The organism is Brenneria nigrifluens DSM 30175 = ATCC 13028 (genome assembly GCF_005484965.1).
GTDB lineage: Bacteria > Pseudomonadota > Gammaproteobacteria > Enterobacterales > Enterobacteriaceae > Brenneria > Brenneria nigrifluens.
The window spans coordinates 4,248,423-4,306,093 of sequence record NZ_CP034036.1; the positions used below are offsets into that span (position 1 = coordinate 4,248,423).

A 57,671-nucleotide genomic window follows, 5' to 3' on the forward strand; every position below is an offset into this window, starting at 1 on the left:
ACGGTAAACTGACCGGCGAAGTCGTCGGGCCGATTATCGACGCCAAATACAAAGCCGCCACGCTGCGCCAACTGGCGGAGAAACTGGAGATTCCCCCGCAGCAGACGGTGGCCATCGGCGACGGCGCCAACGATCTGCTGATGATCAAAGCCTCCGGCCTGGGCATCGCCTATCATGCCAAACCGAAAGTCAACGAACAGTCGGCCGTCACCATTCGTCATGCCGACCTGACCGGCGTGCTGTGCATCCTCAGCGGCAGCATGAGACACGAAAAACGCTAATTCAAGCGAGGTGATCCGTGGCAAAAGCAGTCAAACGCGCTTTCGTATGTAATGAATGCAGAGCAGATTACCCACGCTGGCAGGGACAGTGCAGCGCCTGTCACGCCTGGAACACCATTACCGAAGTTCGTCTGGCGGCGGCCTCCTCCTCTTCGCGATCCGATCGCCTGACGGGCTACGCCGGCGAGAGCGCGGGCGTCAGCCGGGTGCAAAAGCTGTCGGAAATCAGCCTGGAGGCGTTGCCGCGCTTTTCCACCGGTTTTCAGGAGTTCGACCGGGTGCTGGGCGGCGGCGTGGTGCCGGGCAGCGCCATTCTGATCGGCGGCAGCCCCGGCGCGGGTAAAAGCACCCTGCTGCTGCAAACGCTGTGCAAACTGTCCGAACAGATGAAAACCCTGTACGTGACGGGGGAGGAGTCGTTGCAGCAGGTGGCGATGCGCGCGCACCGCCTCGGTTTGCCCGCCCACAACCTGAATATGCTTTCCGAAACCAGCATCGAACAGATTTGCCTGATCGCCGAACAGGAACAGCCGAAGCTGATGGTGATCGACTCCATTCAGGTGATGCACCTGGCCGATATCCAGTCGTCTCCCGGCAGCGTGGCGCAGGTGCGGGAAACCGCCGCCTATCTGACCCGCTTCGCCAAGACGCGCGGCGTGGCCATCATTATGGTCGGCCACGTCACCAAAGACGGTTCGCTGGCCGGCCCGAAAGTGCTGGAGCACTGCATCGACTGTTCCGTGCTGCTGGACGGCGACGCCGACTCCCGTTTTCGCACCCTGCGCAGCCATAAAAACCGTTTCGGCGCGGTCAACGAGCTGGGCGTGTTCGCCATGACCGAACAGGGGCTGCGTGAAATCAGCAATCCGTCCGCCATTTTCCTCAGCCGCGGCGACGAAATCACCTCCGGCAGTTCGGTGATGGTGGTGTGGGAAGGCACGCGCCCGCTGCTGGTGGAGATTCAGGCGCTGGTGGACCAGTCGATGATGGCCAACCCGCGGCGGGTGGCGGTGGGGCTGGAGCAAAACCGGCTGGCCATTTTGCTGGCGGTACTGCACCGCCACGGCGGCCTGCAGATGTCCGATCAGGACGTGTTCGTCAACGTGGTCGGCGGCGTCAAGGTGACGGAAACCAGCGCCGATCTGGCGCTGCTGCTGTCGCTGGTCTCCAGCCTGCGCGATCGCCCGCTGCCGCAGGATCTGGTGGTGTTCGGCGAGGTGGGGCTGGCGGGGGAGATCCGCCCGGTGCCCAGCGGCCAGGAGCGTATCGCGGAAGCGGCCAAGCACGGCTTTAAACGCGCCATCGTGCCGCACGCCAACATGCCGAAAAAACCGCCGGCCAATATGCAGGTTTTCGGCGTCAAAAAACTGGCCGACGCGCTGGATATCCTTGATGAGCTGTAAATTCCGCCACGCATCCGGCGCGCTGTGGTATCTTGTTTAGTACACTAAACAGGAGCGTCGGACTATGTCGCCATTCGATTATCTGAAATCCGCCATCCGGCAAAAGGGATGTACCTTGCAGCAGGTCGCCGATGCGACGGAGATGACCAAGGGCTATCTCAGCCAGTTGCTTAACGCCAAGATCAAAAGCCCCAGCGCGCAGAAGCTTGAAGCGCTGCACCGTTTTCTCGGACTGGAATTCCCGCGCCACGAAAAAAAGATTGGCGTGGTATTCGGCAAGTTCTACCCCCTGCACACCGGGCACATCTATCTTATCCAGCGCGCCTGCAGCCAGGTGGACGAACTGCACGTTATTCTGGGCTATGACGAACCGCGCGACCGGCTGCTGTTTGACAATAGTTCCATGTCGCAGCAGCCGACGGTCAGCGATCGCCTGCGCTGGCTGTTGCAAACCTTTAAATATCAGAAAAATATCCGCATCCATGCCTTTAACGAACAGGGCATGGAGCCGTATCCGCACGGCTGGGACGTATGGAGCAAAGGCATTCACGCCTTTATGCGGCAAAAAGGCATCGAACCGAATTTCGTCTATACCAGTGAAGAACAGGATGCGCCGCAATACCGTGAACAACTGGGCATCGAGACGGTATTGGTGGATCCGCAGCGTTCATTTATGAGCATCAGCGGTTCGCAGATCCGCCACGACCCCTTCCGCTACTGGGAGTATATCCCCACCGAAGTTAAACCTTTCTTTGTGCGCACCGTGGCCGTTCTCGGCGGCGAATCCAGCGGCAAATCCACGCTGGTCAACAAGCTGGCGAATATCTTCAACACCACCAGCGCCTGGGAATACGGCCGTGATTACGTGTTTTCCCATCTGGGCGGCGATGAAATGGCCCTGCAATATTCCGATTACGACAAAATCGCCCTCGGGCAGGCGCAGTACATCGATTTCGCGGTTAAATACGCCAATAAAGTGGCCTTTATCGATACCGACTTCGTTACCACCCAGGCGTTTTGCAAAAAATACGAAGGGCGCGAACATCCGTTCGTTCAGGCGCTTATTGATGAATATCGTTTTGATCTGGTGATTCTGTTGGAAAACAACACGCCGTGGGTGGCGGACGGCTTACGCAGTCTGGGCAGCGCAACCGCGCGCGCGGAGTTTCAGAATCTGCTGAAAAAAATGCTGGTAGAGAACGGCATCCGTTATGTCCACGTGGAAGAATCAGACTACGACTCGCGTTTTCTGCGCTGCGTTGAGCTGGTGCAGCAAATGCTGCGGCACGAGCTCACCAGCGCCAACAGCGCGAAGGGGTGATGATTTCCGGCAGCGGGATGTCCCAGCTTTCCACCGGCAGCCGGTCGACCTGCTGGCAATCATGCGCCAGACCGATGGGATAGGGCCCGCCCCGCGGCCAGTGGCGCAAGGTGCGGTCATAGAAACCGCCGCCCATCCCCAGCCGCTGCCCCTGCCGGTCAAACGCCACCAGCGGGGTCAGCAGCACGTCCAGCCGTTGCAGGGGCAATACCCGCCGCACATCCAGGCGGGGCTCGAGAATTTTCAGCCGGTTCAGCACGAGTTCGCTATCGGGTTCGTAGCGCAGAAACAGCAAATTCCCGGCGCTGAACGGATGCAACGCCGGCAGATAAACCCGTTTGCCCCGTTGCCAGAACTGCTGAATCAGCGGCTGCGTATCCAGTTCGCCGTCAAATGATAAAAACACCGCGATACTGTCAGCCTGCTCTATTTTCCGATGCGTCAACGCCCGCGCCAACGCCTGCTGAGCGAACAATGCCTGCTGCTCCGCGCTGAGCTGACGACGGCGTTGCCGCACATCGCGACGAATTTGCCGGCGAAGCTGGGCTGAAGAGAGCGGCGCTGTGGATGATGGAATCGGCTGCATAAAAATGGGGGCGATAACCGCGAACAATCGCAGGTGAAAGAAAGGGAATCTCCGAGATGCCGCCGCAGGCTGTAACCCTTGAACCCTTGGTTCAAGGTGAACATAACGTCGCAGTCTTAAGGCTTCTCGGACGAACCGAGCATGCTCACCAACCACGGAGCGTTACATTCTATTGGTTTGAAATATCGGCTCAGGGGACTGGCCCGCTGACAAACATCTCAGAGAAATTTTATTCGTTACTCGCTATAAACCTTAGCACGTCTTATCGCGTAAAAACACCCGACTTTTGTCAAAACCCGAGGTTACTCAAACTGCGCGCCCGGACGATCGGTGATGCGGCCCTGCTCCAGCAACGCCTGTTCGATAGTCTGTTGCAGCATACGGATACGCTGCTCCATGTTGGCGGCATAGTCGCGGGTTTTTCCCCGCTCCTGCGCCAGTTCATGGCACACGTTCAGCGCGGCGATAAACACCAACTGCTCGGTGTTGGTGACTCTGGTACGAACTTTAAGATCTTGCAACCGTTGGTTAAGATCTTCCGCAGCCTGATTCAACGCTTCCTGTTGCTCTGGCGGACAATTGACTCTTAACGATCGGCCAAAAATCTGAATATCTACCGGTTGTGCAGACATACCCTTCCTGCCTTATTTCGTTTTCGCGCCCGCTTGGGATAAAACCTGCGCCGTCTGGCCGCGGCCAGTCAAAGCGGGCGTCACTATATATATCCAAAATATAAGATACAAGCCCTTTCTGGTATACCCCCCGAGCTTGGTGGTAGCATAACACGAACTAATCCTGCCAACGATGACGAATGCGCATGTCCATAGAGAATACGTTTCCAGGCTATGAAGCCCTGGACCAGCTGCTACACCAGCAGCAGATCGCCCTGACCGCCGCTGAAATGCACGGTTTGATCAGCGGCATGCTGTGCGGCGGCAACCATGACGACAGTTGGAGAACGCTGGTTTTTGAGCTGACCAACGAAGGGATGGCCTTTCCGCAGACGCTGTCCCAGCCCCTTCAGCACCTGTATCAGACCACGCGGGAAACGTTGGAAGACGAGGGTTTTATGTTTCAGCTTTTTCTGCCGGACGATAACGACGAGTCGGTGACGGTGTTTGACCGGGCCGACGCGCTGTCAGGCTGGGTCAACCACTTTCTGCTGGGGTTGGGCGTGGTTCAGCCGCGGCTGAACAAAACGCGGGGCGAACTGAAAGAAGCCATTGATGATTTACGCAACATCGCCCAGCTCGGCTATGACGAGGATGAAGATCAGGAAGAGCTGGAGCAATCCCTTGAGGAAGTGATCGAATATGTCCGCGTCTCCGCCATCCTGTGCCATAACGAATTTATGAGCCCGCCGGTTATCGCGCCGCAACGGCAAAAACCGACGCTGCATTGATTTCATCGCTACTCGCATACCCACGCGCGGGATGGTGAACAGAGCGGAATATTTTCAGGAGCAGGAGATGAATCAACAAGAGTTCCTTCGCCGTCGCCAGACGCTGCTGGAGAAAATGGCGCCCGCCAGCGCGGCGATTATTTTTTCCGCCCCCGAAGCGACGCGCAATGCCGACAGCGATTATCCCTACCGCCAAAACAGCGACTTCTGGTATTTCACCGGTTTTAACGAACCGGAGGCCGTGCTGCTGTTGGTTAAAAGCGATGAGAAACATCATCACAGCGTGATTTTCAACCGGGTTCGCGACCTGACGGCCGAAATCTGGTTTGGCCGTCGTCTCGGGCAGGAAGCCGCGCCGGCGGCGCTTGGCATCGATCGGGCGCTGCCCTTCGATGAAATCAATACCCAGTTGCCCGTTCTGCTGAACGGACTGGACGTGATCTATCACGCCCAGGGACAGTACGCCCACGCCGATAATCTGGTGTTCGCGGCGTTGGACAGGCTGCGCCAGGGCTCGCGCCTGGGGTACATCGCCCCGCCGACGCTGACGGACTGGCGGCCGTGGGTCCATGAGATGCGGCTGTTTAAATCGCCGGCGGAAATCAACCTGCTGCGCCGCGCCGGCGAAATCAGCGCGCTGGCGCATACGCGGGCGATGCAGGCCTGCCGCCCCGGCATGTTCGAGTATCAGCTTGAGGGAGAAATTCACCACGAATTTACCCGCCACGGCGCGCGCTATCCTTCTTACAACACTATCGTCGGCAGCGGCGATAACGCCTGTATCCTGCACTACACCGAGAATGAAACCCGGATGCGCGACGGCGATCTGGTGCTGATTGACGCCGGGTGCGAATATCAGGGCTATGCCGGCGACATTACCCGCACCTTCCCGGTCAACGGCACGTTCAGCGCGGCGCAGCGCGCCATCTATGACATTGTGCTGCGTTCTCAGCTTAAGGCGCTGGAACTGTTCGTGCCGGGCCGCAGCATCCGCGAAGTCAATGAGCAAGTGGTGCGGGTTATGGTGAGCGGGCTGATCGAACTGGGTATCATGAAAGGCGAAGTCGAACCGCTGATAGCGGAACAGGCGCACCGCCAGTTCTTTATGCACGGGCTGGGCCACTGGCTTGGGCTGGACGTGCACGACGTAGGCGATTACGGTTCAAGCGATCGCGGCCGTCCGCTTGAGCCCGGCATGGTGCTGACAGTGGAACCGGGCCTGTATATCGCCCCCGACGCCAACGTCCCCCAGCAGTACCGGGGCATCGGCATCCGTATTGAAGATGACATCGCGATCACCGCGGACGGCAACGAAAATCTCACCGCCGGCGTGGTCAAAGACGCCGATGCCATTGAAGCCCTGATGGCGCAAGCCGGCGCATAATGGCTTCCCAAGGCGCGGGGCGGCGATAATCTGCAATCACAATCAGGATAACAACGCATGACGGTAATGATTGTCGGCGGCGGCATGGCCGGCGCGACGCTGGCGCTGGCGATATCCACCCTTTCGCAAGGAAAGGTGCCGGTTGAACTGGTCGAAGCGAAGTCGCCCCTCGATCGCCGGCATCCGGGATTTGATGCACGAGCGATAGCCCTGGCGGAAGGCACCTGTCGGCAGTTGGAAAATATCGGCATCTGGCAGGCGCTGGCGGACTGCGCCTCGGCGATATCCCACATCCACGTCAGCGACCGCGGCCACGCCTGCTTTGTCAACCTGAACGCCTCCGACTACCGCGTTCCGGCGCTGGGCCAGGTGATGGAGCTGCACGCGGCGGGACGGCGCCTGTTCTCGCTGTTGCAACAGGCTCCCGGCGTGCGTCTGCACTGCCCGGCGCAGGTGGTGGCGGTCACCCGCACTCAGACCGACGCCACCTTAACGCTGGATAACGCTACGCAGCTGACCGGACGGTTGCTGGTGGCCGCCGACGGTTCGCACTCCAGGCTGGCGCAATCCTGCGGCGTTCAGTGGCAGCAGCAGGAGTACGGTCAGATCGCCGTTATCGCCAACGTCACCACCTCGCAGCCGCACCAGGGCCGCGCCTTTGAACGTTTTACGCCGCACGGACCGCTGGCGCTGCTGCCGATGAGCCAGGGGCGCAGCGCGCTGGTGTGGTGTCATGAGCAAAACCGGCAGGCCGAGGTCGACGGCTGGAGCGAGGCCGAATTCCGTCGGCGGCTACAGTTGGCCTTTGGCTGGCGTCTGGGCGCCTTTACCCATATTGGTGAACGCCACAGCTATCCGCTACGCTTACTGACCGCCAACCGGCATATTCACCACCGGCTGGCGCTGGTGGGCAATGCGGCGCAGACGCTGCACCCGATCGCCGGGCAAGGCTTCAATCTGGGCCTGCGGGACGTGATGTCCCTGGCGGAAACCATCGTCGAGGCCGTCGACAACCGGCAGGATCCGGGCGGCTATGCCGTCCTCAGCCGTTATCAGCAGCGTCGCCAGCCAGACCAGCAGACCACGGTGGCGATCACCGACGGTCTGGTCAGGCTTTTCGCCAACCGCTACACCGCGTTGGAAATCGGCCGCAATCTGGGGCTGGCGGCCATGAATAATCTGCCGATGATGCGCGATGCCCTGGCCCGGCGTACGCTGGGCTGGGTGGAACGTTAACCGGACACAACAGGGAAAAGCTATATGCAATCATTCGATGTGGTTATCGCCGGCGGCGGCATGGTCGGTCTGGCGCTGGCCTGCGGTTTGCAGGGCAGCGGCCTGCGCATCGCGGTGCTGGAACAGCACCCGGCCGAGATCCGCCCGCTGGAGCAAGCGTATGCGCTGCGGGTGTCCGCCATCAACGCCGCCAGCGAATGTCTGCTGCGCCATCTGGGCGTGTGGGAAAATCTGCTGGCGCTGCGCGTCAGCCCCTACAACGCCATGCAGGTGTGGGATAAAGACAGCTTTGGCAAGATCGGCTTCAGCGGCGAAGAGTTCGGTTTTTCCCATCTGGGGCATATTATTGAAAACCCGGTCATCCGCCAGGCGCTGTGGCAGCGCGCCGCTCAGCTGAGCGACGTTACGCTGCTGGCGCCCGCGACGCTGAAACAGGTGGCCTGGGGGGAAAACGAAGCCTTTATCACCCTGCAGGATGACAGCATGCTTACCGCCCGGTTGATGGTCGGCGCGGACGGCGCGCACTCCTGGCTGCGCCGCCACGCTGATATTCCGCTGACCTTCTGGGACTACGGGCATCATGCGCTGGTCGCCAGCATCCGCACCGCAGCGCCGCATGAATCGGTGGCGCGTCAGGTATTTCACGGCGACGGCATTCTGGCGTTTCTGCCGCTCGGCGATCCGCACCTCAGTTCGATCGTCTGGTCGCTGCCGCCGAATCATGCCCAGGCCATGCTGGAGCTACCCGTCAGGGAGTTCAACCAGCAGTTGGCGGTGGCGTTCGATACGCGGCTGGGGCGGTGCGAGCTGGAAAGCGAGCGGCAGACCTTTCCGCTGACGGGGCGCTATGCGCGCAGTTTCGCCGCCCATCGGCTGGTGCTGATCGGCGATGCCGCGCACACCATTCATCCTCTGGCGGGTCAGGGCGTCAACCTGGGTTTTATGGACGTGGCGGAATTGATTTCCGAGCTGAAACGCCTGCAAGCGCAGGGCAAAGATATCGGCCGACATCTCTATCTGCGGCGCTATGAACGCAGGCGTAAACACAGCGCGGCGCTTATGCTCGCCGGCATGCAGGGCTTTCGCGAGCTGTTTGACGGCGACAATCCGGCTAAAAAACTGCTGCGCGACGTCGGCCTGATATTGGCGGATAATCTGCCTGGCGTTAAGCCGACGCTGGTGCGCCAGGCGATGGGGTTGAACGATTTACCCGACTGGCTGGATGTAAGCAAGTAGCCGCACCGGGCAGTTGGATAAGGCTGGTCCCTGCCTACTGCCGCAGGGACCATGGAAAATAAGCGAAGCGGCGGGGTGAAGAACATGCCCGCGCAGCCATACCCGCACCACCTCGATAACGAGTAATGCCCTACGTGTCGGCCCCCGCCCGCACCACCAGTTTGCCGAAATTGCGCCCCTGCAACAGCCCGGAAAACGCCTCCACGGCATTTTCCAGCCCGTCCACCACGTCTTCCCGGTATTTGATTTTGCCTTGCGCCACCCACGGAGAAACGGCTTGCCAGAATTCATCGAACCGAGGGCCATAGTCATCAAAAATAATGAATCCCTGCATGCGTATACGCTTTTTCAGCAAGCTCCCCATCAGCAGCGGCAGGCGATCCGGCCCGTCGGGCAGGCCGGTGGCATTGTAGCTGGCGACCAGTCCGCATAGCGGTACGCGGGCAGAGGTATTGAGCAGCGGCAGCACCGCATCGAACACCTTGCCGCCCACGTTTTCGTAATAGATATCGATGCCGTCAGGACAGGCGGCCTTGAGCTGGTCGGCAAAATCCGTCGCGCGGTGATCGATACAGTCATCAAATCCCAGCACCTCAACCGCATAGCGGCACTTCTCCGCCCCGCCGGCAACACCCACCACACGGCACCCTTGCAGTTTTCCGAGCTGTCCGACCGTCGCCCCCACCGGGCCGGTTGCCGCCGCCACCACTAGCGTTTCCCCCGCTTTGGGCTGCCCGATATCCATCAGCCCCATATAAGCGGTAAACCCCGGCATACCCAGCACGCCCAGCGCACAAGAGGGATGTTCAGGGGACTGACCCAGATTGGTTAACGCCCGGCCGTCGGAAACGGCATAGTCCTGCCAGCCGCTGTAGGCCTGCACCCAGTCGCCCGGGCGATAATCCGGGTGTTTCGAGGCCGCGACCCGGCTGACCGTCGCCCCTACCATGACTTCTCCCAGTTCGACCGGTTTGGCGTAAGAAGGCGCGTCGCTCATGCGCCCGCGCATATAGGGGTCGAGCGACAGAAAAACCGTGCGCAGCAGGACCTCCCCCTCTTTTATCTCCGGGATCGGCTGCTGCTCCAGACGAAAATTATCCTGCGTGGGCGCACCGTGCGGACGTGAGGCCAGCACAATGCGGCGATTGATTCGATCTGTTTGCGACATGACCATTCTCCTTTTGAATAAAGCGGATAAACCGGACGCCGCTCCGGCATCGCCGTCGTCTCCACCGTCCGATAAAAGGCGGGAGACGTTCGGCGTCGGCCACCGGTAGCAAAATTAAGCATAGCCTACGCCGCATACGCAGCAGGATATCCACAAAGTTTATGGTAGCCAAGGAGAGAGTGAGTTGGTTATTTATCATGATATAACCAGCCATAAAAATAATATATTTACAGGATAATTTTTCTCAATATATTATCTTCAGGGTCGGCGGATTTATTATCTTGCCGCGCAATTCGCAAGTAAATTTAATTTCATTTTTCGCATAAGTAATACCAGCATGTTGATGCGGTACCAACAGTGGTTGATTAAAGGAAAGTACATTTATGCTAAAGCCCAAAGATTGCCGTAACTTACAAGACGTAAGAGAAGGCATTGACACAATAGATAAGCAGATATTTACTCTTTTCCTGCAGCGCCTGGATTATGTCTATTCGGCCAGCCGCTTTAAGCCCGACGAAGCCAGCATTTCAGCGCCGGAGCGCGTGGAGTCCATGCTGGATGAGCGCCGGCGCTGGGCAAAAGAACATCATGTCGATGAAAATTTCATTGCGTCATTATACGAAAACATTATTCATAAATTCATTAGCGCGCAAATTAAATTTTGGCGAGCGAGTAAATCGTCATAGAATAATTTAATATAAACATTACTCAAAATATCATACCTATATACACAAAAAACTGCCTGGGAATGAATGTATACGCCGAAATAATAGTCGCGTTTATTTCAGTGCTTCACGACAAAAGGAAGAGAGAGTATGGGAACGCCATTTCATCACCACAGTTTCTTGTTTTCGTCCGCATTTCGCAGCCTTTATACCGAAGGCGTATTTAAAACCTTAACCTGGCCCGCGTCCGATCCGTCCGCGTTGTGCCAAAAAGTGGCGCATGGGTTCGAACAGGCGCGTCTTGCCGGCATAACACGTCCGATCGTGGTGGGCGCCATCCCCTTTGATGTGCGTCAACCGTCATCACTGTATATTCCTCACGCCTGTCATTTTTTGTCGCGTGAAGCATTCAAACAGAAACTGAGCGCGACGCCGCAAACGCCGCTGCGCATCGTCGACCAGCAACCACACCCGCAGCGGGAATATTTTCTCGCCATGGTGGAAAGCGCCGTAAACGCCATACGCCAAGGGGAATTACAAAAAATCGTCTTATCGCGCCTGCAGTCAGTACAGGTCGAGCATCCGCTGAATACCATCGCCCTGCTGGCAACGCTGGCCGAGCAGAACCCAAACGGCTACTACTTTCATTTACCCCTGGCAGAAAAGCGCTATTTGTTTGGCGCCAGCCCTGAACTGCTGCTGCGGCAACAGGGGCGTTCAATCTGGAGCACGCCGCTGGCAGGCACCGCCAAACGCGCCGCCGATGAACGGCAGGATCGGGATAGCCGCGATCGGCTGCTGACATCGCGCAAGGATCGTCACGAACACCAGTTGGTGATAGAAGAAATTCGCCAAACGCTGGCGGGCTACTGCTCTTCCCTCAGCATCCCGCCACAGCCTGAACTATTGCCGACGCCCAACCTCTGGCATTTGGCCAGCCCGATAGCGGGAGAGCTGAAAGCCGACAATAGCCAGTCGCTGTCGCTGGCCGGCCTGTTACACCCGACCCCCGCCCTGTGCGGCGTGCCAAAGGAAAAAGCCCGCCGGTTGATTAGCGAGCTGGAACCTTTTGAACGCGGCGTTTTTGGCGGAATCGTGGGGTGGAGCGATGACGAAGGAAATGGCGAATGGGCGGTAACCATTCGCTGCGGCATCAGCCAGCAGCAACATATTCAGTTGTATGCCGGCGCCGGTATCGTCGCCGATTCCGACCCCGCCGCCGAATGGCTGGAAATAGAAGCCAAGATGCGCACCATGCTGCGCGCCCTCGGTCAATAGACGCGTATGGGAGCGCCGGAACCTTCACGGCCTCCCAGCTAAGGCTGGCTGAGGACAGATACGCGGCAATTCGAGATATGCGAATCAGCGCTCGGTTATTTTATCGCCCGATAAATAATATATACGCTGAAACACGCAGCCGATGCAGGGTTATTATTTATTCAGAGCGCAAAGATTAACCACGCTCGTCGCATATGCTTATTTAATTTAGTTAGCAAAACTATTATTTTAAATCGGTATAATGCTAAATAATTAGCCTTGCTAGTTTCATTTTTAAAATAAATATTTACATAAGTATACATTTTGAAACAACAAATAACTCTCATCTCGATATCCGGCATCATTATTTTCACATTATCTTCCGTTATATCAGCAATATAAAATCGATCATGTTTGTCGATAGGTGTATTATCATCGTCGCATAAGAGCCGATCCCGCTAGATAACAGCGTTGTTGACGGTAAACGTGGATTGGTTCTTGCTCCATTTCCATCGGTCACTCTATTAATTAAACAACGTGATGCTTGACTGGATTTAATTCCGTACAGAATTCGTACGAAATTAAACCTGTTACCAGGTTATTAAGGGAGAATAGTATGCAGTTACGAACCACAAAGGAAAAAATCCTGTTAGCAATACTCGTCGGGATAATTGCCGGCCTCGTTTGCGCCCTGGCCAAGTTTGGCTGGGAAATTCCTTTTCCGCCAAGAACGCCGCTGCGGGATGTGACCAACCCTCCGCAGGAGTTACTGCAACAGCTCGGCATGTCCTATGAACTGTCGCACATTACCTATCTGTATAATGGCAACGCCAGACCAATCATGAGCTTTATCATGCACTTTGGTTTTTCTATTACCTTTGCCGTGCTCTATTGCGTCATCGCCGAGTTTAATCCCAAAATCAAACTCTGGCAGGGCGCCTTTTACGGTCTGGTGCTCCACATTGTATTCCACGTTTTCCTGCTGCCGCTGTTCGGCACCGTTCCGGCACCCTGGGATCAGCCGTTCGCCGAGCATTTCTCTGAGCTTTTCGGCCATATGTTCTGCTTCTGGCTGGTGGAAATCGTCCGTCGCGATATACGCAACCGTATTACTCATGCGCCGGATCCTGAAGTCGCCGCGGCTGAAGCCACGCGCTGATTTCTCCTGCTCCGCCATACCGGCCGCCTTATCCACAGGCGGCCGTTTTTATCCTCCCGCCGAACCTAGCCGTTTCAACTCGCTTCCCGCCGGTACTACCGTTGTTGCTATATGCTTTTTTTGCATTAAAAAGTATTTTTTGTGCTTTTACTCCTTGACGCGACCTCCCTACATTTACAACACATAAAATGGGTTAACGTAAATTTCAAGGACTCAGGGAATGGAAAAAAAATCATCAGCAGCGCGGTTTCCATCGGCTAAACTTCTCACCGCAGGCGCTTTATCCCTGCTTTTTGCCTTCAGCCCCAGCGCATGGAGCGCCGACAATAGCGAAAAACCGGTTCAGGGCGGCATACTCAACGTCGGGCTGGGCAGCGATACCCCAACCATCGATCCCCACACCACCGCCTATTCCGTCGCCGCGGTGGTCACGCGCAACGTTCTCGACTCGCTGGTCGGCCAGGCGGAAGACAACAGCTTTACCCCCTGGTTGGCGGAGCGCTGGGAAATCAGCGACGATCGCAAGGTCTACACTTTCCATTTGCGCAAGGATGTAACCTTCAGCGACGGCACCAAGCTGGACGCGGCGGCGGTGAAATACAACTTCGACCGCATTCTGGATCCGAAGACCATCTCCCCGTACTCCAAATCGTTGCTGGGACCGGTCGAGGCCGTCGAAACCCCGGACGACTACACGGTGGTTTTGCGCTACAAGGAAGCGTTCGCGCCGCTGTTGCAGGGGCTGAGCCTGCCCTACCTGGGCATTCAGTCGCCGACCTACCTGAAGAACACCCCCAACACCAGCAATACGGTGGTGGGATCCGGGCCGTTTATTCTCGACTCCTTTGTCAAAGGCAGCGGCAGCAAGCTGAGCAAACGCGCCGATTATAATTGGGGGCCGGGCTACGCCACCCATCAGGGTCCGGCTTATCTGGACGGCATCGAATTCAAGTTCCTGCCGGAAGCCGCGGTGCGGCTGGGCGCGCTCAACAGCGGACAGGTGCATGCCATCGACGCTATTCCGCCGGTCAACCACGCGCAGGTGCTGAAAAACGGCAAATTGCAGGTAGTCTCCTACGAAAACCCCGGCGTCAACCGCGTGCTCTACCTCAACATTGCGCAGGGACCCTTCCAGGACGTCAAGGTGCGCCAGGCGTTCCAAAGCTCGGTGGACGGCCCGGCGGCGGTCAAGGCTACCTTCTTCGGCACGCTGAAAGCGGCGGACAACGTTCTCGGCCCCTCCACGCTGTACTATGATCCAGCCATCGCCTCCACCTGGGGATTCGATACGAACAAGGCCAATCGCCTGCTGGATGAGGCCGGCTGGTCGACGAAGGACGCCCAGGGTTACCGTACCAAAGACGGCAAACGCCTGACCGCGCGCTTTATTTACGTCGCCAACAATGTGGAATCGGCCGATGTAGCCCTGTTTCAGGCGGTGCAATTCCAGGTCAAACAGACCGGGTTCGATCTCAAGCTCGATCCGGTAGATTCGGGCATCTTCTCCAGCCGCACCGCCTCCGGCGATTACGACATCGCCTCCAACTTCTTCGTGCGTCCCGAGCCGGACATTCTGCGCACCGTGTTCCACTCCGCCTATATCCCGCCGCAGGGCAACAACCACGCCCGCGTAAACACGCTGGACGACAAACTGATCCGCGCAGTGGGCGCCGGTGACGAGGAACGCAAGCGCCTGTACCATGAAGTGCAGCGTGAAGTGATCGAACAGGCCTACGTGGTGCCGCTGTACGTCCCGGCATACCAGTTGGGGCTGTCGAAGAAAGTGCACGGCGTCAACTGGGCCACCAACGCCAAACCGAACTTCTACGATGCCTGGATTAGCCGCTAACCTGCGCGCCGCCGGCCAACGCCTGTTCACCATCGTCGCCGTGCTGTGGGGCGCGGCGACGCTGTCGTTCATCGCCGTCAAGCTGATTCCGGGCGATCCGGTGTCGATTATTATCGGCGGCGGCGACGCCGTGGTGGACGAGACGTTCCGCGCCGAGCTGGTGCAGCAGTTCGGCCTCGACCAGCCGCTGTGGATGCAATACCTGCGCTACTGCGGGCAGGCGCTGAGCGGCGATCTGGGCGACAGCTACCAGTTTCGTCAGCCGGTGGCGACGGTGATCGCCGGCGCACTGAAGGAAACCGTGCCGCTGGCGCTCAGCGCGCTGCTGCTGGCCCTGACTCTGGCGATCGTCAACGCGCTGGCCACCGCCGGGCGGCGGCACCGCCTGCGCCGCCTGCTCTCCGGACTGGAACTGATCCTGCTCAGCACCCCGGTGTACTGGATCGGCATCCTGCTGCTCACCCTGTTCAGCTTCAAGCTCCAGTGGTTCCCGATTACCGGCAACGACGGCATCGCCGCGCTGGTGCTGCCGGTGATCACCCTGAGCCTGCCGCTAATGGCGGTGTTCAGCCAGGTGCTGCGGGACGGCCTGGAAGAGGCGCTGTCGCAGCCCTTCGCCCTGACGGTGCGCACGCGCGGCGTCGGCGAGACCGCGCTGCGGCTGCGTCACGCCCTGCGCCACGGCGCGCTGGCGATCTCCACGCTGACCGGTACGCTGATGGCCGGCGTGCTGGGCGGTTCGATCCTGACGGAGACGGTATTCGGGCGCGCCGGCATCGGCCAGATTACCCTGCTGGCCATCGAAAACCGCGACATGCCGCTGGTGCTGGGGCTGGTGATGTTCTCCGCCTTTCTGTTCGTGGCGATCAATCTGCTGATCGACGCGCTGTACCTGCTGATCGATCCGCGCCTGAGGAAAAAGGAGTTGCCCCATGAGCAGTGATCCCGTGCTGCTGCCGCGCAGGCCGGCGGCGGTTTACCGCAATCCCTGGCTGGCGGCGGGTACGCTGCTGCCGGCGCTGATCGTCGTGCTGCTGCTGCTGGCGGTGTTCTTTCCGACGCTGTTTACCCGTTACACCCCGAACGACATGGATTTCGCGGCGGTGTTGCAGCCCCCGGGCCCGCGCCACTGGTTCGGCACCGATCAGCTTGGCCGTGACGTGTTCGCCCGCGTGGTCCACGGCACCTCGCTGTCGCTGACCATCGGCGTCGGCGCCACCCTGCTCGCCTGTACGGGCGGCATCCTGCTGGGGACGGCGGCGGCGCTGGCGCCGCGGGCGCTGCGTCAGTTGCTGGTACGCCTGCTGGACATCCTGCTCGCCTTTCCCGACCTGCTGCTGGCGCTGCTGGCCATCGCCGTGCTGGGACGCGGTCCGGAGAATACGCTGCTGGCCGTCGGGCTGGCCGGCATCGCGGGCTACGCCCGGCTGGTGCGCTCGCAGGTATTGCAGGTCAAGCTCTCCGGCTACGTCGAGCACGCCGTTGCGCTGGGAGAATCGCCGCTGTACATCATTCTGCGCCACATCGTTCCCAACACCGTGCGTCCGCTGCTGATCCTGGCGACCATCGGCATCGGTCAGGCGGTGCTGGCGGCCTCCGCGCTGAGCTTCCTGGGGCTGGGCGTGACGCCGCCCACCGCGGAGTGGGGAGCGCTGCTGTCCGACGGCCGCAACTTCCTGGACAGCGCGCCCTGGGTCAGCCTGCTGCCGGCCAGCATGATCGCCCTTTCCGTCATCGCCATCACCCTGCTGGGGCGCCGGTTGCAATCCATCGTGGCAAAAGGCGGCGCATAATGACATCCCAAACAAAACAACACCCCGCGCAACCGCTGCTGCGGGTGGAGAGTCTGCACGTTAGCTTTCCCTCTCCGCACGGCCCGGTGGAGTCGGTGAAAAACCTCGGTTTTCAGGTTAATCCCGGTGAAATTCTGGCGCTGGTCGGCGAATCGGGTTCCGGGAAATCGGTTACCGCGCGCGCGCTGGTCGGGCTGGCGGGCGAACATGCCGACGTGCGCGCCACTGCACTCGATCTGCTGCGCCATGACGGCAGCCGCTGCGATCTGCGCTACCTGACCGATCGCGACTGGCGTAGCATCCGCGGCCGCGAGATCGGCTTTATCCTGCAGGATGCGCTGGTCTCGCTCGATCCGCTGCGCAGGATCGGCCAGGAAGTGGCGGAACCGATCCTCACCCATCGGCTGGCGCCGCGCTCGGAGGTCGCCGGGCGGGTGGCGGCGCTGCTGGAACAGGCGGGCATTCCCGACCCGGCCAACCGCGCCGCCCAGTATCCGCATGAACTCTCCGGCGGCTTGCGCCAGCGGGCGCTTATCGCTTCCGCGCTGGCGGGCGGTCCGCAGCTGTTGATTGCCGACGAACCCACCACCGCGCTGGACGCCACGGTGCAAAAGCAGGTGCTGACGGTGTTTACCGCCCTGGCGCAGGCCGGTCACGGCGTGCTGCTGATCACCCACGATCTGGCGGTGGTCTCGCAGGTGGCGGACCGGGTTATCGTCATGCAGAAAGGCGAACTGGTGGAGTCCGGCTCCGCCCGCCAGGTGCTTGCCGCGCCGCAGCACCCTTATACCCGCCGCCTGCTGGCGGCGATCCCCACCGCGGCCACGCGCGGCAACTGGCTGGCGGGCGAGAATCCGCTGCGCGATCTGCCCTCCGGGATCTTGTCGTCACTACGCGCCCAAGGCGAAACGGCTTCGGAGGTGGCGCTGAAAGCGGATCGGGTATCGGTCTCTTTTACCCGCCCTGACGGCAGCCGTATGCATGCCGTCAATCAGGTATCGCTGGAAGTAAAACGCGGTGAAACGCTGGGCATCGTCGGCGAGTCCGGTTCGGGCAAAACCACCCTGGGGAAAGTCATTCTGGCCTTGCAGAAACCGGATAGCGGCGAGGTATGGCTGGCGGACGGCCCCTGGAGCGCGCTGCCGGAGCGTGAACGCCGCCCGCTGCGCGCCCGCATTCAGACCATCACCCAGGATCCGCTCGGTTCGTTCGATCCGCAATTCACCGTGGCGCAGATCCTCCGGCAGCCGCTGCGGTTACGCCGCGATCTCAGCCAGGCGGATCGGCAACGGCGCATCCTGACCCTGCTGACGCTGGTCGGGCTGACGCCGGACCTGCTGACGCGCCGCCCGACCGCGCTCTCCGGCGGTCAGCGGCAGCGGGTGTCCATCGCCCAGGCGCTGGCCTCGGAACCGGATCTGCTGATCTGCGACGAGCCGGTTTCCGCGCTGGACGTCACCACCCAGGCGCAGGTGCTGGATCTGCTGGTGGCGCTACAGCGTCAGCTGCGGCTTACCATGCTGTTTATCTCCCACGATCTCGGCGTGGTGCAGCATATGAGCCATCACATCGCGGTGATGAAAGACGGCGAAATCGTCGAAACCGGCGACGTGGAGCAGATCTTCAACCAGCCGCAGCATCCCTATACGCGGCTGCTGCTGTCGACGGTGAGCTAGCCCGCGGGATAATTATGGCCCTCATCGGGAAATGCCTGCTGGCGCAGCGAATTGGGCGCCAGCGAAGCAAAAAATTCATCACCACGTAGTGGCGTCATTTCAGTTGTTACTCCAGCCAGACTCTCGCCAACCCGTTACTCAATAGTAGCCATTTGCCGCATGGCGAACCTTAAAATATCGCTGGCGGATCACAACAGCATCCTCGCAATCCTCGGGATTGTGAGCCAATTCACAGCCAGCTTTGCCGTTTTGCCAATCCCCCCTGTCAGATGGCACTCACCGAAAGGTTGCGAATGCGGAGAATCCTTACACTCGTTCTCATTAAACAGAAAGGGGATACGGCTATGGCGGTGAAGAATATCGTGGCGGTGGATCTCGGCGCCTCGAGCAGGCGGGTAATGCCGGCCACGTTTCAGACCACGAGGCAGCATCTGGCGCTGAAGGAAATTCACAGCTTCAGTAATCAGCTGATTTTACAGGACAACTATTACGTCTGGGAGCTGCCCGCGCTGGAACAGGCAATCCTCACCGGTTTGCACCGTTTCCACCGAGGAACTTATCGCCCTCGTTTCGGCGTGACGCCGATGGCAGCCTCGTGCGCGTGGCGCCGTAAAACCCGGCGGCATTGCCGCGACGAACAGGAGAAACAGCCATGTTGCGTAAAGCCTTTGTGATGTCCGTTTTCCCCGGCCGCCACGCCGAGTACCGGCAGCGGCACAACCCTGTCTGGCCGGAGCTGGCCGCGGTGCTGAAAGCCCACGGCGCGCATCGCTACAGCATCTTTCTGGATAAACAGCGTAATCTATTATTCGGCTATGTTGAAATCGAGTCCGAAGCGCGCTGGAACGCCGTGGCGCAGACGGAGGTATGTCAGCGCTGGTGGCGGTATATGACCGAGGTGATGCCCGCCAATGCGGACAACAGCCCGGTAAGCGAGGAACTTGAATCGGTTTTTTATCTGGAATAGCAAGCACCGCACGCTTCAAGGTCGGCCGCCCGACCGGGAAGCGTGCGGTTTTCCATCCGGCGTCGGAAGCGCGCTACTGCGCCGCCGCAGGCAGATAACCGGCGGATTCGTGATAGCCGGCGGAGTCGTTGACGTGGAACTTATCCACCGTGCGCGACAGCTCCTGCGCCTGATCGCTCAGCGACTTCGCCGCCGCCAGCGCCTGTTGCACCAGCGCCGCGTTCTGCTCGGTGCTCTGATCCATCTGGGAAACCGCCAGATTCACCTGCTCTATCCCCGCGCTCTGTTCCGAGCTGGCCGAGCTGATCTCGCCCACCATCGTGGTGACGCGTTGCACGCTCTCGACGATCTCGCTCATGGTATCACCGGCGCGCTTCACCAGTTCCGTGCCCTCGCCGACTTTGGATACCGAGTCATCGATCAGGTTTTTGATCTCTTTCGCCGCCGACGCGGAGCGCTGCGCCAGCGTACGCACTTCGCTCGCCACCACCGCGAAACCCCGGCCTTGTTCGCCCGCGCGCGCCGCCTCTACCGCCGCGTTCAACGCCAGAATGTTGGTCTGAAACGCAATGCCGTTGATAACGCCGGTGATGTCCACTATTTTACGCGAGGAGACGTCGATAGAGTCCATGGTATCCACCACCTGCTTCACCACCGAGCCGCCGCGCAGCGCCACGTCCGAGGCGGACACCGCCAGTTCGTTGGCATGGCGCGCGTTCTCGGCGTTCTGCTGCACGGTCGCCGTCAGCTCTTCCATCGCCGCCGCCGTCTGCTCCAGCGCGCTGGCCTGCGATTCGGTGCGCGACGACAGGTCTTCGTTGCCGGAGGCGATTTGCTGCGAGGCGGTGGCGATGGAGTTGGTGCTGCCGCGCACCTGGCTCACCAGATGCGAGAGGTTATCGCGCATGGCGCGGATGGCATACAGGATGCTGGTCTGGTCTCCGGCGCGGGTCTGCACGTCCACCACCAGATTGCCGTCGGCGATTTGCCTGACCACCTCGACCGCGTACTGCGGTTCGCCGCCCAGTTGGCGCAGCAGCGTGCGCAGCATGTTCCACGCCAGCGCCGAAATCACCAGCAGCAACGCCACGCCGATAGACAGCAGAATAATGGCGTTGCGCCAGAAAGCCTGCTGGATATCATCGATATAGTCGCCATAGCCGATGGTCCAGTCCCAGGGCTCGAATTTGATAATCGCGTATAGCTTCTCAACGGTATCAGTGGCCCCCGGACGCGTGCCGTGAGCTATCACCGTGCCGATGGTGTTGCCCTGCAAGGCCGCGCGATAACGCTCTCCGGCCTCTTTGCCGCCCTTGGCGTCGACGATGCCCACCCGCTTGGGATTGGGATGGACGTAGTTGATATCGTTGGTGAAGCCGCGCACGAAGAAATAGCGATCGCCCTGATGAAAGCTGCCGATGGCCCGTTTGGCCTCGGTCTGCGCCGCTTCAGGCGAAAACTGGCCCGCCTTTTCAAGATCGTAGGCCTTCTGCGCGGCGGCATGGGCCAGCTCCACCAGGGTCGAAAGCTGACTGACGCGCTCTTTCATCATCGACTGGTACAGCGTGTTCAAGGCCACGGCCGACAGTATAATCAATCCCAACAGCGTGGTACCGCACAGCAACATGATGCGTGTTTGCAATTTCATAGCGTCTACTCCCTGGCGCTTTTCGGATTATTCTTAGGATAAAAATTGCACTATACATTATGGCTTTACGTTACACCATAGCTGCCGAAGGAGCTGAAACCAGGCGGGCGTTGCCGCCGGGAAGACGCGCCGATCTCAACTTAAAACGCCATCACCGCCTGTAACAGATGCCGGGCATAAGGGTGCCGTACCTGCCCCAGCGTCGTCATATCATCCACCCGTTCAATCACGCGCCCCTGCTGAAGAAAAATGACCCGCTGACACAGATAGGTAATCGCCGTCAGATCGTGGCTGATAAACAGATAGGTCAGCCCCAGTTGCTGGCGCAGGTCCGCCAGCAAATCGAGGATCTGCACCTGCACGGTCACATCCAGCGCGCTGACCGCCTCGTCCAGCACCATAAAATCCGGCTTGCCGGCAATGGCGCGGGCGATACAGACGCGCTGCATCTGTCCGCCGCTGAGCTGATGCGGGAAACGCTCGCACACCTCCGCCGTCAGCCCGACCTGATCCAGCAGCCCAACGACCTGCCGCCGCACCTCGTCACGCCGGACGCCGCCGCGCACCAGCAACGGCTCGGACAGGATATGCAGCACGTTCATAAAGGGATTGGCCGACGAGGTGTAATCCTGAAAAACCGCGCTGACGCGCATACGCTTTTTACCGCGCGACCGCCAGAAGCGCAGCGGCGCATACAACGGCTGGCCGCCCAGTTTGACCTGTCCGCTTTTCGGCGCCTCCAGCCCCAGCAAAATGCGTCCCAGGGTGCTTTTGCCGCTGCCGCTCTCGCCGATAATCCCCAGGCACTCCCCCGCCCGTACGTCGAACGACACGCCATGCAGCACCGGCTGCCATGCGCCGCCGCCGTCCTGGGCGCGGTAGCCATGATGCACGTTGTTCACTTCAACCAATATGCTCACCGACTTGCTCCTGGCTCACGCTTTCCGGCCCCTGGTGCGGCGGATTGACCAATATCTGATAACGTTGCTGCAATGCCTGGCGCGACGCCACCAGATAGCGGGTATGCTGATGTTGAGGCCGGCGCAGCACCTGCCGCACATCGCCCTGCTCCACCGCCCGCCCCTGATGCATCACCAGCACCCGGTCGGCAATGCGGTTTACCACGCCGAAATCGTGCGAAATAAACACCATGGTGGTGCCCAGGCGTTCACGTATCGCGCGGAACTCCTCCATAATGTCGTACTGGGTTACCGAGTCGAGCGCGGTGGTGGGCTCATCGGCAATAAGCAGTTGCGGCTCTAGCGCCAACGCAATGGCGATCATCATCCGTTGCAGCATGCCGCCGCTGATCTGGCTGGGGTATTTATCAAACAGCAACGCCACGTCGCGCAGCCGGACCCGCTGCATCATCTCCAACGCCATACCGCGCGCATCGCGCTGATTCAACGGCAGATGCGCGCGAAAGGTCTCCACCATCTGGCTGCCAAGCGTCTGCAAGGGATCGAAGGCGCTCATCGGATGTTGCAGGATCATACCGATGGTTTTCCCCCGCAGACGGCGCATCGCTTCCGCGTCCTGCGCCAGCAGATCCGCGCCGTCCAGCCAGGCCAGCCCCGACCGGGTAAACTGCCCGCCCAGCAGCCCCATCAGCGCGCGGCAGGTCAGGCTTTTGCCGCTGCCGCTTTCGCCGACGATGCCCAGACAGGCGTGGCACGGCAGGGTAAACGAAATATCATGCAGCAGATCGCGCCCCCCGGACGCCAGCCCGACCCGCAAATTTTCCACCCGTAACAGATCGCTCATCGGTGAGACTCCCTAGGGTCCAGCGCATCGCGCAGACAGTCGCCCAACAGATTAAATACCGCCACCACCACCAGAATCGCCAGCCCCGGCGCCAGCATTTGCGTCGGGTGGCTCATCATCACTTTCTGCGCTTCACTCAGCATCGTGCCCCACTCGGCCGTCGGCGCCTGTACGCCCAGCCCGAGAAACGACAGCGCGGAGATATTCAGGATCACCCAGCCGGTATCCAGCGTCGCCAGCACCACGATCTCCGCCAGCGCATTCGGCAACAGGTGGCGCCGCAGGATAAACCCCAGAGGGGTGCCGCTGGCCCGCGAAAACAGGATATAGTTTTTCTGGCTGTGTTTGATCACGATCCCGCGGATCATGCGGGTATACCACGCCCACTTCACCAGGATATTGGCCAGGATCACGTTAAAGATCCCCACGCCCAGGATACCGACGATCGCCAGGATCATAATCTGGCTGGGAAACGACAGCATGACATCGCAGCAGCGCATCATAATCTCATCCAGCCGCCCGCGAAAATAGCCGGATAAAAAACCGAACAGGCAACCAATCACGATGGTGATCGCCATGGTGAGCAGCGCCAGAAAAAGCGTGGTGCGCACGCCAAACATCAGGCGCGATAACACGCAGCGCCCCAGATGATCGGAGCCCAGCGGGAAACGCGCGCCGAAGTCGGCGTATTTGCGGGCGATATTGATTTTGTTGGGATCGTTGGGCGCCAGCCACGGGGCGAAAATACCGACGGCCACCACCACCGCGATGGTCAATAGGCAGAGCAGCGCGACTTTATCGCGCAACAGTTTGTGCGAAAACAGCATATTATCCCTCTTGCCGCAGAGCGGGGTCCATCCAGCGCTGAATGATATCCACCAACAGATTGCAGATCACAAACAGCACGCCCATCATCAGGATATAAGCCTGAATCACCGGATAATCGCGGTTGAAAATAGCCGAAATGCATAACCGTCCCACCCCCGGCCAGGCAAAGATATTTTCGATAATCACCGTTCCGGCCAGCAGTTGCGGAATGCTCATTCCCAGCGCGGTAATACTGCTGTGCAGCGAGTTTTTCAGTACGTGGCGCAGGATAATGCTTTTTTCCGTCAGCCCGCGGGTCCGCGCGTAATACACATAGTACTGCTGCATATTTTCCAGCATATTGTTGCGGATCAGGCGGATATAAATCGCCACGTAAACCATGGAGAGGGTGACGGCGGGCAGAATGATATGTGAAAAGGTGCCGCTGCCGCTGGTGGGCAGCAAATCCCATGACAGCGCAAACCACCAGATAAGCAGCAGCCCCAGCCAATAGCTGGGCATCGCCGTTCCCAGAAACACCAGCGTGCGCACCAGGCGGTCGAAAACGCTGTCTTTAAACACTGCGCTCAACACTCCCAGCGGCACGCTGACGCACAGGATAATGGCCAGCGCCAGCGCGGCCAACGCCAGCGTCGCCGGCAAACAGCGGGCGATCTCGTCCAGCACCAGTCGGTTATTGATGTAGGAATAGCCAAAATCCAGCCGCACGGCGTCATACAGCCAATAGAGATAGCGCAGCAGAAAGGGGCGATCCAGCCCCAACTGCAAACGCATCTCCGCGATGGACTCCGGCGTCGGGATAATTTCATTCACCCGCAGGGCGACTTCCGCCGGGTCGGCCGGCACCAGATTCAATAACAAAAATGAGAGGAATGAGATCCCCAGCAAAATCGGCAACGTCAGCAGCAAACGGCGACAAAGATATCTTTTCACACGGCAACCTATACTTTCACTGTCTTGTCAGACCGCTTACCCGCCGGTTAATCGCGATACATGCGATCAAACGGGATCTCAAACTGTGATGGATTGAAATCCACGCCTTGCAGGCTCTTCACATACACCGCCCGGTTACGCTCATAGGTCAGCGGAATATAAACCGCTTCTTCATGCAAGGTGGTCAGTACATAGCGATATAATTCCTGACGTTCCTTTTCATCGGTAGTGACCAGCGCATGCGCAATGCTGCCGTCGATCTGCTTTTTCTGCGTTAGCCCCTGTTGAGCCGCATAGTCGCCGTAGACCGGCAGTTTCATGCCGGAGAGGAATGACTGCGGATCGTAAGGCGTGCCCCAGGAAATATTAAACACGATATCGAAATTGCCGGCTTTCTGCCGGTCGCGATAAGCCTGTTCCTCTTCGCCATACAGCCTGAGCTCAATGCCCAGCTCGGCGAACTCGCTTTGCAGATACTCGGCGATAACTTTCTGCGAAGCGGTATTACTGTCGTAATAAATACCGATGGATAACGGCTTACCCTCTTTCTGGCGCCAGGCTTGCCCGCTTTTCTGCTGCCAGCCCGCCGCATCCAGCAGCTTTTTAGCCTGCTCAAGGTCGTAGGCATAAGGTTGCAGATCGATATTGCCGTACGGCACGTTTTTCGCCAGCAGGGTATCCGCCGGCACCTCGCTGCCGTTAAAAATCCCGTCGGCGATATCGACTTTATTCACCGCGTGCTGCAACGCCTGACGCACGCGCACATCTTTCAGGTTTTCCGCCGTCGTATTAATCAACAACATGCGGGTCGAAACCGGCTCAGATAGTTTCGTAGCGAATTTTTTATCTTTACTCAGTTGGGCGAACGCATCGGCATCGATCATGTTTTTACCGTAGATCAGCTCGATTTCCCCCTTCTGCAAGGCCAGCAAACGGGTTTGCGTATCGGGAATGACCTTCATCACCACCTTTTCCAGCTTCGGCTTTTCCCCCCAGTAAAGCGGATTGAGGGTGAATATCGCGTACTCGTCGGTTTTATGCCCGCTCAGCACGTAAGGGCCGGTGCCGATATAGCCGTTAACCCCCTGCTTCGTTCCCCCCTCCTTCATTGCCGCGGGTGAAATAAAACGCATCGGACGGGTAACCGCCAGCTCGATCAGTAAAGGGTAATAAGGCTCTTTCAACGTAAAGCGCAAGCGACGTTCATCCATTGCTTCCACTTTGTCGATGATTCGCACCATCTCCAGCCAGCCATGCCGTTCGCGGTTAGCCAGTATCGCATCAATGTTCTGTTTCGCCGTTTGGGCGGTGAATGCCACCCCGTCGCTGAATTTCACATCGGAACGCAGCGTAAAGGTATACACCTTGCCGTCCGCCGAGGTTTCCCATTTTTCAGCCAGCCAGGGCTCAATGCCCTGCGGCGTCACTTTCACCAGCGATTCATACAGCATGTTCTGCGCCCAGATCTCGCCGGAGTAAATATGCGGGTTGAGATCGCGGGTGTCGCGGAAATTGGCGAAAGTCAGAGACTGGGGTTCCTGTGCGATAACAGGAGCGGCGAACAGGGGGGATAAGCAGAGTAACAGTGAGGTAATGAGCCGATGGGATTTTCTTTTCCCATCACGAGTAACATCTTTCAATCCAGGCATAGTAATGATCCATTTACCAGAAAGCACCGAAGCGCGAAAAAGTGAAGTAAAACCGCCTATATTTTACCCACACGATCTGACAAATGATACTCATTATCGCTTCAAAAATTATGATTTGGCGCAGGAAAATTAAACATAAATCATGCCCATCACCCATTTAACTCCGTACCAGCCGTCGGTTTACGATTTACCAATCTCTCCTTCCGGCGGCGGCGTCCAATCCCGCATTAAAGCGTTTGTCGTGTCGGCCGCGTTCGCTGTAGGGATCATAACCGCGCCTTCTGCCGCTGACATTAGTCATTCCGGTTACCCCTGCTAATGTCAGATCGTAATAAACGTCGCCTCCAATCGGCCAAGGTAGCTAAAAAAACATGGCGAACGGCATTTCCCCCCAACGGCGGTAAAAAACCGCCCAGCCCACAGCTTAAGCCCAGCGGATACTCCCACCGCGATCAACTGCTCTTTTCCTTTCGTCACTGAATTTGTCACTATGGCCTTACTACCCATGACAAGAGCCGGCCAATGCGCCCGAAGTGCTGTCTCCGGCAAGACCGCCCGCCAGTCCCGCCGCCAGCGTTGAGAGCGCGCTGCCCGCCATATCCGTGATCGATCAGGCGGTTCTGCAAGGCGCTCATCAGCAAATTGATCCCTTTCGCGCCCAGACAATGGTCCACCGCCTGATCGGCCAGCCGCTGCAACGGCAGCCAGCCGGGGAAATCCTGAGTACCTTGCAGTTCGACTTTTTTGATCGGGAAGCACCGGGTCATTTCCACCGGGAAATGCAGACGGGTCAGGAAAGCGCCGGGAGGCTGTAGGCGGACATCCGGCGCCTGCGGCGTCAATTGACGCTCCTGCGCCCGTTGCCGTTCCTGCTGATTGATTTGCTGCTGGTTGATCTGCCGATTATCGATCTGCGACGGCTCAACCGGCGTGGCCGCATTCGCCATTATTGCAAAGAAGGGTAAAGGAACCGTTAACAGGAAATAACATAAAAAGTCGGTTCCCGCATGGGGCTTTTTATTTAAAAAAATTGATTTTATTGAAAAAATAAAAAAATAAACAATCCCTGTTATTATTTTCACACCATCACATTAAATTATTAGTTACAATTCCACACTGAAAATAGCCGTTCAGAAATAAGAAGAATCTTATTCACGCAGATATCAGACAAAGGGCAAATATAGCCTAAATAAAAAACCAACGTACATGCAGCTTGAAGTATGGCGGGTATACATTAAGGAAGTGAATACCTTGAGCATCCTGAATCGCTGGTCAAGAGGCTATGCGGCCATCATAAAAAAACGCTTTGGCAAGAGTGGAATATAAGAGTGCTGATGTGAATATTTATTATAAACAGATCCCAACAAACCAGAAATATTAATAATAAAAAAATATTATTACCCAATATTTTTATTTATGACAAAATTTTATACATGCAATTATTTAAAATAATCATATCTCCGACATCCCCCCTGACACTTTTGCCAAAACATCGCCGCTGACCATCTGATAACGGCGTTCCATTTCATGCAACGCCATCACTGCGGGCTCATATCGTCTTGCGCCAGTCCACCAACGCACTACCGGCAATCCATTACGGTTAACCCGCCCCCAACATCAGCAATCGGTCATTGCATCAAATTGGGATTAAATGGTATTACAATCGCCAGCACTCATGCGAACCCCGATACCGTAAAGACAAGAGCAAATATCATGACAACCGGTACTCCCGCCAACTATCGAATTCGTCCGATTACGGTACAAGACAATGCGGCGATTGCCCGCGTTATCCGCCTTGTTTCCGCCGAATTCGGTTTGACGGCCGACAAAGGCTACACGGTATCCGACCCCGACCTGGACCACCTGTTTGAACTATACAATCAGCCGGCCAGCGCCTATTGGGTACTGGAATATGAAGGTGAAGTCGTTGGCGGCGGCGGTATCGCCCCACTGGTAGACGGTGATGAAGATGTGTGTGAACTACAAAAAATGTATTTTTTACCGGTTCTGCGCGGCAAAGGCCTGGCCAGGCAGTTGGCCATACAGGCGCTGGATTTCGCCCGCAGGCGGGGTTTTCGCCGCTGCTATCTGGAGACCACCGGCCATTTGACCAGCGCCATCCGGCTGTATGAATCACTGGGGTTTGAACATATTCCCCATTCCATGGGGCATACCGGCCATACCGATTGCGAAGTGACCATGCTGAAAGTGCTGTAATCAGCGGCCGGCTTTGCGACCGCGCCGGGAAGGAGGCGCGGCCCGCCGACGACCGCGGGCGGTTTCCCCCCCCGCAGCGTTGCATAAGGCGGAACGTGGCGATTAATGACGTTTTCCGTCGTCATCTTCGTCGTAAAAATCCTCGTCGTTCCCCTCTTCACCGTCTTCGCCATCCTCAAAATAGGTGCCCCAGCCGTCATAGTTGACGCCGTAACGCTCGGCCAGCGTCAAAAGCTGTTCCACCTGCGCGTCGATCAGCTCCGCGTTCAACGCCACTTCGCTGATGGCGTCGCAGCACATCAGTAAAATCCCGTCTTCCACTTCAAGCTCTTCCGCATCCGTCACTTCATAACCCAGTTTGAACGCTTCCACGGCGACCTTTTCCAGCACCTCGAACTTCTCGGCGGAGAAATGGTGCTCAATGGTATAGAGCGCCTCCGGGTCGCTGCCGTCATCCAGCAACTCTTCGATGATCAGGCGTGTCTCTTCACGTTGTTCTTCCAGCAATTCGCGGTTGGCCATGCCTCTATCCTCATTAATCGGCGTAATATTGCGGCATTCTCCCACAGCGTCGCGCCCGTCTCCACCATAAAGTTTGCCGCCGACACTTGAAATTGAATAATTACACATATAAAGTGAATTTTAATTCAACATTTAGCGTTGAGCCGCATGGAGATATGCCTCATGAACCCGTTTTACAAGCGTCATTTTTTAAGATTAATGGATTTTACGCCAGTAGAAATTACCGCTCTTTTAGCCCTGTCGGCGCAGTTGAAAACCGATAAAAAAAACGCTGCCGAAGTTCGCCGCCTGTCGGGCAAAAATATCGCACTCATCTTCGAAAAAGATTCGACCCGCACCCGTTGCTCTTTCGAAGTTGCTGCGTACGACCAGGGGGCGCAGGTGACCTACCTGGCGCCAAGCGGCAGTCAAATCGGGCATAAGGAGTCCATCAAGGATACCGCGCGCGTTTTGGGCCGCATGTACGACGGCATCCAGTATCGCGGCTACGGCCAGCAGATTGTGGAAACGCTGGCGCAATATGCCGGCGTCCCGGTGTGGAACGGGCTGACGGACGAATTCCACCCGACGCAGTTGCTGGCGGATCTACTGACCATGCAGGAGCATTTACCCGCCAGGGCGCTGTCGTCCATAAAGCTCGCCTACGTCGGCGACGCCCGCAACAATATGGGCAATACCATGCTGGAGGCGGCCGCCCTCACCGGGCTGGATTTGCGTCTGGTGGCGCCCGAAGCCTGCTGGCCGGAAGCGGGATTGGTGGCGGAATGTCAGGCGGCGGCAAAACGGACCGGCGGCGGCATTACGCTGACGGAGGATATCGCCGCGGGCGTGGCGGGGGTCGACTATATCTATAGCGACGTGTGGGTCTCGATGGGCGAACCCAAGGAGACCTGGCTGGAGCGCATTACGCTGCTGAAACCTTATCAGGTGAATATGGCGATGATCGCCGCCACCGGTAATCCCCAGGTGAAATTCCTCCACTGCCTGCCGGCGTTCCATGACGACCAGACCACGCTCGGCAAACAAATGGCCGAGCAGTACGGACTACAGGGCGGAATGGAGGTCACGGACGAGGTGTTCGAGTCCGCGCACAGCATCGTGTTCGATCAGGCGGAAAACCGCATGCACACCATTAAAGCGGTGATGGTGGCGACGCTAAGCCAGGATTAGCGCCCCCCGGCCTCCTCCCCTTCGCCGGCTGTCTCTTAGTCACATATACTGTTAACGGTATATGTGAGTTCAGCGCTATTTCGTGCGCTAGAAGGCCGTCATTTCTCTGCTATGTCGCAGCACGCGCCCGACGCAGGGTGGTTCAAGCGCCACCACCCTCCGGACCCGGGCTTGTGGCTGAAATCACGTCGCTGACGCGATGCCTTCGGCGGTCGCCCCCTTTCCCGAACCGCCAGTGACGGAATACTCGTCTCATCCCTGAGACTCGCCCTACCGGGCCAGCGCAAGCGCTGTTCAAAAACGCTCCCGGCGTTTTTGTCCGACGCGGCACTGGCTTGCGCCGCTTCCCTGCGGCGCATTCGCGGGGTCGTCCACCTCAGCGTGATTTCTTACGCCGACGAAAAGCAAAAAACAAAGAACAAAGAACCAAGAATGAACCCAAGACCAGAATACACATGGCCTCTAGAGGTTCCTTGGATTTGTGTATAAGAGACAGCCTTCGCCGGGGAGGAGAAAACAGTCAGCGCACCAGCGACGCGTCGATCTTCACCACCGCTTTGCGCACCGGCGCGGGCTCCCCCACGGCGCACAGCGGCTTGTGTACTTCGCCGGGGAAAAAGACCACGAAGTCGCCCGGTTGTAGCACCAGCTGTTTTTCCTGCTCGCCCGCCGGTAAAAAGGCGATATCTTTATCCGCCAGCCAGTCGACGTCCGCTTTACCCGCCGGCAGGTTGCTGAACGTCATCCCTTCCACGCCCGTCAGCACAATCTGAATATCCAGATATTTGCCGTGGTACTCGGCGCGGCGCTGTTCCAGCGCCTCGGTGCTGTCGTTGGAAATCAGCACGAAGGCGTTATCTCCGTCGATATCATGCTTGCCCAGCGGCGTAACCGCCGTAATGTTGCGCTTAACGTATTCGATGGCGTCGCGCAGTTTTACGGGCAGATAAGGAACCAGTTCAAGATGATGGATATTGCCAGTGATCATGATTATCCCCGTTTTAGAATGAAACCGTGTTTTATAAACCTAATCTCACCCAAGGTTATACCCTGTAAACCCGTTGCCCGCCAGTGCGTTATCCTGAAAAGGTGAGCGGGATTTTATGCTGTTATTTTGCCGCCGCTTAGCGCAGGGAATATTCACTTCGCAATCGATTGCCATGAGTAAAAAATCAACTTTTCCGCTTGAATTAGCCTCATCGGCGCGTATAATTTCCGACAATTTGCCGGGAGGGAACATGCACTGCTGCATAACGAAAAAACCCGCTGCTCATGCTGGTTATCAACCGCAACTGCCATCCGGCAGGCAGACGGCTTTTTCCTTTCCGTTGCTTGACCGCTCGTTGATGAAAAGCCCCTCGATGAGGGGTTTTTTTTTGCCTGTCGTTTATGGCGAACCAGACAACAGCGCCGTTTACCGGACCTAACCGTGGGGAGAAAAACAAAAATGGTCAATCCGCTTTATCAAAAACACGTCATTTCAATTAACGACCTTAGCCGAGAGGAACTGGAGCTGGCATTGCGGGTGGCCGCCAGCCTGAAAGCCGACCCGCAGCCGGAGCTGTTAAAGCACAAAGTGATTGCCAGCTGTTTTTTCGAGGCCTCGACGCGCACGCGCCTCTCCTTTGAAACCGCAATGCACCGGCTGGGAGCTTCGGTGGTGGGTTTTGCCGACAGCAGCAACACCTCGCTGGGCAAGAAAGGCGAAACGCTGGCCGACACCATCTCGGTTATCAGCCAGTACGTCGACGCCATCGTTATGCGCCACCCGCAGGAGGGGGCATCCCGCCTCGCCGCCGAATTTTCCTCCGGCGTGCCGGTGCTTAACGCCGGCGACGGCGCTAACCAGCACCCGTCGCAAACGCTGCTCGACCTGTTTACCATTCAGGAAACCCAGGGCCGCCTGAGCAATATCAATATCGCCATGGTGGGCGACCTGAAATACGGCCGTACCGTGCACTCGCTCACCCAGGCGCTGGCGAAATTCGACGGCAACCGCTTTTATTTTATCGCTCCGGATGCGCTGGCGATGCCGGACTACATTCTGGCCATGCTGGAAGAAAAAAATATTCCCTACAGCCTGCACAACGGCATCGAGGAGGTCGTTTCCGACCTCGACATTCTGTATATGACGCGGGTACAGAAAGAGCGGCTGGATCCGTCGGAATATATCAACATCAAGTCGCAGTTCGTGCTGCGCGCCGCCGACCTGAACAGCGCGCGCGATAACCTGAAAGTGCTGCATCCGCTGCCGCGCATTGACGAAATCACCATCGATGTGGATAAAACCCCCTACGCTTACTATTTCCAGCAGGCGGGAAACGGCATTTACGCCCGTCAGGCTTTGCTGGCGCTGGTACTGAATCGCGAACTGGTTGCGTAAGAGAGAGGAATAGTCATGACTCACGATAATAAATTACAGGTAGAAGCCATCCGGCGCGGCACGGTTATCGATCATATTCCCGCCCAAGTGGGTTTTAAGCTGCTGACTCTGTTCAAGCTGACCGCCACGGACCAGCGCGTGACCATCGGGCTGAATCTGCCCTCCAACCAGCTTGGCCGCAAAGATTTAATCAAAATCGAAAATGTGTTCCTCACCGAGCAGCAGGCGAACCAGTTGGCGATGTATGCGCCGCAGGCCACCGTGAACCAGATTGATGACTACGACGTGGTGCGTAAGCTGGCGCCGACGCTGCCCGACCATATCGACGACGTATTAACCTGCCCCAACAGCAACTGCATCAGCCGCAGCGAACCGGTGTCATCCTCGTTCAGCGTCAAACAGCGTGAAGGCGACGTGCATCTGAAGTGCAAATACTGCGAAAAAGAGTTCGAGCGCCGCGCCGTTCTGCAGGATCGCTAGACAGGCTTTCTTTCATCGCCCCGCTTACGGCCATTGCCTGACGCGGGGCTTTTTTGAATAATGGCGTCGTCCGTATCCTTTTACCCCCAATCAGGAGATATTATGTCACGCTCTATCAGCACCGAACAGGCTCCGGCCGCCATCGGCCCTTATGTACAAGGCGTCGATCTCGGCAGCCTTATCTTCACCTCCGGCCAGATCCCGCTTGACCCGAAAACCGGTCTGGTCGCCGATGACATTACCGCCCAGACGCGCCAGTCGCTGAGTAATGTGCAAGCCATTGTAGAAGCCGCCGGTCTGCAAGTTTCCGATATTGTGAAAACCACGGTATTCGTTAAAGACCTGAACGATTTCACCACCCTCAATGCGGCCTATGAAGCCTTCTTTACCGAGCACAACGCCCCTTTCCCGGCGCGCTCCTGCGTGGAAGTGGCGCGCCTGCCCAAAGATGTGAAAATCGAGATTGAAGCGATCGCCGTACGCCGCTAAGCCCGATCATCGGTCATAAACCTCAATAGACGCGCCGTTCGGCTGCGTCTTTTTTATGGCGGGCTTTCCTGCCCGCCACCCTGTGGGCCGCCGCAAGCGGCGTTTAAAATCGCTCCCGGCGATTTTTTATGGCGGGCTTTCCTGCCCGCCACCCTGTGGGCCGCCGCAAGCGGCGTTTAAAATCGCTCCCGGCGATTTTTTATACGCCGGCGAGCCGCCACGGTGCAGGCCCCAAGGCGTCGCCCCAATAGAGTGCGACATTTTGCGCCAAATAATGGCGCGGACGCCCTTTGTCAAAATGGCGCATTTTATGCATTGCACTATTATCGCTATTAAGCGTGATGCAGGGGATGACAATGATAAAAATGACGCTTCCGACACCGTCTTACTATGACGAGATGCTTTCCGTGGCAGGCGAACAGCGCCGGCACTACGACTCCTATTGGCAATGGCTGCAACAAACCGACCAGCAGGCGATCAGGCAGAAAAAGGAGCAGGCCGAACTGCTGTTTCATCGCGTCGGCATCACCTTTAACGTCTATGGCGAAGAAGGCGGCACCGAGCGTTTAATTCCTTTCGACAGCGTGCCGCGCATTATTCCCGCCCATGAATGGCGCCTGCTCGATAGCGGCATCCGCCAGCGGGTGCAGGCGCTGAACGCCTTTCTGTACGATATCTATCACCAGCAGCATATTCTCAGGGCCGGCATTATTCCCAGCGAACAGGTGCTGGCCAACGATCAATATCAGCCCTGTATGCAGGGTGTGGATCTGCATAACAATATCTATGCCCATATCACCGGCATCGATATGGTGCGCAACAGCGATGGCCGCTATTACGTACTGGAAGACAACCTGCGCACCCCGTCCGGCGTGTCCTACATGCTGGAAAACCGCAAAATGATGATGCGGCTGTACCCGGACCTGTTCGCCAGCCAGCATATTGCGCCGGTCGAACGCTACCCCAGCTACCTGCTGCAAACGCTGCGTGAAAGCACCCCGGTCGACGACCCGACCGTGGTGGTGATGACGCCGGGACGGTTTAACAGCGCCTATTTTGAACACAGTTTTCTGGCGCAACAGATGGGCGTGGAGCTGGTGGAAAGCGCCGATCTGTTCGTAAAAGCGGGCGCCGTGTATATGCGCACCACCGAAGGCCCCTGCCGGGTGGACGTTATTTACCGGCGCGTGGATGACGCCTTCCTCGATCCGCTGGCGTTCCGCGCCGACTCCATGCTCGGCGTTCCCGGCCTGCTGTCGGTGTACCGCGCCGGCGGCGTGGTGCTGGCCAACGCCATCGGCACCGGCGTGGCGGATGATAAGTCCATCTACCCTTACGTACCGGAGATGATCCGCTTCTACCTCTCCGAAGAGCCGATTCTGGGTAATATCCCCACCTGGCAGTGCCGCGATCCGCAGGCGCTCAGCTATGTCCTCGGCAATCTGGACAGCATGGTGGTGAAGGAAGTTCACGGCGCGGGGGGATACGGCATGCTGGTCGGCCCCAGGGCGACGCGCCAGCAGATTGAGGACTTCCGCCGGCGGCTGCAGGCCAATCCGTACAATTACATCGCCCAGGAGACGCTGGCGCTCTCCACCTGCCCCACCTTTGTGGAGGACGGACTGGCCCCCCGCCATATCGATCTGCGTCCGTTCGCGCTGTCGGGGGAAGAGATCCGTCTGATACCCGGCGGATTAACCCGCGTGGCGCTGACGGAAGGCTCGCTGGTGGTCAACTCGTCGCAGGGCGGCGGCACCAAAGATACCTGGGTCATGGAGGAGGAGGAATAATGTTAAGCCGCACAGCCAGTGAACTCTATTGGATGGCCCGCTATCTGGAACGGGCGGAAAGCCTGGCCCGGGTGCTGGACGTCACCTATAAATTATCCATGATGCCGCGCCACAGCCAGCAGCAGCGCGACCTGGCGCTGCCGCTGAATCTGACCTACACCCACGAGCTGTTCCAGCAGCGCTACGCCCTTTTCTCCATGAACAACCTGCTGAACTTTTTCGCGCTGGACAGCCAAAATCCCAGCAGCATCTACAACTGTATCGAAATGGCCTGGAACAACGCCCATGCCGTGCGCGGCAGCCTCTCTTCCGAAGTCTGGGAATGCATTAACACCACCCGTATCGATATCCGCAGCCTGCACGATCAGGGGGTGGATAAAATCGGCATCGACGCGTTCTTCGACTGGGTGAAAGAGCGCGCGCATCTGTTTCGCGGCGCGATGTTCGGCACTCTGCTGCGCAACGACGCCCAGTGCTTTATTCGCCTCGGCACCCTGATCGAACGCGCCTACGCCACCGCGCAGCTGCTCAGCCTGAAAGATCGGCAGTTGAATAGCGACCCCGATCCGGTACGCGAATATTACCGGCTGGATACGCTGCTGCGGGCCGTCAGCGCCCGCGAAGCCTACCATAGCATCTATCGCCAGCCGATCAGCCGGGAAACCGTGACCGAATTACTGGTGCTGCGGGGGGATGTGCCGCGCTCGCTGCACGCCTGTATCGACGATCTGGTGCAACAGTTGGAAACCATCGGCAGCCAGCGGGCCAAGGTGCCTCACCGCCTGGCCCATCTGCTGCGCGTGGAGCTGCGCTTCAGCACCCTTGACGACATCCTGGCCAAGGGTCTGGAAGCCTACCTGAATGAGTTTATCAGCAAGATCAATGAATTGGCCGACAGCATCCGTCATACTTATCTGGAGGCGCTATGAAACTGACCATCAACCACCTGACCCACTATCACTATGATGAGGAAGTGAAATTCAGCACCCAGTACCTGCGCCTGACCCCCAAGAACTCGGCCCGCCAGCAGATCCGGGAGTGGAAGCTGACGCTTCCCGCCTCGGCCGTCGCCACCACCGACGCCTACGGCAATGTGCTGCATGTGATGACTCTGGACGTTCCGCATCACGACATCACCATCCACGCTCAAGGCGTGGTGGAAATCGCCGATAACGCAGAACAGTCCTATGACGGCGGCGCAGCGGATACCCTGTCGCCGCTGGTGTTCCTGCGCGCCACGCCGCTGACGGAAGCGGATGGCAGCATCCGCGCCTTTGCGCAGCGCTATTACCGGCCGCAGGAGCCGGAAGAGAGCCTGAACACGCTGATGGCGGAATTACAGCTGAAAATGCCGTATACTCCCGGCGCCACGCAGGTTCAGGACACCGCGGCGCAGGCGTTCGCCATGCAGAAAGGGGTGTGTCAGGATCATACCCACGTCTTTCTGGCCTGCTGCCGCAGCCTGAATATCCCGGCCCGCTATGTCAGCGGTTATGTTTATAGCCAGGATACGCAGCATGTGGCCATGCACGCCTGGGCGGAAGTCTGGCTGCGCGATCGCTGGCAGGGATTTGATATTACCAATAACACCCGTTTGCTCCATCAGCATCTGTGGCTGGCGGTGGGCATGGACTATCTGGACGCCTGCCCTGTGCGCGGCTCGCGGCTGGGCGGCGGGTGTGAAGAGATGTTTTCCGAGGCTGAAGTACGTCTGTTCGAACGCCAACAGCAGATACAGCAGCAACAGTAGATTTTAACGAAAAGGTGCTTTATGACGTACTGTGTGGCCATGCGTCTGTCTGACGGTTTGGTATTTGCTTCGGATTCCCGCACCAATGCCGGCGTCGACCACATTTCAACGTTTAAAAAACTTCATATCTTTCATGAAGATAATCAACGCGTACTGGTGATCCAGTGCGCCGGGAATCTGGCCACCACCCAGAGTATCATCAGCCTGCTCAGCGCCCGCATCGAGGCGCAGGAAACGCCCAATCTGCTACAGGCCGGCACCATGTACCACGCCGCCATGCTGTTGGGAGAAACGGTGCGTGAAGTGATCCACCGCGACAGCCAGGCTCAGCAGAGCGGCAGCAACACCAATTTCGGCTGCAATCTGCTATTGGGCGGTCAGATCGCCGGCGAGGCGCCCAGGCTGTTCCATATCTATCCTGAAGGCAACTTTATCGAAGCCACCGACGACACGCCCTATTTCCAGATCGGCGAAAGCAAGTACGGCAAACCGATTATCGATCGGGTGCTGAGCATGGATACGCCGCTGGAGCAGGCCATGTGCTGCGCGCTAATCTCCATTGACTCCACCCTGCGCAGCAACCTGTCGGTGGGGCTGCCGCTCGACGTGATGATCTACCGGGCAAACAGCTTTGACACCGGCGAACAGCAGCGTATTACCGAAAACAACCCCTATTTCATCCAAATCCGCAAGGCGTGGTCGGAAGGGTTGCTGAATACCTTTCGCCAACTGCCGCCGTTTCCGGATATAAAATAGTCATCAATAGGTTACGCCTTGGCGGCGCTAACCTCCCGCAGCCAGCCGCAGCGCATCTCCGGCACGGCGATCAGCAGCTGCCGCGTATAGTCGTCCAGCGGCGGCGATAATGTCTCCGCCACCGGGCCCTGACGGACGATCCGGCCGTGGCGCAGCACCGCCACGCTGTCCGCCACTTCGCGCACCACGTGAAGGTCGTGGGTGATAAACAGGTAAGCCACCCCGGTTTCCCGCTGGATCTGCCGCAATAGCGCCAGCACATCGCGCGCCACCAGCGGATCGAGCGCCGACGTCGGCTCGTCGCACACGATCAGCTCAGGCTCCGCCGCCAGCGCGCGGGCGATGCACACCCGCTGTTTCTGGCCGCCGGAAAGCGCGCCGGGATAGCGCCCGGCAAGCGCGGCGGGTAAGCCGACCCGCTGTAGTAAATCCCGCACCCGCGCGCCGCGTTGGCCGACGGGCAAATCCGTCAGGCAGGCTATCGCGCGCTCAATCTGCACCCCGACGGTCAAACGCGGATTCAGCGCCGTATCGGGATGCTGATGAATCATCTGCACCGCCTGAAAATGGCGGCGGGTACGCTGCGCCAGGCGCGGCGGCAGAGACTCGCCCTGCAAAACGACGTCGCCGTTCTCCGGCGCCAGCAGCCCGCACACCGCGCGGCCCAGCGTCGATTTCCCCGAACCGGACTCGCCGATCACCGCCAGCGTCCGGCCGCGGATCAGTTGCAGGGATACCGCTTCGAGCACCGGCTGCCGGCCATAGCTGGCGCTGACGCGCCGAATATCCAGCACGATATCGTCCGACGGCGGCCGCGGCGCTTTGGGCTCCCCCCGCGCCAGCAGCAACTGGCGGGTATAGTCTTGCGTCGGCTGGGCCAGAATCTGCGCGGTGGCGCCGATTTCCACCTGCCGTCCGCCGCGCAACACCATGATCCTGTCGCTAAGCTGCGCCACCACCGCCAGATCGTGGCTGATATAGAGCGCGGCGACGCCGGTCAGGCGAATAATGTCCGCTATCGCCTGCAATACGCCCAGCTGCGTGGTGACGTCCAGCGCGGTGGTCGGCTCGTCAAAAATGATCAGATCCGGCCCGGCGATAAGGGCCATGGCGATCATCGCCCGCTGGAGCTGGCCGCCCGATACCTGATGCGGATAACGGCGGAAAAACGCCGCCGGGTCCGGCAGGGAGAGCCGGGCGAACAATTCCAGCGCCCGTTCGGTCGCCTGCCGGCGCGTCAACGCCCGGTGGAGCACCGCCGCCTCGATCACCTGTTCGCCGATCCTGCGCGCCGGATTAAACGCCGCGCTGGCGGACTGGGCCACGTACGCGATGCGCCGGCCGCGCACCTTGCGCAGTTGCCGCTCGGACAAGGCCGCCAGGTCGCTATCCGCAAACCAGATGTGCCCTTGCCGAATGCGCATGCCGTGGCGGCAATGGCCGAGAATGGCCTGCCCGATGGTGGATTTTCCGGCGCCGGACTCGCCAATCAGCCCCAGCACCTCCCCTTTGCGCAGGTTGAAGGAGATATCGTCCACCAGCGTCCGATCGTCGGCCGCCACCTGAAGGTGTTCCACCCGCAATAAATCAGCCATGACGGCCTCCCCGCCAGCTACGCGCGTTGCGGCTGAGCAGCCAGTCCGCCACCAGGTTCAGCGATACCGCCAGCAGCGCAATCGCCGCCCCCGGCACCAGCGCCGCCCAGACGCCGAACAGAATGCCGTCCTTATTATCCCGCGCCAGACCGCCCCAGTCCGCCGTGGGCGGCTGGATCCCCATGCCGAGAAACGACAGCGCGGAGAGAAACAGCAGGATGAAAATAAAGCGCATGGCGAACTCCGCCACCAGCGTGGTGGCCGCGTTAGGCAGGATTTCGCGCCACAGGATCCAGCGCATGGACTCGCCGCGCATGCGGGCGACCTCGATAAACTCCTGCGCGGCGATATCCACCGCCAGCGAACGGGCCACGCGCAGCACCCGCGTGGCTTCAAGCACGCCGAGCACCACAATGATGATGGCGGTGTTTTTCGGCAGCAGCGCCAGCACCACCAGCGCCAGAATCAACGTCGGGATCGCCATCAGCACGTCGTTGACGCGGGAAATCAGCTGATCCGCCCAGCCGCCGCATACGCCGGCCAGAAACCCCAGCAGCGTGCCGAGTAGAAACGCCAGCAGCGCCGCCAGCGCGGTTACCGTCAGCGACGTGCGGGTTCCCCAGATCAGGCGGGAAAACAGATCCCGCCCCAGATTGTCCGTTCCAAGCGGCGCCTGTTCCGTCGGGCCGATCCAGGGACCGCCCACCACCTGATCGGCCGGATAGGGCGCAATCCAGGGCGCCAGCAGCGCCAGCAGAATAAAAACACCCAGCCCCAACAGACCGAGCAGCGCGGAAGGTTTTAGCGCGGGCATGCGGCAGGCTCCCCTTTTGTTTGCATATTGCACTCTATTCTTCGTTGGGCTGATTCCATTCGGGGGATCAACGGGCATGACGCAGACGGGGATTGGCGATCAGCGCCACCACGTCCGCCAGGAGATTCAACAAGATATAAATCGCCGCCAGCACCAGCGCGCAGCCCTGAATCACCGGCATATCGCGCTTGCTGATGCTGTCGACCATATACTGCCCCAGTCCGGCGTAAACGAAGACGTTTTCCACAATCACCACGCCGACCATCAGGTAAGCCAGATTCAGTACGATCACGTTGATGATCGGCCCCCAGGCGTTCGGCAGGACATGGCGCAGCAGGATGGCGGAGGGCGTCAGGCCTTTCAGCAAGGCGGTATCGACATAGGCGGCGCTCTGGGCGTTAATCAGCGCCGCGCGGGTCATATTGCTCATATGCCCCAGCACCGCCAGCAGCAGGGTGACGCCAGGCAGGACTATCGCCGTCAGCCGGGATGACAGCGGCATGCCGGCGCTGACGTTGCTGTTGCTGGGCAACCACATCAGGGTGATGGAGAACACCAGGATAAGCAGATAGCCGGAGAAAAATTCCGGCAGCGCCACCGCCGTGCGGGTAAAGATATTCAGCAGTTGATCCAGCCAGCCGCCCTGATAGCGCACGGAGATAAAGCCAATCAGCAGCGCCAGCGGCACGGCGATGACCGCCGTCCACCCCGCCAGAAACAGCGAATTCTCCAGGCGGTAGGCCAGCGCCGGAGCAATGCTTTGCCGGCTGGTAAAGCTCTGCCCGAAATCGCCCCGCGCTATCCCGCCCAGCCAGGAAAAGTAGCGCGATAGCGCCGGCTGGTCCAATCCCAACTGCGCATTAAGCGCGTTCACCGCTTCCGGCGTGGCGGACTGGCCCAGGATCGCCGTGGCCGGGTTGCCCGGCAGCAGTTGAATGCCGGCGAAGATCAGCACCGACACCACCGCGAGCATCGCCACGCCCGCCAGCAGCCGGCGGGCAATCATCAGCCCCAGCGGAGAGCGGGAAATTAAAAACCGCGGACTACCTGACATCACCGTCGCATCACCCGTTTTCAACTCGCCAGCCATACTTTTTCGGCGGCGCGGTTACCGCTTAGCGGGAAGCCGGGGATGGCGTGGAAACCTTTGACCTTATTGTTGCAGGCATCCAGCGTATCGGCATACAGCGGGATGATTTCGCTGCCTTTTTCCACCAGCATCACCTGAATATCGTGGTAAATCTGCCGGCGTTTGTCCTCGTTCTGTTCACCGCGCGCCGCCTGCACCAGTTGATCAAACGCCGGCTCATGCCACAGCGATTCGTTCCACGGCGCCTTGCTGGTAAACACCAGGGATAACAGCGCATCCGCCGTCGGGCGCATCGACCAGTTGGAAGAGACGAACGGTTTCTTCATCCAGACGTTGTCCCAAAAGGCATCGTCCGGCACGCGCTCCACCGTCAGCGGAATGCCGGCGCGCTGCGCGGAGGCCTGATAGAGCTGGCCGGCATCCACCGCGCCGGGAAAACCGGCATCCGCCACCGACAGCACCAGCGGACCTTTGAAGCCCGCTTTTTGCCAGTGAAACCGGGCTTTTTCCGGATCGTAAGGACGCTGCGGAATGTCTTTGGCGAAATAGCGGTTCGACGGAAAAATCGGGTTGTCGTTGGCGACGCTGGCGTAACCGCCCAGCACGGTATCGACGATTTGCTGGCGATCGATGGCGTATTTCAGCGCCAGACGGCCGTCCGGCGAATCGAACGGCGCCACGTTGCCCAGTCCGGGGAAGGTGAAAATAAAGCCGTCGCGCGTACGCAACAGTTGCAGGTTGGGCATCCTTTCGATGCGGCTGACAACGCGCGGATTGACGCGGTTGATAATGTGCGCCGAGCCGCTCACCAGCGCCGCCACGCGGGCGGTGGAGTCGTTCATCGCCAGCGTTTCCACCGAATCCACGTGGCCGCGTTCGCTGTTCCAGTGATTCGGGTTGCGTTTAACCAGCGTTCGCACCCCCGGCTGGAAGCTCTCCAGAATAAAGGCCCCGGTGCCGATGCCTTTATCAAAGGATTCATTTTCCGCGGTAATGGCGAAGTGAACGTCGCTCAGCAGCGCGATAAACTCCACGTTCGGTTCGCTCAGGCGAATGGTGACCTCATGGGCGCCGGTCGCTTCCAGCGAGGTGACCGGGTCCAGATAGCCTTTTACCGATGAGCTGGACTGCTCGCCGCGGTGGTGATTGAGGGAGTAGACCACGTCTTTCGCCGTCAGCGTGCGCCCATCGTGGAACTGCACCCCGGAACGGATGTTCAGGATCCAGGTGCGGCCGCCCTCCGCGCTGGACCAGGACTCCGCCAGCGACGGGATCAGCTCGCCCTTTTCGTCAACTTCGACCAGGTTGTTAAACAGCTGGGAGCCGACGAAATACATATAGGTTTCAAACCAGAAAGCGGGGTCGAGACGGTCGGTGCTGGAGGCGTTGTCCACCCCGATAATCAGATGCCCGCCTTTCCGCGGGGCGTCGTTGCCTTCCGCTCCCCACGCATAGCCCAGAGGCCAGCCGGCGGTCGCGGCGGCGACGGAGACAGCGCAGGCGCCCTTGATAAAATGACGACGATTCATGATATTTATTCCTTATCGTTATCCCACCGTTGCCGATGGCTTTTTTCTTCTTCGCTGCGGTAAATCCATTTAAGATTTATGCCTGCAACAGCAGCGTACGCCCGCCCTATTCCGCCGTCCGACATCGAAACCCGTTACGCCATGCGTATAGCCCGTTGCGCGAACTGAAAAACGGTGCGCTCACCTTAGTGAAAAAACGTTTGGATGTCTAGATGCCTTTATAGCCAAAACATCGCCGCACGATGCGATGCCGCGCGCGCCAGGGCTTAGCAAATTCCCGGCTTTTTATTGTTATTTTTTGCACAAGTGTGAATTATCTACGACACTCGATTTTCTTTGCTCTACGTCAAAAAAATGGTGATACGCAGGCACAAAATTCAATATATAGTGTCTATCATGTAAAGTATGAACTATATATAGTGCTAATCCACAATATCATCCGCAGCCCTTGCGCGCCGCGGTTTCCCCCTGTGGATAACATTGACTGAGGAAAAAAACGTGAAACCAGTAGTGATTAAACGGGATGGCTGCCAGGTACCTTTTGATGAAGTACGCATCAAAGAAGCCGTCGAGCGAGCGGCGCAGGCCGCCGGTATCGACGACGCGGACTACTGTGCAACCGTAGCCTGTGCAGTCGCTCAACAAATGCAGGATAAACGACGCGTAGACATTCGGGACATTCAGAATGCGGTCGAAAACCTGTTGATGTCCGGCAAATACAAACAATTGGCGCGTACCTATATTGAATATCGCCACGATCGCGACGTCGCGCGCGAGCGTCACGGCCGGCTGAATCAGGAGATCCGCGGGCTGGTGGAGCAGAGCAATATGGCGTTGCTGAACGAAAACGCCAACAAAGACAGTAAAGTCATTCCCACCCAGCGCGATCTGCTGGCGGGGATCGTCGCCAAGCACTATGCCAAACAGTACATTCTGCCGCGCGACGTGGTGCTTGCCCATGAACGCGGCGAGATTCACTATCACGATCTCGATTACTCCCCCTTCTTCCCGATGTTCAACTGCATGCTTATCGATCTGGGCGGCATGCTGACCAAGGGATTTAAAATGGGGAACGCGGAAATCGAGCCGCCGAAATCGATTTCCACCGCCACGGCGGTCACCGCGCAGATTATCGCCCAGGTCGCCAGCCATATTTACGGCGGCACCACCATTAACCGTATTGATGAAATTCTGGCGCCGTTCGTCACCGCCAGCCATAAAAAACATCAGGACGTGGCGCGGGAATGGCACATTCCCGATGCGGAAGGCTATGCCCGTACCCGGACGCAAAAAGAGTGCTACGACGCTTTCCAGTCGCTGGAATATGAGGTGAATACGCTGCATACCGCCAACGGCCAGACGCCGTTCGTCACCTTCGGCTTTGGGCTCGGCACCAGTTGGGAATCCCGGCTGATCCAGGAGTCCATTCTGCGCAACCGCATCGCCGGGCTGGGGAAAAACCATAAAACGGCGGTGTTCCCCAAACTGGTGTTCGCCATTCGCGACGGGCTGAACCACAAGCCTGCCGACGCGAATTACGATATCAAGCAACTGGCGCTGGAATGCGCCAGCAAGCGCATGTATCCCGATATTCTGAATTACGAACAGGTGGTTGAAGTCACCGGGTCATTCAAAACGCCGATGGGCTGCCGCAGTTTCCTTAGCGTCTACGAAGAGGACGGCGAACAAATCCATGACGGCCGCAACAATCTGGGGGTGATCAGCCTCAATCTGCCGCGGATCGCGCTGGAAGCCAACGGGGATGAAAACCGTTTCTGGGCGCTGCTCGACCAGCGCCTGGCGTTATCGAAAAAGGCGCTGATGACGCGTATCGCCCGGCTGGAAAATGTGAAGGCCCGCGTGGCGCCGATTCTGTATATGGAAGGCGCCTGCGGCGTGCGCTTAAAAGCGGACGACAACATTGCGGATATCTTCAAGAACGGCCGCGCCTCTATTTCGCTGGGCTACATCGGGCTGCATGAGACCATTAACGCGCTGTTCGGCAATGAGGTTCATGTCTTCGATAATGCGCAACTGCGTGAAAAAGCCGTCGCCATCGTCGCCCGTCTGAAAGCCGCCACCGAGCAGTGGAAAAAAGAAACCGGCTACGGCTTCAGCCTGTACAGTACGCCGAGCGAAAACCTGTGCGACCGCTTCTGCCGGCTGGATACCGCCGAGTTCGGCATTATTCCGGGCGTAACGGATAAAGGCTACTACACCAACAGCTTCCATCTGGACGTGGAGAAGAAGGTCAATCCGTACCAAAAAATCGATTTTGAAGCCCCCTACCCGCCGCTGGCCAACGGGGGGTTCATCTGCTACGGCGAATACCCGAACCTGCAACATAACCTGAAAGCGCTGGAAGACGTGTGGGATTACAGCTACCGCCACGTACCTTATTACGGCACCAACACGCCGATCGACGAGTGCTACGAATGCGGCTTCACTGGTGAATTCGAGTGTACCAGCAAGGGATTCACCTGCCCGAAATGCGGCAATCACGACTCGGCCCGCGTCTCCGTCACCCGTCGGGTGTGCGGCTATCTCGGCAGCCCGGACGCCCGGCCGTTCAACGCCGGCAAACAGGAAGAGGTTAAACGGCGCATCAAACACCTGGGCAACGGGCAGTTGGGTTAACCGCGCCGGGCCGCGCTAAAACGCGGCCTTACCCCTTATCACACGGCCTTTACGCAGATGAATTACCACCAGTATTACCCCGTTGACGTGGTCAACGGCCCCGGAACGCGCTGCACCCTGTTTGTTTCCGGGTGCGTGCATCAATGCCCCGGCTGCTACAACAAAAGCACCTGGCGGCTTAATTCCGGCCGGCCGTTTACTGCGGAGCTGGAGGAGCGGATCATCGCCGACCTCCAGGACACAGAGATCCCCCGGCAGGGCATCACCCTGTCCGGCGGCGATCCGCTCCATCCGCAGAACGTACCCGACGTTCTGCGCCTGGTAAAACGAGTGCGCGCGGAATGCCCCGGCAAGGATATCTGGCTGTGGACGGGCTATGTTCTGGCGGAGCTGACCGAGGAACAGCGGCAGGTGGTGTCCCTGATCAATGTGCTGGTGGACGGCAAATTCGTTCAGGATCTCAAAGATCCGGCGTTAATCTGGCGCGGCAGCAGCAATCAGGTTATCCACTACCTGCGCTGATAGCCGTACCGCGGCTACATAGGCGTTGTCCGCCTGGCCAGCGTACGCAGTTGGTCGGACTCCAACACCGCCACTTTCGCTTTCGGCTGCGGAGAAAACGCCTGATTCAATAAGGCCTGCGCCACGGTTTTCCCCTCTATCGCCCGCCATTTCGCCGGAAAAAAGCGAAAGAGCGGCGCGATCAGACTCTCCAGAGGACGATAGTTTTCCCTTTCCCCCACAAGCAGCGAGGGGCGGGCCAGGGTCAGATGTTGCCATCCCTGCTGGCGCAGGGACTTCTCGGCCGCGCCTTTGACTCGCGAATAAAAGAAGGGCGACGTCGCATTGGCGTTAAGCGCACTGACCACCAGCAGATGTTTCGCCCCCAATGCCAGCGCGGTTTTCGCCCCCTCCACCACCAGCGTGTAATCCACATAGCGGAACGCCTGTTTACTCCCCGCGGCCTTCAGCGTCGATCCCAGACAGCAAAAGGCGATATCAATGGGGGAAGTCAGTTGAGAAAGCGCCGCGGCAAGATCGGCGTTGTGGGGATTCACCACTTTTTCGGCAGGAGGCAACGGCTTACGGGTGGGCGCGTAAATCGTTTCAACCCGGTGATTGGCCTTTAAAAGCTGCAACAGTTCATTGCCTACCAGTCCCGTCGCCCCTAATAGCAATACCCGGCTCATATATTCTCCTGTGTTTATCTATGTTTTTAATATCATGGCGTCATGCCCGGTTCGTTGCCAATAGCGTTTCTTCCCAAAACCCAGCGCGTTGTCCGTCATTTTCAGTTCGGTCAGCCGCAAGCGCCACAGCGGCGCCGCGGAGGCTCTGGCGACCGGGAAACGCGCGTTATACCGCGCCCGCGCCTGCTGCTCGTCCTCCCCTTGCAATAACTCGGCCTGCGCGCGGAACTGCACCCCTTTAATCAGCATAACGCTTTTCGGCTGGCCGCTGACCGCCCCGGCGACCCGCGGCTGCCGCGACATCAGCTCGCCATGACGCGTGTGCGGCTCGGTCATCAGATAAAAAGCCACCTGTAGTTCGTCATAAGTGTAGAAGCAACTGGCGCACCATAAATCCGAATTATCGCCCACGCACAGCGTCAGTACGTGCAGCTTCTTCAGATAACGGGAGATAGCTTTAAGGTCGTTTTCTGTTTCCACCTGTCCTCCTGCCGTACGTGGGCATTTCAGTTAACCTTCTGAACATAGGTATCCTGCGACGCCAGTACACGCCCTTCGGCGGAGCGGGGCGTCATCGCCGGCAGGGGCTTGCCGGTTTGCCGCTCCAGCAGTCGGGAGTGCGCTTCACCCTGTTCAAACAGATGCCGCTCTCCCCACTGGCGCAGCACCACCACCAGCGGGAAAAGCTGAGCGCCTTTGGGGGTCAGCACATATTCCTGATAGGCCGAGCCGTCGGACGCCGGCCGCACCGCCAGAATATCCTCTTCCACCAGACGGCGCAGACGATCGGTAAGAATATTGCGCGCCACCCCCAGACTACGCTGAAAATCGCCGAAACGCCGACGATCGTCGAACGCATCGCGAATAATCAGCATCGACCACCGATCGCCGACCACATCCAGCGCACGCGCCACCGGGCACGCATCCTCTTTCATACTTTTGCGTTTCACCATCGGTCTCTTATCCCGTTTCCGTCTTATCAGACCCTGCGCCAGCCGGCTGATTTTTCACTGGCGCCATAATTTCTAGTTGCATTTTAAAACCACTATCACTAGGCTGCAATCAGTTGCATTTTGAAACTCATCGTTATGCGGAATAGTATCATGACCACAGAAAACCGTATCGCCGTCTCAACCCTGCCTGCCCCCATGCCGCGGCTGATGGTTCTTTTACTGGCCGCCGCCTGCGGGCTAAGCGTGGCGAACGTCTATTATGCGCAGCCGCTGTTAGACGCGCTGTCGGCGGATTTCGGCATCGGCACCGCGGCGATCGGCGGCGTCATGACCGCCACCCAGGTCGGCTGCGCGCTGGCGTTACTGCTGCTGGTGCCGTTGGGCGATCTCGTCAACCGGCGCCATTTAATGTTAGCCCAGCTTGGCGCCCTGACGGCGGCGCTGATCGCGGTGGCACTGGCGACCACGCCGCTTTATTTACTGGCCGGCATGCTGGCCGTAGGAATGCTGGGCACCGCAATGACCCAAGGGCTGATCGCCTATGCCGCGACCGCGGCGGCGCCACAGGAGCGCGGACGCGTTGTCGGCGCGGCGCAGGGCGGCGTGGTGATCGGGCTGCTGCTGGCGCGCGTTATGGCGGGTATTATCGCCGACTTAGCGGGCTGGCGCGGCGTGTATCTCTTTTCCGCCCTGCTGATGCTATTGCTGGCCGTCGCGCTGTGGCGCGCGCTGCCGCATCAGGCCCGGCCGGCGCGGCGCTCATCCTATCCGGCGATGCTGCTCTCTATGCTGGCATTGCTGCGCGAGGAGCGCACGTTGCAGATACGCGGCGTCATCGCTTTACTGATGTTCGCCGCCCTGAACATCTTCTGGAGCGCGCTGGTATTGCCGCTGAGCGCCGCGCCTTATTATCTTTCCCACACCGCCATCGGCGCCTTTGGTTTGGTAGGCATACTCGGCGCGCTGGCCGCCGTCAAGGCGGGCGACTGGGCGGACAAAGGGCGGGGGCAATGGGTCAGCGGAGGCGCCCTGTTATTGCTGCTGGCGGCGTGGCTGCCGCTGGGGCTGACTTCCTATTCGCTGTATGCGTTGACCATCGGCATTATCGCGCTGGATCTCGGCGCTCAGGCAGTTCACGTCGCTAACCAAAACATGATTTTCAACACCCGCCCGGATGCCCATAGCCGGTTGGTGGGGTGTTATATGCTGTTTTACAGCGTTGGCAGCGGACTGGGCGCGATGGCGGCGACCATGGTTTATGCCTCCGCCGGCTGGGCGGGGGTCTGCCTGCTCGGCGCCGCCGTCAGCCTGTCGGCGTTGGTTTTCTGGGGCGTCACCCTGAGCAGGATGCCGGTTTCCGCGCCATCGCGATCTTAACGCGGTTTTTTATCCCGCTTAGCCGGTTTTTGAGCGGAATGCTTAGCGGCTGCGCTATTTTTACCGCCCGGCGCCGCTTTTTTAGCGACGGATTTATCGACGGCGGGCGGCGCGGTAAAGCGTGTCAGCGCGGGGCGGCCGACGCCCTTTGCCCCGGCTCCCGCGCGTTCTCCCGGCGCGGCGGCGGGGATCAGACAGCCGGGCCGGTTGCCGATCAGCCGATTCATCCCCATGGCGCTCAGGGCGTCGCGGATCAGCGGCCAGTTCGCCGGATCGTGATAGCGCAGCAGCGCCTTATGCAGCCGGCGCTGGCGCTCGCCCCGCGGCACCACCACGTCCTCGCTCTTGTAATCCACCTTGCCGAGCGGATTCTTGCCGCTGTAATACATGGTGGTGGCGTTCGCCAGCGGGGAAGGATAAAAGTTTTGCACCTGATCCAATCGGAAACGGTTCTCTTTCAGCCACAGCGCCAGATTGACCATATCCTCATCCCGGGTGCCCGGATGCGCGGCGATAAAATAGGGGATCAGATACTGCTGTTTTCCCGCCTGTTGCGAATAATCGTCAAAAAGCTGCTTGAAACGGTGATAGCTGCCCATTCCGGGCTTCATCATTTTCGACAGCGGCCCGGCTTCGGTGTGTTCCGGGGCGATCTTCAGATATCCCCCGACGTGATGTTCGGCCAGCTCCTTGATATAGCGCGGATCTTCCACCGCCAGATCGTAACGGACGCCGGAAGCGATAAGGATTTTCTTGATCCCTTTCAGGCCGCGTGCGCGCCGGTAAAGTTTAATGGTCGGCTCATGGTTGGTATCCATATGCGGACAGATTGCCGGATAAACGCAGGAAGCCCGCCGGCAGCTCTGCTCGGCGCGCGGCGACTGGCAGCGCAGCATATACATATTCGCCGTCGGGCCGCCCAGATCGGAGATCACGCCGGTAAAACCCGGCACGTTATCGCGGATCTCTTCGATCTCTTTGACGATGGACGCTTCCGAGCGGCTCTGGATAATCCGCCCCTCGTGCTCGGTGATCGAACAGAAGGAACAGCCGCCGTAACAGCCGCGCATGATATTGATCGAAAAGCGGATCATATCGTAGGCCGCAATCACCGCCTTACCGTAGGAAGGATGCGGAACGCGCTGAAACGGCAGCGCGAACACCGCGTCCATCTCCTCGGTAGAGAGCGGGATCGCCGGCGGATTAATCCACACGTAACGGTCGCCGTGCTTTTGCATCAATGCCCTGGCGCAGCCGGGATTGGTTTCATGATGTAATATCCGCGACGCATGGGCGTACATCACCTTATCGCCTTTTACTTTTTCAAATGACGGCAACAGCACGTAGGTTTTTTCCCACGGCTTGGGTCTGGGCACCCGCACGGTAATCGGCTGAGCCGCCTGCGCCGCGGGAACCTCCCCCTCGGAGCAGGGCAAATCCTCGCCGTAGGGATTGATAATCGGTTCGATGCGGCCGGGCTTATCGAGCCGGGTGGAGTCAACCCCCGTCCAGCCGACCAGCGCCGTTTTACGCATCACCGCGGTATTGCGCACATCGTGGATAGCGCTTATCGGCTCACCCGCCGCCAGCCGGTGCGCCACCTCCGCCAGCGGCCGCTCGCCGTTGCCGTAGATCAGCATGTCCGCCTTGGCGTCCACCAGCACCGAGCGCCGCACGGTATCGGACCAGTAATCATAGTGGGCGATGCGCCGCAGGCTGGCCTCAATGCCGCCGAGGATCACCGGAACATCGTTATAGGCTTCCTTACAGCGCTGGCTATACGCCAGCGTCGCGCGATCCGGCCTTTTCCCGCCGATATTGCCGGGAGTATAGGCGTCGTCATGACGTAACTTGCGGTCAGCGGTATAGCGGTTAATCATCGAATCCATATTCCCGGCGGTGACGCCGAAAAACAGATTGGGCTTGCCGAGACGCATAAAATCGTTTTTCGACGTCCAGTCAGGCTGCGCGATGATACCGACGCGAAACCCCTGCGCTTCCAGCAGCCGCCCGACGATCGCCATGCCAAAACTCGGATGATCGACATAGGCGTCGCCGGTCACCACGATCACATCGCAGCTATCCCACCCCAGTTTCTCCATCTCCCGGCGCGACATGGGAAAAAACGGCGCGGTGCCGTAACACTCGGCCCAATAACGCGGGTACGAGAACAGGGTTCGTTCGGGCTGGATCAGGCTGGTCGGCATAGAAATTCTTCGTTGTCGGAAAATGCCCCGGCTAACGCCTGCGGGCCGCTTAACCGGGAAATGGGTGCGGAATTATACGCGGACCGCAATAACGCCGCTGACCGAAATAACGCCGGCATGCGGCGGATCAAGATTTTTTGCCGGAAAGCGCGTTTAGAGGTGAGGGATGGCTTATTACTGCAGAGCTTGCCTTGCTAATCGCTATTCTCAAGCTTCGCCGTGATTTTATTATTTTCAGGGGATCGGGGGTTTATAGGGGGTTTATAGGGGGTTTATAGGGGGTTTATCCCCGCTGGCGCGGGGAACACGGTGGTGGCAGTAATTGCGCGCCCTGGGCCGGGGTGTGTTGATAATCAGTAATGATAGCGGCAGGCCGCGATCAGCAACGCATCTTCGTTAACGGCATAGACCAGACGATGCTCTGCGGTAATGCGTCTCGACCAAAAACCCGCAAGATGGTGTTTCAGAGGCTCAGGCTTTCCTTTCCCCTCAAAAGGTGTACGGCAGGCATCCTTTAAAAGCTCGTTGATCTTTTTGACCGTGCGCTTATCGGTGTCCTGCCAGTAGAGATAGTCTTCCCAGGCCTCTTCCGACCATGTCAGCTTCACTCAATGATATCCCTTTCAGTGCCCTTTCCGCCTTTCAGACTCTCTATCGAATTCATTAATCTTCTGGCATTCGCTGGTGAGCGCAGCAGATAAGCAGTCTCTTCCAATGAATTGTATTCTTCAAGTGACATCAAAACGCATGCTTCACCGTTCTGACGAGTGATCAGTATCGGCGCGTTGTCCTCTACCGTTTTAACCATCGTCGCTGACAGATTCTGTCTGGCTTCGCTGTAGCTTACTGTTCGCATAATTACCCCCTCGTAGTCAAAACATTGTACAATGACATGACTGCAACGGCAACTAAAGGCATCATTCTGCTATACCGTACTTTGGATTCGATCACCTATCCTCAATACTCAGCCCTACCGTTTTACTATAAAAGGCGTCGCTTTCACCCGCTTTCAACAGCAGGACTTGCGCCGCAGGCCGATGTAGCTGCTGACGAAACCGCTCCAGCGCCTCGCCCTCCAGCACCGGCAGCGATTTTTTATATTTCAGCCACCAGCTTTCCCGCACCTGCAAACGGCTTTTCTCCCAGGCAAATTCTTCCGGCGGAGCGTAAGGCAGTGGCAAATCGCTCTCTTTCTCCGCCATCCGAGCCAGATAGAGATCCAGCGTGTTTTCCCCCAACCGGGTGGAGATCTCCACCGCATCGCTCCAACCCGACTCGCTGGACCTGGCGCAGTAGCCATGTACCAACGCCAGCGATAACTGCCCGGCTATCGACCGCTGGCCGTACCGCTCCCCCAGCACCTTATTGGCGATCGCCTCCAGCGCGGCGGGCACGACGATCTGCTCTTCATAAACGCCGTTAATCAAGGTTCGGGCATCTTCCGGCATCCTGATTGCCCCGCGTTCACGCAGGATAGCCTGCGTGCGCCATAGCGCCGCGTGGTCGGGATACACATAGCCGCTGTTGCGCAGTTCAGCGCCCAGCCAGTCGGCGTCGGCCTCCGGCTGCCATTCCGGCGCCAAGACATACAGCACGGCCGCGGGGCGCTCATCGGTCAACGGTGCGTTATCCCGTGCATTTTTCCGGCGGCCGTCGAGATAACGAATATGCCGCTGTAAACGCCCGGCGCGCTGGATCAGTAAATCAATCGGCGCTAAATCGCTAATCATATTATCCACATCAATATCCAGCGACTGTTCCACCACCTGCGTAGCAATCAGCACTTTGCCTGAACGCTGCGCGGGCGTGCTCTCTTTACCGAACCAGCTTAACGCCCGCTCTTCAATCGCCATGCGATCGCAAAAGGCGAAACGGCTGTGAAACAGCAGGATATCGTCCTCCGCCACGCCTTGCGCCAGCAGTTGGCGGTAGACCGCAATGGCGTCATCCACGGTGTTTCTGATCCAGCATATTGATTGTCCGGCCGCTATCGACGCCTTGATCAGCGCAATCCCTTGTTCTCTGGCGGTCAGCCAGCCGATTTTCACCTCACGCTTCACTGCCGGTCGTGTGTCCAGCGCGCTTTCCCGCAATCCCTGCCGGTTAAGCTGGGTGAACCACGGATAACGCGCATCGGGATCGGGCTGCCATGCGGCTTCACATGCCATGCCCTGCGCAAAAGCCCGCGTCAGCCTTTCGCGCAGGCTGAGCGGCAGGGTCGCCGTCAGCACGATCGCGCTGCCCCCCTGCCGGGCGTGGAAACCGATCAGATGTTCGATCAGCTTACTCATATAGGCGTCATAGGCGTGGATTTCATCCAGAATAAGGATCTTATGCCGCAACCCCAGCACACGCAGCGACTGGTGACGGAACGGCATCACCGCCATCAATGCCTGATCGAGCGTACCCACCCCGACATCCGCCAGCAGCGCTTTCTTACGCGAATCGGCAAACCAGATATTGCAGTCCTTGCTGGCGCTATTCTCATCTTTGCCGTACTGCGTCTGCCCCTGACTTTCGCCGTCCCACAGCGATTGAGTGAAGGTATGCGACATATGGCGCGCACCGTGCGCCAATATCAGCGACGGATTTTGCTCCGGCTGATACAGCGCCCGGTATGCCGCAGCCAATCTTTGATACATGGCGTTGGCCGTCGCCATCGTCGGCAAGGCCACATAAATGCCGCCGCCTTTTTGCTGCGCCATCAGCCGATGCGCCAATATCATCGCGGCTTCGGTTTTCCCCGCGCCGGTGACGTCTTCCAGAATGAAAAGCTGTGGCCCGGCAACGGAAATATCCGCTTCAAGCGCCTGCTGTTGCAGCGGTGTCGGCTGCTGAATAAACGGAAATAACTGCCGTATGTGTTGAAAAGGCGCGGGGGCCGGCGTGCGCGGTAAACGCGAGACGACCTTTTCCGCCGTCGGTAACGCATGCTGCTGCCAATAATCGCTCAGCGACATCGGGTCACTGCGATAGTGAAAATCCTGCCGGCGCGATCCCAGCCAGTCTGCAAGAACGGTCAGCCCGGCCAGCGCCCAACTCTGTTGCTTCAACGTCGATAACCAGGCTTTATCGGCAAAGCAGGCGGGCAACGAGGAAATCTCGGGGAAAACAGAGGATAAATCATGGAGATAATCTTTAACTGCCAGATAATCATCCTGATGAAACGCGAGTTTTCCTTTGACATCGCGCTCCGGCGGCTTGCCGTGGTGACCGGTTATGATGTTCAGCCAGATATCCAACGCTTTCTCTGCGATTCCGAATATCTCCTCAAAGGGAAAAATCGCTGGAATATCCTGGCGATTTTCCCACAGCCAGAATCCCAATGAGTCATGCCGCGCGGAGTCGGCCTGTCCCTTATTTTGCACCAGTGGCGAGTCAGGATTGAAATATTTCCGCTGAAAGCCGCGGGCGAATTTCCCGATATCATGCCACGCCAGAAAATAGGCAAACCACAGCGCTACGTCTTCATTCTCTAATTCAAGTTCAGAGAATATGTTATTGGCCTGAAAATAATTTTTCTTTAATAACCAATAGCCGCAGGCCGCCACATCAAGACCATGATAAGGCAACAGATGATAATCGTCTCCGCCCGGCGAATCCGGCGATTGACGGGCCTTTCCCCAATAACGAAAATAACGCCGGCATACCGCTTGATTATTCACCATCCGCATTCACCCCGCTGCGATTCCACCCGCTTAATTATGCCAACGGATCATTCTCAACCAGCGCCATGACGTTTTCGTTTTCAGTCGGGCCGTCGGCTTTTTCCGCGCAAGCGAGCGCTTCCTGAGCGCGCTGCTCCGCTTGCAGCGGATTTGACTTACCGGTGAAGACACCGCCTTTCTCGATGGATAGTTCATCCGAGAAAATATCCCCCACCACTTTCCCCTGCGCCAATATGGTTACACTGCCGGCGTAAATGCGGCCTTCAACCCGGCCGTTGATAATAATCTGTTGCGAGGTTAATTCACCTGTCACTTTACCGCTATGTTCCACCTTGATGGTATTATTACAGCACACGTCGCCTTCGATCTCGCCTTCCACGGTAATATCGCCGTCCGCCGCCAGTTTGCCTTCCATGCGCGCCCCTTGAGAAATAAAGGCGTCTTTCCTGACCCGCACAGGGCTTACCGAATTAACCAGCTCAGTCGGGCTGTTTAATGCGCTACGCTCTTGTGGTTCTGCCGCAGATTTTTTGTTTTTATCAAATGAAAACATCGGGTGACTCCTGTTAACTTTATAAAAAAACGCCATCAGCGCGCCGGCGCCGAGCACAACGGCCAAAACCAGGCCATAGGTCTGAAGCGGGGAATCTTTGTGGATATCCATAAGCCAGGCAATAACCGCCAGGGCCCATACAGCCCACAGACCCCAAAGCAGATTGTAATTACGCACCGTGGGAAATCCGAAAAGGGGCGGGGTGGCTCATTTCTTTCTCCTTATGCCATTAATCCTGCTCGCAACCGTAATAATCCGGCCGCGCTCTTTAGGTATCGGACGGGCTGTCGCTTTATTTAGTCTGTCGGGGCGCGGATTGGGATGAAGGCCGCATATATTTTTTCAACCTGCCGAATGAGGTAAAAGTGCCTTTTTTAATGGCGCGCAATATCATTCCAATGAATGACATTGCGTAGCTAAACCGATTCTTCTATGTTAGCAAACAGTCTTAATATCCCTGACAAGAGTAATTTTATGGCACATAAAATTTGGGTGATGGGCGATGCGGTGGTCGATCTCATCCCGGAAGACTCAGAGCGTTATCTCAAATGTCCTGGAGGAGCGCCCGCCAATGTCGCCGTCGGCATCGCCAGGCTGGGAGGCCGCAGCGCCTTTATCGGCCGCGTAGGCGACGACGTCTTCGGTCATTTTCTGCGGGACGTGCTGGATCGGGAACAGGTCGATACGCATTACATGGTGCGGGACGCCGCTCATCGGACCTCCACCGTGGTTGTCAGCCTGGATCCTTCCGGCGAACGTTCATTCACGTTTATGGTGCGCCCCAGCGCCGATCTGTTTATACAACCGGGCGATCTGCCCCGGTTCAAAGAGGGTGAATGGCTGCATCTGTGTTCGATAGCCTTGTCGCAGGAGCCTTCACGCGGCACGGCCCTTGAGGCGATGCGGCAAATAAAAGCCGTAAACGGGTGGGTCAGTTTCGATCCCAATATTCGCGAGGATTTGTGGTCCGACGAACAGGAATTGAGAGATTGTCTGGAGCAGGCGCTGTCACTGGCGGATGTGGTAAAACTATCGCGGGACGAACTGGCCTTTCTTAGCGGCATCGACAATGTCGAACCAGGTATCGACTGGCTTATCAGGCGATATCCGACCAAACTGCTGTTGGTTACGCTAGGCAGTGAGGGCGTATGGCTGCATGACCGCCGACAGCCGCGCCATTTTACCGCGCCTTACGTAACGCCGGTCGATACCACCGGCGCGGGCGACGCTTTTGTCGCCGGGTTACTGCGCGGTTTAGCCGAATACGACGACTTCCCGCAAGCACCGTCATGGGAAAAAGTGATCGAACAGGCCCAACTGTGCGGCGCGCTCGCCACAACCGCTAAAGGCGCCATGACCGCCCTGCCTTACGCCCAACAGATCCACTCAACTTCACTAACCGGACGCTGATCGCGCTGTCGCCGCAGGTTGATGCGGATAATTTGTCGTTAGGATCACAGTTACAGAATCGGGTTAGTAAAACCCCTTGCCAACCCGATTGCCCGCCTTTATTTTCTCTTCTGAAAAATCGGTTTAGCATTTTAGCAAAAACGGATTTTTAGCCAATAAAAGTGCCCCAAGAACAAGAAGAGAACAAAAAATGAAACCAACCCGACTCGCTATAACAATAGGATTATTACTCTCAGCCCCCCTCTATGCTTCCGCCGCCAGTTCCGACAGCATCGAAGCCCGTCTGAATGCGCTGGAACAGCGGCTGCAACAGGCCGAAGCCAGAGCCTCGGCCGCCGAGGCGCGGGCTGAGGCGGCGGAAACACAAACACGGCAACTCGCAACCCGAACCGCACAAACCGAACAAAAAACCCAACAGGTTGAACAGCGCACCACCGATTTGGCCAACAAAAAATCGTCCGCGGATGGTTTCGAATTTCATGCCTATGCCCGTTCAGGCCTCTCCATCAATGATTCCAGCACCAGTTCCAAAACCGATATCGGGCCGGGTATGACCCCCGCCGGTCAAACCGGCGGGCATGTCGGCCGACTGGGCAATGAGGACGACACCTACCTCGAACTGAAACTGGAGCACAAACAAAAACTGGATAACGGCGCCACCACCCGTTTCAAGGTGATGATGGCCGACGGCCAGCGCACCTATAACGACTGGACCGCGGATAGCAGCGATCTCAACGTGCGCGAGGCTTTTGTCGAGTTAGGCTCGCTGCCGACCTTCACCGGTATATGGCAAGACAGCACGCTGTGGGCGGGTAAACGCTTTGATCGCGATAACTTTGATATTCATGAGTTGGACATCGACGTGATCTTTATGGCCGGCACCGGC

At 58.4% G+C, this 57,671-nt stretch carries 54 protein-coding genes, 1 other RNA gene and 1 pseudogene (2 of these 56 cut by a window edge); 31 read left to right on the top strand and 25 right to left on the bottom strand.

Annotation, left to right across the window (positions count from 1 at the left end):
* The 3 genes from serB to nadR form a co-directional block, all read left to right on the top strand.
* Positions 1–281: the final stretch of a phosphoserine phosphatase gene (gene serB, locus EH206_RS19945; protein ID WP_009114590.1), read on the top strand. The gene continues 697 nt to the left of window position 1, outside the view; the window shows 281 of its 978 coding nt (coding positions 698–978); its start codon lies off the left edge, out of view; it ends in the stop codon at positions 279–281.
* 17 nt (positions 282–298) lie between these two features.
* Positions 299–1,684 (top strand): DNA repair protein RadA, encoded by a 1,386-nt coding sequence (gene radA / locus EH206_RS19950; protein WP_009114591.1) that lies wholly within the window; start codon positions 299–301, stop codon positions 1,682–1,684.
* 64 nt (positions 1,685–1,748) lie between these two features.
* Positions 1,749–3,005: a multifunctional transcriptional regulator/nicotinamide-nucleotide adenylyltransferase/ribosylnicotinamide kinase NadR gene (gene nadR, locus EH206_RS19955; RefSeq protein WP_009114592.1), complete on the top strand. Its 1,257-nt coding sequence runs from the start codon at positions 1,749–1,751 to the stop codon at positions 3,003–3,005.
* On the opposite strand, the gene EH206_RS19960 is transcribed toward nadR, so the two are convergent.
* From EH206_RS19960 to zapA, 3 genes are all read right to left on the bottom strand, one after another.
* The gene (locus EH206_RS19960; RefSeq protein ID WP_009114593.1) at positions 2,977–3,591 is read right to left on the bottom strand and encodes a 5-formyltetrahydrofolate cyclo-ligase; all 615 of its coding nucleotides are present in this window, start codon (positions 3,589–3,591) and stop codon (positions 2,977–2,979) included. The genes nadR and EH206_RS19960 overlap by 29 nt on opposite strands.
* Before the next feature lie 44 nt (positions 3,592–3,635).
* Positions 3,636–3,819: non-coding RNA, 6S RNA (ssrS, locus tag EH206_RS19965), on the bottom strand.
* Positions 3,820–3,893: 74 nt separating this feature from the next.
* A complete protein-coding gene (zapA, locus tag EH206_RS19970; RefSeq protein WP_009114594.1) occupies positions 3,894–4,223 on the bottom strand; it encodes a cell division protein ZapA in 330 nt (109 codons plus the stop codon).
* Between the two features lie 185 nt (positions 4,224–4,408).
* Here zapA and EH206_RS19975 point away from each other — a divergent pair, with 185 nt between their 5' ends.
* From EH206_RS19975 to ubiI, 4 genes are all read left to right on the top strand, one after another.
* Positions 4,409–4,993, top strand: a complete 585-nt coding sequence (locus EH206_RS19975; protein ID WP_040344150.1) for a YecA/YgfB family protein — start codon at positions 4,409–4,411, stop codon at positions 4,991–4,993.
* A gap of 67 nt (positions 4,994–5,060) precedes the next feature.
* Positions 5,061–6,377 (top strand): Xaa-Pro aminopeptidase, encoded by a 1,317-nt coding sequence (gene pepP, locus EH206_RS19980; RefSeq protein ID WP_009114596.1) that lies wholly within the window; start codon positions 5,061–5,063, stop codon positions 6,375–6,377.
* A 57-nt stretch (positions 6,378–6,434) separates the two neighbouring features.
* Positions 6,435–7,613, top strand: coding sequence for a 2-octaprenyl-6-methoxyphenyl hydroxylase (ubiH, locus tag EH206_RS19985; protein ID WP_009114597.1), 1,179 nt, complete (start codon positions 6,435–6,437; stop codon positions 7,611–7,613).
* Between the two features lie 24 nt (positions 7,614–7,637).
* A complete protein-coding gene (gene ubiI / locus EH206_RS19990) occupies positions 7,638–8,849 on the top strand; it encodes an FAD-dependent 2-octaprenylphenol hydroxylase (protein WP_009114598.1) in 1,212 nt (403 codons plus the stop codon).
* A gap of 130 nt (positions 8,850–8,979) precedes the next feature.
* Here the strand turns inward: ubiI and EH206_RS19995 are convergent, their stop codons facing one another.
* Positions 8,980–10,017, bottom strand: a complete 1,038-nt coding sequence (locus tag EH206_RS19995) for an NADP-dependent oxidoreductase (RefSeq protein WP_009114599.1) — start codon at positions 10,015–10,017, stop codon at positions 8,980–8,982.
* 383 nt (positions 10,018–10,400) lie between these two features.
* On the opposite strand from EH206_RS19995, the gene EH206_RS20000 reads away from it, so the two are divergent.
* From EH206_RS20000 to rhaM, 9 genes and pseudogenes are all read left to right on the top strand, one after another.
* A complete protein-coding gene (locus tag EH206_RS20000; protein ID WP_009114600.1) occupies positions 10,401–10,703 on the top strand; it encodes an isochorismate lyase in 303 nt (100 codons plus the stop codon).
* Between the two features lie 129 nt (positions 10,704–10,832).
* Positions 10,833–11,960, top strand: coding sequence for an isochorismate synthase (locus EH206_RS20005; protein WP_009114601.1), 1,128 nt, complete (start codon positions 10,833–10,835; stop codon positions 11,958–11,960).
* A 595-nt stretch (positions 11,961–12,555) separates the two neighbouring features.
* Positions 12,556–13,098, top strand: coding sequence for a YagU family protein (locus EH206_RS20010; RefSeq protein WP_009114602.1), 543 nt, complete (start codon positions 12,556–12,558; stop codon positions 13,096–13,098).
* A 220-nt stretch (positions 13,099–13,318) separates the two neighbouring features.
* Positions 13,319–14,947: an ABC transporter substrate-binding protein gene (locus EH206_RS20015; protein WP_009114603.1), complete on the top strand. Its 1,629-nt coding sequence runs from the start codon at positions 13,319–13,321 to the stop codon at positions 14,945–14,947.
* On the top strand, positions 14,928–15,890 hold the full coding sequence (locus EH206_RS20020) for an ABC transporter permease (RefSeq protein ID WP_009114604.1): 963 nt from the start codon (positions 14,928–14,930) through the stop codon (positions 15,888–15,890). Before EH206_RS20015 ends, EH206_RS20020 begins: the two co-directional genes overlap by 20 nt.
* Positions 15,880–16,740, top strand: coding sequence for an ABC transporter permease (locus tag EH206_RS20025; RefSeq protein WP_009114605.1), 861 nt, complete (start codon positions 15,880–15,882; stop codon positions 16,738–16,740). Before EH206_RS20020 ends, EH206_RS20025 begins: the two co-directional genes overlap by 11 nt.
* Positions 16,740–18,416 (top strand): dipeptide ABC transporter ATP-binding protein, encoded by a 1,677-nt coding sequence (locus EH206_RS20030; RefSeq protein ID WP_009114606.1) that lies wholly within the window; start codon positions 16,740–16,742, stop codon positions 18,414–18,416. The genes EH206_RS20025 and EH206_RS20030 overlap by 1 nt, the downstream gene beginning before the upstream one ends.
* Positions 18,417–18,760: 344 nt before the next feature.
* A pseudogene (locus tag EH206_RS20035) lies at positions 18,761–18,958 on the top strand (rhamnulokinase); the annotation flags it as partial.
* A 110-nt stretch (positions 18,959–19,068) separates the two neighbouring features.
* Positions 19,069–19,383, top strand: a complete 315-nt coding sequence (rhaM, locus tag EH206_RS20040) for an L-rhamnose mutarotase (protein WP_009114608.1) — start codon at positions 19,069–19,071, stop codon at positions 19,381–19,383.
* A 73-nt stretch (positions 19,384–19,456) separates the two neighbouring features.
* Here the strand turns inward: rhaM and EH206_RS20045 are convergent, their stop codons facing one another.
* From EH206_RS20045 to EH206_RS20075, 7 genes are all read right to left on the bottom strand, one after another.
* Positions 19,457–21,031: a methyl-accepting chemotaxis protein gene (locus EH206_RS20045; protein WP_009114609.1), complete on the bottom strand. Its 1,575-nt coding sequence runs from the start codon at positions 21,029–21,031 to the stop codon at positions 19,457–19,459.
* 140 nt (positions 21,032–21,171) lie between these two features.
* Positions 21,172–21,951 carry an ABC transporter ATP-binding protein gene (locus EH206_RS20050; RefSeq protein WP_009114610.1) on the bottom strand — a complete coding sequence of 260 codons (780 nt, stop codon included), beginning with the start codon at positions 21,949–21,951 and terminating at the stop codon, positions 21,172–21,174.
* A complete protein-coding gene (locus EH206_RS20055) occupies positions 21,935–22,795 on the bottom strand; it encodes an ABC transporter ATP-binding protein (protein ID WP_009114611.1) in 861 nt (286 codons plus the stop codon). Before EH206_RS20055 ends, EH206_RS20050 begins: the two co-directional genes overlap by 17 nt.
* Positions 22,792–23,622 carry a nickel/cobalt ABC transporter permease gene (gene opp1C, locus EH206_RS20060; RefSeq protein WP_009114612.1) on the bottom strand — a complete coding sequence of 277 codons (831 nt, stop codon included), beginning with the start codon at positions 23,620–23,622 and terminating at the stop codon, positions 22,792–22,794. Before opp1C ends, EH206_RS20055 begins: the two co-directional genes overlap by 4 nt.
* A 1-nt stretch (position 23,623) precedes the next feature.
* A complete protein-coding gene (opp1B, locus tag EH206_RS20065; RefSeq protein ID WP_009114613.1) occupies positions 23,624–24,556 on the bottom strand; it encodes a nickel/cobalt ABC transporter permease in 933 nt (310 codons plus the stop codon).
* A gap of 47 nt (positions 24,557–24,603) precedes the next feature.
* A complete protein-coding gene (gene nikA / locus EH206_RS20070; RefSeq protein WP_009114614.1) occupies positions 24,604–26,205 on the bottom strand; it encodes a nickel ABC transporter substrate-binding protein in 1,602 nt (533 codons plus the stop codon).
* 488 nt (positions 26,206–26,693) lie between these two features.
* Positions 26,694–27,152 (bottom strand): POTRA domain-containing protein, encoded by a 459-nt coding sequence (locus tag EH206_RS20075; protein WP_009114615.1) that lies wholly within the window; start codon positions 27,150–27,152, stop codon positions 26,694–26,696.
* Positions 27,153–27,918: 766 nt separating this feature from the next.
* On the opposite strand from EH206_RS20075, the gene EH206_RS20080 reads away from it, so the two are divergent.
* On the top strand, positions 27,919–28,422 hold the full coding sequence (locus EH206_RS20080) for a GNAT family N-acetyltransferase (protein WP_009114616.1): 504 nt from the start codon (positions 27,919–27,921) through the stop codon (positions 28,420–28,422).
* 102 nt (positions 28,423–28,524) lie between these two features.
* On the opposite strand, the gene rraB is transcribed toward EH206_RS20080, so the two are convergent.
* Complete coding sequence (gene rraB, locus EH206_RS20085; RefSeq protein WP_009114617.1) at positions 28,525–28,944, bottom strand: ribonuclease E inhibitor RraB; 420 nt, start codon at positions 28,942–28,944, stop codon at positions 28,525–28,527.
* A gap of 162 nt (positions 28,945–29,106) precedes the next feature.
* Here rraB and argF point away from each other — a divergent pair, with 162 nt between their 5' ends.
* The gene (gene argF, locus EH206_RS20090) at positions 29,107–30,114 is read left to right on the top strand and encodes an ornithine carbamoyltransferase (RefSeq protein WP_009114618.1); all 1,008 of its coding nucleotides are present in this window, start codon (positions 29,107–29,109) and stop codon (positions 30,112–30,114) included.
* A 520-nt stretch (positions 30,115–30,634) separates the two neighbouring features.
* On the opposite strand, the gene EH206_RS20100 is transcribed toward argF, so the two are convergent.
* A complete protein-coding gene (locus tag EH206_RS20100) occupies positions 30,635–31,102 on the bottom strand; it encodes a NanQ anomerase/TabA/YiaL family protein (RefSeq protein ID WP_009114619.1) in 468 nt (155 codons plus the stop codon).
* Positions 31,103–31,217: 115 nt separating this feature from the next.
* Here EH206_RS20100 and EH206_RS20105 point away from each other — a divergent pair, with 115 nt between their 5' ends.
* The 8 genes from EH206_RS20105 (at position 31,218) to EH206_RS20140 (ending at position 37,762) form a co-directional block, all read left to right on the top strand.
* The gene (locus tag EH206_RS20105; RefSeq protein WP_136163962.1) at positions 31,218–31,541 is read left to right on the top strand and encodes a hypothetical protein; all 324 of its coding nucleotides are present in this window, start codon (positions 31,218–31,220) and stop codon (positions 31,539–31,541) included.
* Between the two features lie 20 nt (positions 31,542–31,561).
* Positions 31,562–32,497: an aspartate carbamoyltransferase gene (gene pyrB / locus EH206_RS20110; RefSeq protein WP_009114620.1), complete on the top strand. Its 936-nt coding sequence runs from the start codon at positions 31,562–31,564 to the stop codon at positions 32,495–32,497.
* A gap of 15 nt (positions 32,498–32,512) precedes the next feature.
* Positions 32,513–32,977, top strand: coding sequence for an aspartate carbamoyltransferase regulatory subunit (pyrI, locus tag EH206_RS20115; protein WP_009114621.1), 465 nt, complete (start codon positions 32,513–32,515; stop codon positions 32,975–32,977).
* Between the two features lie 102 nt (positions 32,978–33,079).
* Positions 33,080–33,466: a 2-iminobutanoate/2-iminopropanoate deaminase gene (gene ridA / locus EH206_RS20120; RefSeq protein ID WP_009114622.1), complete on the top strand. Its 387-nt coding sequence runs from the start codon at positions 33,080–33,082 to the stop codon at positions 33,464–33,466.
* A 356-nt stretch (positions 33,467–33,822) separates the two neighbouring features.
* Positions 33,823–35,256 (top strand): circularly permuted type 2 ATP-grasp protein, encoded by a 1,434-nt coding sequence (locus EH206_RS20125; protein WP_009114623.1) that lies wholly within the window; start codon positions 33,823–33,825, stop codon positions 35,254–35,256.
* The gene (locus EH206_RS20130; RefSeq protein WP_009114624.1) at positions 35,256–36,185 is read left to right on the top strand and encodes an alpha-E domain-containing protein; all 930 of its coding nucleotides are present in this window, start codon (positions 35,256–35,258) and stop codon (positions 36,183–36,185) included. Before EH206_RS20125 ends, EH206_RS20130 begins: the two co-directional genes overlap by 1 nt.
* Positions 36,182–37,006 carry a transglutaminase family protein gene (locus tag EH206_RS20135; RefSeq protein ID WP_009114625.1) on the top strand — a complete coding sequence of 275 codons (825 nt, stop codon included), beginning with the start codon at positions 36,182–36,184 and terminating at the stop codon, positions 37,004–37,006. Before EH206_RS20130 ends, EH206_RS20135 begins: the two co-directional genes overlap by 4 nt.
* 21 nt (positions 37,007–37,027) lie before the next feature.
* On the top strand, positions 37,028–37,762 hold the full coding sequence (locus tag EH206_RS20140; RefSeq protein WP_009114626.1) for a proteasome-type protease: 735 nt from the start codon (positions 37,028–37,030) through the stop codon (positions 37,760–37,762).
* Positions 37,763–37,773: 11 nt separating this feature from the next.
* Here the strand turns inward: EH206_RS20140 and EH206_RS20145 are convergent, their stop codons facing one another.
* The 4 genes from EH206_RS20145 to EH206_RS20160 all read right to left on the bottom strand — a co-directional run bounded on the left by EH206_RS20145 (position 37,774) and on the right by EH206_RS20160 (position 42,790).
* Positions 37,774–39,357, bottom strand: coding sequence for an ABC transporter ATP-binding protein (locus tag EH206_RS20145; protein WP_009114627.1), 1,584 nt, complete (start codon positions 39,355–39,357; stop codon positions 37,774–37,776).
* On the bottom strand, positions 39,350–40,171 hold the full coding sequence (locus tag EH206_RS20150; protein ID WP_009114628.1) for an ABC transporter permease: 822 nt from the start codon (positions 40,169–40,171) through the stop codon (positions 39,350–39,352). The genes EH206_RS20145 and EH206_RS20150 overlap by 8 nt, the downstream gene beginning before the upstream one ends.
* Before the next feature lie 67 nt (positions 40,172–40,238).
* The gene (locus tag EH206_RS20155) at positions 40,239–41,225 is read right to left on the bottom strand and encodes an ABC transporter permease (RefSeq protein ID WP_050815667.1); all 987 of its coding nucleotides are present in this window, start codon (positions 41,223–41,225) and stop codon (positions 40,239–40,241) included.
* A 20-nt stretch (positions 41,226–41,245) separates the two neighbouring features.
* Entirely contained in the window at positions 41,246–42,790 is a 1,545-nt protein-coding gene (locus EH206_RS20160; RefSeq protein ID WP_009114630.1) for an ABC transporter substrate-binding protein, read from the bottom strand.
* 498 nt (positions 42,791–43,288) lie between these two features.
* Between EH206_RS20160 and nrdD the strand changes: the two genes are divergently transcribed.
* Positions 43,289–45,427, top strand: coding sequence for an anaerobic ribonucleoside-triphosphate reductase (gene nrdD / locus EH206_RS20165; RefSeq protein WP_009114631.1), 2,139 nt, complete (start codon positions 43,289–43,291; stop codon positions 45,425–45,427).
* Positions 45,428–45,484: 57 nt separating this feature from the next.
* Positions 45,485–45,949 (top strand): anaerobic ribonucleoside-triphosphate reductase-activating protein, encoded by a 465-nt coding sequence (gene nrdG, locus EH206_RS20170; protein ID WP_009114632.1) that lies wholly within the window; start codon positions 45,485–45,487, stop codon positions 45,947–45,949.
* Between the two features lie 14 nt (positions 45,950–45,963).
* Here the strand turns inward: nrdG and EH206_RS20175 are convergent, their stop codons facing one another.
* From EH206_RS20175 to EH206_RS20185, 3 genes are read right to left on the bottom strand one after another with little or no spacing between them, the layout of a single operon-like run.
* A complete protein-coding gene (locus EH206_RS20175) occupies positions 45,964–46,617 on the bottom strand; it encodes an NAD(P)H-binding protein (RefSeq protein WP_009114633.1) in 654 nt (217 codons plus the stop codon).
* 18 nt (positions 46,618–46,635) lie between these two features.
* The gene (locus EH206_RS20180; protein WP_009114634.1) at positions 46,636–47,097 is read right to left on the bottom strand and encodes a YhbP family protein; all 462 of its coding nucleotides are present in this window, start codon (positions 47,095–47,097) and stop codon (positions 46,636–46,638) included.
* A gap of 26 nt (positions 47,098–47,123) precedes the next feature.
* On the bottom strand, positions 47,124–47,570 hold the full coding sequence (locus EH206_RS20185) for a winged helix-turn-helix transcriptional regulator (RefSeq protein WP_009114635.1): 447 nt from the start codon (positions 47,568–47,570) through the stop codon (positions 47,124–47,126).
* Positions 47,571–47,720: 150 nt separating this feature from the next.
* Between EH206_RS20185 and EH206_RS20190 the strand changes: the two genes are divergently transcribed.
* Positions 47,721–48,947, top strand: coding sequence for an MFS transporter (locus EH206_RS20190; protein WP_009114636.1), 1,227 nt, complete (start codon positions 47,721–47,723; stop codon positions 48,945–48,947).
* On the opposite strand, the gene EH206_RS20195 is transcribed toward EH206_RS20190, so the two are convergent.
* The 5 genes from EH206_RS20195 to EH206_RS20215 form a co-directional block, all read right to left on the bottom strand.
* Positions 48,944–51,154, bottom strand: coding sequence for a YgiQ family radical SAM protein (locus EH206_RS20195; protein ID WP_009114637.1), 2,211 nt, complete (start codon positions 51,152–51,154; stop codon positions 48,944–48,946). The two genes, EH206_RS20190 and EH206_RS20195, sit on opposite strands and share 4 nt — an antisense overlap.
* 353 nt (positions 51,155–51,507) lie before the next feature.
* Complete coding sequence (locus EH206_RS20200; RefSeq protein WP_009114638.1) at positions 51,508–51,762, bottom strand: Txe/YoeB family addiction module toxin; 255 nt, start codon at positions 51,760–51,762, stop codon at positions 51,508–51,510.
* Entirely contained in the window at positions 51,759–52,010 is a 252-nt protein-coding gene (gene yefM / locus EH206_RS20205) for a YoeB-YefM toxin-antitoxin system antitoxin YefM (RefSeq protein ID WP_009114639.1), read from the bottom strand. The genes EH206_RS20200 and yefM overlap by 4 nt, the downstream gene beginning before the upstream one ends.
* Before the next feature lie 91 nt (positions 52,011–52,101).
* Positions 52,102–54,828: a CRISPR-associated helicase/endonuclease Cas3 gene (locus EH206_RS20210; RefSeq protein WP_009114640.1), complete on the bottom strand. Its 2,727-nt coding sequence runs from the start codon at positions 54,826–54,828 to the stop codon at positions 52,102–52,104.
* Positions 54,829–54,856: 28 nt separating this feature from the next.
* The gene (locus EH206_RS20215; RefSeq protein WP_040344163.1) at positions 54,857–55,375 is read right to left on the bottom strand and encodes a bactofilin family protein; all 519 of its coding nucleotides are present in this window, start codon (positions 55,373–55,375) and stop codon (positions 54,857–54,859) included.
* A gap of 474 nt (positions 55,376–55,849) precedes the next feature.
* Here EH206_RS20215 and EH206_RS20220 point away from each other — a divergent pair, with 474 nt between their 5' ends.
* A complete protein-coding gene (locus EH206_RS20220; RefSeq protein ID WP_009114642.1) occupies positions 55,850–56,785 on the top strand; it encodes an aminoimidazole riboside kinase in 936 nt (311 codons plus the stop codon).
* A 190-nt stretch (positions 56,786–56,975) separates the two neighbouring features.
* A protein-coding gene (locus EH206_RS20225) for a carbohydrate porin (protein ID WP_009114643.1) crosses the window boundary here: on the top strand, positions 56,976–57,671 show its start. 867 nt of this gene lie beyond the right edge of the window; the window shows 696 of its 1,563 coding nt (coding positions 1–696); the start codon lies at positions 56,976–56,978; its stop codon lies off the right edge, out of view.

Coding starts and splice junctions, on each gene's coding strand:
- zapA (WP_009114594.1), bottom strand. CDS start 4,223: ATGTCTGCACAACCGGTAGATATTCAGATTTTTGGCCGATCGTTAAGA.
- EH206_RS19975 (WP_040344150.1), top strand. CDS start 4,409: ATGTCCATAGAGAATACGTTTCCAGGCTATGAAGCCCTGGACCAGCTG.
- EH206_RS20080 (WP_009114616.1), top strand. CDS start 27,919: ATGACAACCGGTACTCCCGCCAACTATCGAATTCGTCCGATTACGGTA.
- EH206_RS20125 (WP_009114623.1), top strand. CDS start 33,823: ATGATAAAAATGACGCTTCCGACACCGTCTTACTATGACGAGATGCTT.
- EH206_RS20145 (WP_009114627.1), bottom strand. CDS start 39,357: ATGGCTGATTTATTGCGGGTGGAACACCTTCAGGTGGCGGCCGACGAT.
- EH206_RS20155 (WP_050815667.1), bottom strand. CDS start 41,225: ATGTCAGGTAGTCCGCGGTTTTTAATTTCCCGCTCTCCGCTGGGGCTG.
- EH206_RS20045 (WP_009114609.1), bottom strand. CDS start 21,031: ATGAAATTGCAAACACGCATCATGTTGCTGTGCGGTACCACGCTGTTG.
- pepP (WP_009114596.1), top strand. CDS start 5,061: ATGAATCAACAAGAGTTCCTTCGCCGTCGCCAGACGCTGCTGGAGAAA.
- ridA (WP_009114622.1), top strand. CDS start 33,080: ATGTCACGCTCTATCAGCACCGAACAGGCTCCGGCCGCCATCGGCCCT.
- EH206_RS20015 (WP_009114603.1), top strand. CDS start 13,319: ATGGAAAAAAAATCATCAGCAGCGCGGTTTCCATCGGCTAAACTTCTC.
- EH206_RS20160 (WP_009114630.1), bottom strand. CDS start 42,790: ATGAATCGTCGTCATTTTATCAAGGGCGCCTGCGCTGTCTCCGTCGCC.
- EH206_RS20195 (WP_009114637.1), bottom strand. CDS start 51,154: ATGCCGACCAGCCTGATCCAGCCCGAACGAACCCTGTTCTCGTACCCG.
- rhaM (WP_009114608.1), top strand. CDS start 19,069: ATGTTGCGTAAAGCCTTTGTGATGTCCGTTTTCCCCGGCCGCCACGCC.
- nikA (WP_009114614.1), bottom strand. CDS start 26,205: ATGCCTGGATTGAAAGATGTTACTCGTGATGGGAAAAGAAAATCCCAT.
- EH206_RS20185 (WP_009114635.1), bottom strand. CDS start 47,570: ATGGTGAAACGCAAAAGTATGAAAGAGGATGCGTGCCCGGTGGCGCGT.
- pyrB (WP_009114620.1), top strand. CDS start 31,562: ATGGTCAATCCGCTTTATCAAAAACACGTCATTTCAATTAACGACCTT.
- EH206_RS20010 (WP_009114602.1), top strand. CDS start 12,556: ATGCAGTTACGAACCACAAAGGAAAAAATCCTGTTAGCAATACTCGTC.
- EH206_RS20005 (WP_009114601.1), top strand. CDS start 10,833: ATGGGAACGCCATTTCATCACCACAGTTTCTTGTTTTCGTCCGCATTT.
- rraB (WP_009114617.1), bottom strand. CDS start 28,944: ATGGCCAACCGCGAATTGCTGGAAGAACAACGTGAAGAGACACGCCTG.
- yefM (WP_009114639.1), bottom strand. CDS start 52,010: ATGCGAACAGTAAGCTACAGCGAAGCCAGACAGAATCTGTCAGCGACG.
- nadR (WP_009114592.1), top strand. CDS start 1,749: ATGTCGCCATTCGATTATCTGAAATCCGCCATCCGGCAAAAGGGATGT.
- EH206_RS20100 (WP_009114619.1), bottom strand. CDS start 31,102: ATGATCACTGGCAATATCCATCATCTTGAACTGGTTCCTTATCTGCCC.
- EH206_RS19995 (WP_009114599.1), bottom strand. CDS start 10,017: ATGTCGCAAACAGATCGAATCAATCGCCGCATTGTGCTGGCCTCACGT.
- ubiI (WP_009114598.1), top strand. CDS start 7,638: ATGCAATCATTCGATGTGGTTATCGCCGGCGGCGGCATGGTCGGTCTG.
- EH206_RS20075 (WP_009114615.1), bottom strand. CDS start 27,152: ATGGCGAATGCGGCCACGCCGGTTGAGCCGTCGCAGATCGATAATCGG.
- EH206_RS20215 (WP_040344163.1), bottom strand. CDS start 55,375: ATGTTTTCATTTGATAAAAACAAAAAATCTGCGGCAGAACCACAAGAG.
- nrdG (WP_009114632.1), top strand. CDS start 45,485: ATGAATTACCACCAGTATTACCCCGTTGACGTGGTCAACGGCCCCGGA.
- pyrI (WP_009114621.1), top strand. CDS start 32,513: ATGACTCACGATAATAAATTACAGGTAGAAGCCATCCGGCGCGGCACG.
- ubiH (WP_009114597.1), top strand. CDS start 6,435: ATGACGGTAATGATTGTCGGCGGCGGCATGGCCGGCGCGACGCTGGCG.
- EH206_RS20020 (WP_009114604.1), top strand. CDS start 14,928: ATGCCTGGATTAGCCGCTAACCTGCGCGCCGCCGGCCAACGCCTGTTC.
- EH206_RS20000 (WP_009114600.1), top strand. CDS start 10,401: ATGCTAAAGCCCAAAGATTGCCGTAACTTACAAGACGTAAGAGAAGGC.
- EH206_RS20025 (WP_009114605.1), top strand. CDS start 15,880: ATGAGCAGTGATCCCGTGCTGCTGCCGCGCAGGCCGGCGGCGGTTTAC.
- argF (WP_009114618.1), top strand. CDS start 29,107: ATGAACCCGTTTTACAAGCGTCATTTTTTAAGATTAATGGATTTTACG.
- EH206_RS20210 (WP_009114640.1), bottom strand. CDS start 54,828: ATGCGGATGGTGAATAATCAAGCGGTATGCCGGCGTTATTTTCGTTAT.
- EH206_RS20030 (WP_009114606.1), top strand. CDS start 16,740: ATGACATCCCAAACAAAACAACACCCCGCGCAACCGCTGCTGCGGGTG.
- EH206_RS20190 (WP_009114636.1), top strand. CDS start 47,721: ATGACCACAGAAAACCGTATCGCCGTCTCAACCCTGCCTGCCCCCATG.
- EH206_RS20140 (WP_009114626.1), top strand. CDS start 37,028: ATGACGTACTGTGTGGCCATGCGTCTGTCTGACGGTTTGGTATTTGCT.
- EH206_RS20055 (WP_009114611.1), bottom strand. CDS start 22,795: ATGAGCGATCTGTTACGGGTGGAAAATTTGCGGGTCGGGCTGGCGTCC.
- EH206_RS20150 (WP_009114628.1), bottom strand. CDS start 40,171: ATGCCCGCGCTAAAACCTTCCGCGCTGCTCGGTCTGTTGGGGCTGGGT.
- EH206_RS20220 (WP_009114642.1), top strand. CDS start 55,850: ATGGCACATAAAATTTGGGTGATGGGCGATGCGGTGGTCGATCTCATC.
- EH206_RS19960 (WP_009114593.1), bottom strand. CDS start 3,591: ATGCAGCCGATTCCATCATCCACAGCGCCGCTCTCTTCAGCCCAGCTT.
- EH206_RS20105 (WP_136163962.1), top strand. CDS start 31,218: ATGCTGTTATTTTGCCGCCGCTTAGCGCAGGGAATATTCACTTCGCAA.
- EH206_RS20135 (WP_009114625.1), top strand. CDS start 36,182: ATGAAACTGACCATCAACCACCTGACCCACTATCACTATGATGAGGAA.
- opp1C (WP_009114612.1), bottom strand. CDS start 23,622: ATGCTGTTTTCGCACAAACTGTTGCGCGATAAAGTCGCGCTGCTCTGC.
- EH206_RS20175 (WP_009114633.1), bottom strand. CDS start 46,617: ATGAGCCGGGTATTGCTATTAGGGGCGACGGGACTGGTAGGCAATGAA.
- EH206_RS20130 (WP_009114624.1), top strand. CDS start 35,256: ATGTTAAGCCGCACAGCCAGTGAACTCTATTGGATGGCCCGCTATCTG.